This is a genomic window from Paenibacillus sp. JNU01, assembly GCF_059130585.1.
On record NZ_CP169723.1, the window covers coordinates 5,190,432 to 5,248,102 of the forward strand.

At 47.1% G+C, this 57,671-nt stretch carries 47 protein-coding genes (2 of these 47 cut by a window edge); 37 read left to right on the plus strand and 10 right to left on the minus strand.

What is annotated here, in order from left to right; translation table 11 throughout:
- Positions 1–1,098: the 3' portion of an ABC transporter ATP-binding protein gene (locus tag NLBNIHML_RS22565; protein ID WP_494352821.1), read on the plus strand. It extends 711 nt beyond the left edge of the window; 1,098 of the gene's 1,809 nt are visible here — the last part of the coding sequence; its start codon lies off the left edge, out of view; the stop codon is at positions 1,096–1,098.
- Complete coding sequence (locus NLBNIHML_RS22570; RefSeq protein ID WP_494352822.1) at positions 1,079–2,917, plus strand: ABC transporter ATP-binding protein; 1,839 nt, start codon at positions 1,079–1,081, stop codon at positions 2,915–2,917. The genes NLBNIHML_RS22565 and NLBNIHML_RS22570 overlap by 20 nt, the downstream gene beginning before the upstream one ends.
- A 677-nt stretch (positions 2,918–3,594) precedes the next feature.
- Here the strand turns inward: NLBNIHML_RS22570 and NLBNIHML_RS22575 are convergent.
- The gene (locus tag NLBNIHML_RS22575) at positions 3,595–5,586 is read right to left on the minus strand and encodes a DUF4832 domain-containing protein (RefSeq protein ID WP_494352823.1); all 1,992 of its coding nucleotides are present in this window, start codon (positions 5,584–5,586) and stop codon (positions 3,595–3,597) included.
- A gap of 638 nt (positions 5,587–6,224) precedes the next feature.
- Here NLBNIHML_RS22575 and NLBNIHML_RS22580 point away from each other — a divergent pair.
- The 5 genes from NLBNIHML_RS22580 (at position 6,225) to NLBNIHML_RS22600 (ending at position 11,817) form a co-directional block, all read left to right on the plus strand.
- Positions 6,225–7,325, plus strand: a complete 1,101-nt coding sequence (locus NLBNIHML_RS22580; protein ID WP_339239957.1) for a Gfo/Idh/MocA family protein — start codon at positions 6,225–6,227, stop codon at positions 7,323–7,325.
- Positions 7,326–7,336: 11 nt separating this feature from the next.
- A complete protein-coding gene (locus NLBNIHML_RS22585; protein ID WP_494352824.1) occupies positions 7,337–8,227 on the plus strand; it encodes a carbohydrate ABC transporter permease in 891 nt (296 codons plus the stop codon).
- Between the two features lie 12 nt (positions 8,228–8,239).
- Entirely contained in the window at positions 8,240–9,073 is an 834-nt protein-coding gene (locus tag NLBNIHML_RS22590; protein ID WP_339259121.1) for a carbohydrate ABC transporter permease, read from the plus strand.
- 70 nt (positions 9,074–9,143) lie between these two features.
- Positions 9,144–10,493 carry an ABC transporter substrate-binding protein gene (locus NLBNIHML_RS22595; RefSeq protein WP_339239960.1) on the plus strand — a complete coding sequence of 450 codons (1,350 nt, stop codon included), beginning with the start codon at positions 9,144–9,146 and terminating at the stop codon, positions 10,491–10,493.
- Positions 10,494–10,788: 295 nt separating this feature from the next.
- The gene (locus NLBNIHML_RS22600) at positions 10,789–11,817 is read left to right on the plus strand and encodes a LacI family DNA-binding transcriptional regulator (RefSeq protein ID WP_278296594.1); all 1,029 of its coding nucleotides are present in this window, start codon (positions 10,789–10,791) and stop codon (positions 11,815–11,817) included.
- Positions 11,818–11,876: 59 nt separating this feature from the next.
- On the opposite strand, the gene arr is transcribed toward NLBNIHML_RS22600, so the two are convergent.
- The gene (gene arr / locus NLBNIHML_RS22605) at positions 11,877–12,293 is read right to left on the minus strand and encodes an NAD(+)--rifampin ADP-ribosyltransferase (protein ID WP_339239963.1); all 417 of its coding nucleotides are present in this window, start codon (positions 12,291–12,293) and stop codon (positions 11,877–11,879) included.
- Positions 12,294–12,537: 244 nt separating this feature from the next.
- Positions 12,538–13,443: a helix-turn-helix transcriptional regulator gene (locus NLBNIHML_RS22610; protein WP_339259123.1), complete on the minus strand. Its 906-nt coding sequence runs from the start codon at positions 13,441–13,443 to the stop codon at positions 12,538–12,540.
- 187 nt (positions 13,444–13,630) lie between these two features.
- On the opposite strand from NLBNIHML_RS22610, the gene NLBNIHML_RS22615 reads away from it, so the two are divergent.
- The 3 genes from NLBNIHML_RS22615 to NLBNIHML_RS22625 all read left to right on the plus strand — a co-directional run bounded on the left by NLBNIHML_RS22615 (position 13,631) and on the right by NLBNIHML_RS22625 (position 16,243).
- Positions 13,631–14,272, plus strand: a complete 642-nt coding sequence (locus NLBNIHML_RS22615) for a carbohydrate-binding family 9-like protein (protein ID WP_339259124.1) — start codon at positions 13,631–13,633, stop codon at positions 14,270–14,272.
- 50 nt (positions 14,273–14,322) lie between these two features.
- A complete protein-coding gene (locus tag NLBNIHML_RS22620; RefSeq protein ID WP_339239966.1) occupies positions 14,323–15,168 on the plus strand; it encodes a sugar phosphate isomerase/epimerase family protein in 846 nt (281 codons plus the stop codon).
- Positions 15,169–15,229: 61 nt separating this feature from the next.
- Positions 15,230–16,243, plus strand: a complete 1,014-nt coding sequence (locus tag NLBNIHML_RS22625; RefSeq protein WP_494352825.1) for a Gfo/Idh/MocA family protein — start codon at positions 15,230–15,232, stop codon at positions 16,241–16,243.
- A gap of 558 nt (positions 16,244–16,801) precedes the next feature.
- On the opposite strand, the gene NLBNIHML_RS22630 is transcribed toward NLBNIHML_RS22625, so the two are convergent.
- Entirely contained in the window at positions 16,802–18,457 is a 1,656-nt protein-coding gene (locus tag NLBNIHML_RS22630; RefSeq protein ID WP_494352826.1) for a bifunctional metallophosphatase/5'-nucleotidase, read from the minus strand.
- Between the two features lie 180 nt (positions 18,458–18,637).
- Between NLBNIHML_RS22630 and NLBNIHML_RS22635 the strand changes: the two genes are divergently transcribed.
- The 5 genes from NLBNIHML_RS22635 to NLBNIHML_RS22655 all read left to right on the plus strand — a co-directional run bounded on the left by NLBNIHML_RS22635 (position 18,638) and on the right by NLBNIHML_RS22655 (position 22,865).
- Positions 18,638–19,633, plus strand: coding sequence for a phosphate/phosphite/phosphonate ABC transporter substrate-binding protein (locus tag NLBNIHML_RS22635; RefSeq protein ID WP_494352827.1), 996 nt, complete (start codon positions 18,638–18,640; stop codon positions 19,631–19,633).
- 178 nt (positions 19,634–19,811) lie between these two features.
- Entirely contained in the window at positions 19,812–20,609 is a 798-nt protein-coding gene (gene phnC / locus NLBNIHML_RS22640; protein WP_494354743.1) for a phosphonate ABC transporter ATP-binding protein, read from the plus strand.
- Positions 20,606–21,457: a phosphonate ABC transporter, permease protein PhnE gene (gene phnE / locus NLBNIHML_RS22645; protein ID WP_342572000.1), complete on the plus strand. Its 852-nt coding sequence runs from the start codon at positions 20,606–20,608 to the stop codon at positions 21,455–21,457. The genes phnC and phnE (NLBNIHML_RS22645) overlap by 4 nt, the downstream gene beginning before the upstream one ends.
- Positions 21,454–22,260 carry a phosphonate ABC transporter, permease protein PhnE gene (gene phnE, locus NLBNIHML_RS22650; RefSeq protein WP_494352828.1) on the plus strand — a complete coding sequence of 269 codons (807 nt, stop codon included), beginning with the start codon at positions 21,454–21,456 and terminating at the stop codon, positions 22,258–22,260. Before phnE (NLBNIHML_RS22645) ends, phnE (NLBNIHML_RS22650) begins: the two co-directional genes overlap by 4 nt.
- 344 nt (positions 22,261–22,604) lie before the next feature.
- The gene (locus NLBNIHML_RS22655; protein WP_339259132.1) at positions 22,605–22,865 is read left to right on the plus strand and encodes a hypothetical protein; all 261 of its coding nucleotides are present in this window, start codon (positions 22,605–22,607) and stop codon (positions 22,863–22,865) included.
- Positions 22,866–23,391: 526 nt separating this feature from the next.
- Here NLBNIHML_RS22655 and NLBNIHML_RS22660 read toward each other — a convergent pair.
- Both NLBNIHML_RS22660 and NLBNIHML_RS22665 read right to left on the minus strand, forming a co-directional pair.
- Positions 23,392–26,178, minus strand: a complete 2,787-nt coding sequence (locus NLBNIHML_RS22660; protein WP_472479346.1) for a DUF5689 domain-containing protein — start codon at positions 26,176–26,178, stop codon at positions 23,392–23,394.
- 218 nt (positions 26,179–26,396) lie between these two features.
- Positions 26,397–26,873 carry an RNA polymerase sigma factor gene (locus NLBNIHML_RS22665; protein ID WP_339259133.1) on the minus strand — a complete coding sequence of 159 codons (477 nt, stop codon included), beginning with the start codon at positions 26,871–26,873 and terminating at the stop codon, positions 26,397–26,399.
- Between the two features lie 211 nt (positions 26,874–27,084).
- Here NLBNIHML_RS22665 and NLBNIHML_RS22670 point away from each other — a divergent pair, with 211 nt between their 5' ends.
- From NLBNIHML_RS22670 to NLBNIHML_RS22705, 8 genes are all read left to right on the plus strand, one after another.
- On the plus strand, positions 27,085–27,798 hold the full coding sequence (locus tag NLBNIHML_RS22670) for a response regulator transcription factor (RefSeq protein ID WP_253430918.1): 714 nt from the start codon (positions 27,085–27,087) through the stop codon (positions 27,796–27,798).
- Positions 27,795–29,261 carry a sensor histidine kinase gene (locus NLBNIHML_RS22675; protein ID WP_339239973.1) on the plus strand — a complete coding sequence of 489 codons (1,467 nt, stop codon included), beginning with the start codon at positions 27,795–27,797 and terminating at the stop codon, positions 29,259–29,261. The genes NLBNIHML_RS22670 and NLBNIHML_RS22675 overlap by 4 nt, the downstream gene beginning before the upstream one ends.
- A complete protein-coding gene (locus NLBNIHML_RS22680) occupies positions 29,258–30,427 on the plus strand; it encodes a hypothetical protein (RefSeq protein ID WP_342572003.1) in 1,170 nt (389 codons plus the stop codon). The genes NLBNIHML_RS22675 and NLBNIHML_RS22680 overlap by 4 nt, the downstream gene beginning before the upstream one ends.
- A gap of 264 nt (positions 30,428–30,691) precedes the next feature.
- The gene (locus tag NLBNIHML_RS22685; protein ID WP_339239975.1) at positions 30,692–31,375 is read left to right on the plus strand and encodes an ABC transporter ATP-binding protein; all 684 of its coding nucleotides are present in this window, start codon (positions 30,692–30,694) and stop codon (positions 31,373–31,375) included.
- An 18-nt stretch (positions 31,376–31,393) separates the two neighbouring features.
- Positions 31,394–32,764, plus strand: a complete 1,371-nt coding sequence (locus NLBNIHML_RS22690) for an ABC transporter permease (RefSeq protein WP_494352829.1) — start codon at positions 31,394–31,396, stop codon at positions 32,762–32,764.
- Positions 32,765–32,792: 28 nt separating this feature from the next.
- The gene (locus tag NLBNIHML_RS22695) at positions 32,793–33,869 is read left to right on the plus strand and encodes an efflux RND transporter periplasmic adaptor subunit (RefSeq protein WP_494352830.1); all 1,077 of its coding nucleotides are present in this window, start codon (positions 32,793–32,795) and stop codon (positions 33,867–33,869) included.
- A 525-nt stretch (positions 33,870–34,394) separates the two neighbouring features.
- Positions 34,395–36,839, plus strand: a complete 2,445-nt coding sequence (locus tag NLBNIHML_RS22700) for a glycoside hydrolase family 6 protein (RefSeq protein WP_494352831.1) — start codon at positions 34,395–34,397, stop codon at positions 36,837–36,839.
- A gap of 795 nt (positions 36,840–37,634) precedes the next feature.
- Positions 37,635–40,046: a rhamnogalacturonan lyase gene (locus tag NLBNIHML_RS22705; protein ID WP_494352832.1), complete on the plus strand. Its 2,412-nt coding sequence runs from the start codon at positions 37,635–37,637 to the stop codon at positions 40,044–40,046.
- Positions 40,047–40,184: 138 nt separating this feature from the next.
- Here the strand turns inward: NLBNIHML_RS22705 and NLBNIHML_RS22710 are convergent, their stop codons facing one another.
- A complete protein-coding gene (locus NLBNIHML_RS22710; protein ID WP_494352833.1) occupies positions 40,185–40,793 on the minus strand; it encodes a histidine phosphatase family protein in 609 nt (202 codons plus the stop codon).
- Positions 40,794–40,975: 182 nt separating this feature from the next.
- Between NLBNIHML_RS22710 and NLBNIHML_RS22715 the strand changes: the two genes are divergently transcribed.
- The 10 genes from NLBNIHML_RS22715 to NLBNIHML_RS22760 all read left to right on the plus strand — a co-directional run bounded on the left by NLBNIHML_RS22715 (position 40,976) and on the right by NLBNIHML_RS22760 (position 49,153).
- Positions 40,976–41,989 (plus strand): AraC family transcriptional regulator, encoded by a 1,014-nt coding sequence (locus NLBNIHML_RS22715; RefSeq protein WP_494352834.1) that lies wholly within the window; start codon positions 40,976–40,978, stop codon positions 41,987–41,989.
- Positions 41,990–42,177: 188 nt separating this feature from the next.
- The gene (locus tag NLBNIHML_RS22720) at positions 42,178–43,683 is read left to right on the plus strand and encodes an alpha-glucosidase/alpha-galactosidase (protein WP_494352835.1); all 1,506 of its coding nucleotides are present in this window, start codon (positions 42,178–42,180) and stop codon (positions 43,681–43,683) included.
- 270 nt (positions 43,684–43,953) lie between these two features.
- Positions 43,954–44,313, plus strand: a complete 360-nt coding sequence (locus NLBNIHML_RS22725; RefSeq protein WP_339239986.1) for a PadR family transcriptional regulator — start codon at positions 43,954–43,956, stop codon at positions 44,311–44,313.
- Entirely contained in the window at positions 44,310–45,005 is a 696-nt protein-coding gene (locus NLBNIHML_RS22730) for a permease prefix domain 1-containing protein (RefSeq protein WP_339259153.1), read from the plus strand. Before NLBNIHML_RS22725 ends, NLBNIHML_RS22730 begins: the two co-directional genes overlap by 4 nt.
- Complete coding sequence (locus NLBNIHML_RS22735) at positions 45,002–45,559, plus strand: DUF4825 domain-containing protein (protein WP_339259154.1); 558 nt, start codon at positions 45,002–45,004, stop codon at positions 45,557–45,559. Before NLBNIHML_RS22730 ends, NLBNIHML_RS22735 begins: the two co-directional genes overlap by 4 nt.
- A 130-nt stretch (positions 45,560–45,689) precedes the next feature.
- The gene (locus NLBNIHML_RS22740; RefSeq protein ID WP_036672520.1) at positions 45,690–46,460 is read left to right on the plus strand and encodes an amino acid ABC transporter substrate-binding protein; all 771 of its coding nucleotides are present in this window, start codon (positions 45,690–45,692) and stop codon (positions 46,458–46,460) included.
- A gap of 111 nt (positions 46,461–46,571) precedes the next feature.
- On the plus strand, positions 46,572–47,231 hold the full coding sequence (locus NLBNIHML_RS22745; RefSeq protein WP_253430947.1) for an amino acid ABC transporter permease: 660 nt from the start codon (positions 46,572–46,574) through the stop codon (positions 47,229–47,231).
- Between the two features lie 33 nt (positions 47,232–47,264).
- Complete coding sequence (locus NLBNIHML_RS22750; protein ID WP_339239993.1) at positions 47,265–48,020, plus strand: amino acid ABC transporter ATP-binding protein; 756 nt, start codon at positions 47,265–47,267, stop codon at positions 48,018–48,020.
- A gap of 384 nt (positions 48,021–48,404) precedes the next feature.
- A complete protein-coding gene (locus NLBNIHML_RS22755; RefSeq protein ID WP_339259155.1) occupies positions 48,405–48,752 on the plus strand; it encodes a DUF4190 domain-containing protein in 348 nt (115 codons plus the stop codon).
- A gap of 23 nt (positions 48,753–48,775) precedes the next feature.
- Entirely contained in the window at positions 48,776–49,153 is a 378-nt protein-coding gene (locus NLBNIHML_RS22760) for a hypothetical protein (RefSeq protein WP_339259156.1), read from the plus strand.
- A gap of 107 nt (positions 49,154–49,260) precedes the next feature.
- On the opposite strand, the gene NLBNIHML_RS22765 is transcribed toward NLBNIHML_RS22760, so the two are convergent.
- On the minus strand, positions 49,261–51,447 hold the full coding sequence (locus NLBNIHML_RS22765) for a YhgE/Pip family protein (RefSeq protein WP_494354744.1): 2,187 nt from the start codon (positions 51,445–51,447) through the stop codon (positions 49,261–49,263).
- Between the two features lie 77 nt (positions 51,448–51,524).
- Complete coding sequence (locus NLBNIHML_RS22770; protein WP_339239997.1) at positions 51,525–52,103, minus strand: TetR/AcrR family transcriptional regulator; 579 nt, start codon at positions 52,101–52,103, stop codon at positions 51,525–51,527.
- 281 nt (positions 52,104–52,384) lie between these two features.
- On the opposite strand from NLBNIHML_RS22770, the gene NLBNIHML_RS22775 reads away from it, so the two are divergent.
- The gene (locus NLBNIHML_RS22775) at positions 52,385–53,161 is read left to right on the plus strand and encodes a hypothetical protein (protein WP_339259158.1); all 777 of its coding nucleotides are present in this window, start codon (positions 52,385–52,387) and stop codon (positions 53,159–53,161) included.
- 220 nt (positions 53,162–53,381) lie between these two features.
- On the opposite strand, the gene NLBNIHML_RS22780 is transcribed toward NLBNIHML_RS22775, so the two are convergent.
- Entirely contained in the window at positions 53,382–55,118 is a 1,737-nt protein-coding gene (locus NLBNIHML_RS22780) for a methyl-accepting chemotaxis protein (protein ID WP_339261320.1), read from the minus strand.
- Positions 55,119–55,708: 590 nt separating this feature from the next.
- On the opposite strand from NLBNIHML_RS22780, the gene NLBNIHML_RS22785 reads away from it, so the two are divergent.
- The 3 genes in view from NLBNIHML_RS22785 to NLBNIHML_RS22795 are tightly spaced (at most 56 nt apart) and all read left to right on the plus strand, a layout consistent with a single transcriptional unit that may run on beyond the window.
- Positions 55,709–55,918: a tautomerase family protein gene (locus tag NLBNIHML_RS22785; RefSeq protein ID WP_339240000.1), complete on the plus strand. Its 210-nt coding sequence runs from the start codon at positions 55,709–55,711 to the stop codon at positions 55,916–55,918.
- A 56-nt stretch (positions 55,919–55,974) separates the two neighbouring features.
- Positions 55,975–56,892: an ABC transporter permease gene (locus NLBNIHML_RS22790; protein WP_253442400.1), complete on the plus strand. Its 918-nt coding sequence runs from the start codon at positions 55,975–55,977 to the stop codon at positions 56,890–56,892.
- 12 nt (positions 56,893–56,904) lie between these two features.
- Positions 56,905–57,671, plus strand: the 5' portion of a protein-coding gene (locus NLBNIHML_RS22795; protein ID WP_494352836.1) for a carbohydrate ABC transporter permease. It continues 112 nt past the right edge of the window; the window shows 767 of its 879 coding nt (coding positions 1–767); the start codon lies at positions 56,905–56,907; the stop codon falls past the right edge of the window.

The following is a 57,671-nucleotide window of genomic DNA, read 5'->3' on the forward strand; positions in this document are numbered from 1 at the left end:
ACCACGATGCCGTTCATGCTGCTGATGATGAATGTCTGTATCATCGCTGTGTTATGGTTTGGACGAGTTGACATCGCCTCCGGTAATGCAACCGTAGGTGAAGTGGTTGCGGTCATTAACTATCTGCTTCGCACCATCGGTGCCATGTCTGCATTGTCATGGATTCTGGTGACATTCTCCAGAGCAAGTGCTTCGGCGCAACGACTGAATGAAGTATTTAATACGGAGGATACGTCAGAGACTGAACAGAATAAGGCGGTATCAACTTCTGCACCATCTGTCGGATCTGTGAAATCTTCGCATTTTCCGCAATCTGTATATTCAGCGAAGAAACAGCGCACTGTGCAGGGTGCGGTGGAATTCCGCAACGTAGGCTTCAGTTATCCGAACAGTGAGATTACAGTACTGGATAACATCACATTTACTGCAAAAGCGGGGGAACGTATTGCTATCATGGGTGCAACAGGCTCAGGCAAATCTTCACTGGTGCAGCTTATTCCACGGTTATATACGGAGGATCAAGGTAAGGTCCGAATTGATGGTACGGATGCAACAGAACTGGATCTGTCCATGCTGCGTGGTTCGATTGGTTATGTGCCTCAGGAGGTTGTGCTGTTTACCGGTTCCATCCGGGAGAATATTGCCTGGGGCCGAGAAGATGCCACATTGGAAGAGATCGTGGAAGCTGCCAAGCGCGCCCAGATTCACGAAACGATTGAGAATTTACCCAACGGATATGATACCTTGCTGGGTCAACGGGGCGTCAATCTCTCCGGTGGTCAGAAGCAGCGTCTTTCCATTGCACGAGCACTGGTTCGCCGACCAAGTATTCTGATTTTGGACGATAGCACGAGCGCACTGGACGTGGCGACAGAAGGCAGACTGCTGGATGCACTGGAAGAATTGTCGTGTACGACGTTTATCATCACCCAGAAGATCAGTTCAACGACATCTGCGGATCTGATTCTGCTGCTGGATGATGGACAACTCATTGGACAGGGAAAACATGAAGACCTGATGGAATCATCAGGGCTGTATCGTCGAATTCATGAATCACAATACGGGGAGGGTGCACAGCATGTTCAAAGCATTCATTGAGCCTTTCCGTCAGCCGCCACCGCCGATTGACCACGAGACGTTACGATCAGGCGGTGGTCGCAAACCCAAGGCAAGAGCGAAGAACTGGTCCGGTACACTTGGTCGGATCTGGACCTATCTGGCACGGCGCAAGGTCAAGCTGTCCATGGTATTGCTGATGGTTCTTGCCAGCTCCGCACTCGCTTTGCTTGGCCCCTACATGGTAGGGGTGGCCGTGGATGATTTCATCGCGGGTGAAACCGGTTCAAGCTGGACACGGTTTCTGATTGGATTAACCGCAGTGTACGTCTTGTTCTCTCTAACATCCTGGTTACAAAACATATGGATGATCGAAATTGCACAGGAAACCGTGTTCCGCATGCGGTATGATCTGTTCTCCCATCTGCACAAGCTGCCGATTCCATTCTTCGGTAAACGCCAGCAGGGGGAGATTATGAGTCGGGTGACCAATGATATCGAGAATGTCAGCGGTACGCTGAACAGCTCAGCCATCCAGATTTTTTCGAGTGTATTAACACTACTAGGGACATTTGGCGTTATGCTGTGGCTCAGCCCGCTATTGACCCTGCTTACCTTTATCGTTGTGCCTTTGATGGCCATTGGTATGCGTTGGATTACACGCAGAACGGGACCACTCTTCAAGGAGCGGCAGCGCAATCTGGGTGAACTTAACGGTTATATTGAAGAGACGTTATCCGGGCAAAAGATCATTAAGGCATTCTCCCAAGAGGAGCGGGTGATTCGTGGTTTTGAGGAACGGAATACCCGCATCCGGATTTCCGGTTTCTGGGCACAGACGATCTCTGGTTTTATCCCCAAACTGATGAATGGATTGAATAACTTGAGCTTTGCGATTGTCGCGGGCATCGGGGGTATTCTGGCGATTCAGGGTTCCGTAACGGTCGGGGTGATCATTATCTTTGTGGAATATGCCCGTCAGTTTACCCGTCCGCTCAACGATCTGGCGAACCAGTGGAATACGTTATTGTCCGCAATTGCGGGGGCTGAGCGTGTATTCGAGGTGCTGGACGAAGATGAGGAAGCAAAGGACGAAGGGGCAGCGGTATCTCTGGATAAGGTGGAGGGAGCCGTTCGTTTCGACAAAGTATCCTTTGGATACGATGAAGGACGTAACATTTTGCATGACATCAGCTTTGAAGCCAAACCGGGTGAGATGATTGCCCTGGTAGGTCCGACCGGAGCGGGGAAAACAACATTGATTCAGCTGTTATCCCGTTTCTATGATCCGACAGGTGGAACATTAACGGTAGATGGTCGTGATATGACCACCATTCGGCGTGAGAATCTGCGGTCTCATATGGCGTTTGTGCTTCAGGATTCCTTCCTGTTTCAGGGTACGATCCGGGAAAATATTCGGTTTGGCCGTCTGGACGCGACGGATGAAGAGGTGGAAGCCGCTTCACGGTTGGCGAATGCCCATTCCTTCATTGTGCGAATGAAGGACGGGTACGACAAGGTACTTCAGGCCGATGGGAGCGGCATTAGTCAGGGACAGAAGCAGCTGCTCGCCATTGCCCGGGCAATTCTGGCGGACCCTTCTATCCTCGTTCTGGACGAAGCGACGAGTAGCATAGATACTGTTACGGAGATTAAAATCCAGGAAGGACTGCAACGTCTGATGCAGGGACGGACCAGTTTTGTCATTGCCCACAGACTGAACACGATCCGTCAGGCCGACCGAATTCTGGTGCTGAAGGATGGGCATCTACTGGAGCAAGGCTCGCATGATGCACTGCTGGAACAAGGCGGTTTCTACAGCGAGCTGTATTACAGCCAGTTGCGTAAAAAGGCGCAATAGAGCAATAAGTAAGGTGCAGTAAGGGAAGGCAAGGTGACGAAGGAATACAGGAATGGGTCCTGCTGACGATCCCTTTGCGCTCAAGTTTGGGAATGACTTGAGCAGTGCCTTGTATTCTGGTGAGGACGTTAATGTGTACAAGGCTCAATATTGACAAAAGGATTGGAGACCCCAGACGGGGGCCCCAATCCTTTTTTTATATGTGCGACAACTTTAACGAACATGACAGACGCTATTTGCCGAGATACAAAGGTTGTGAGATTCTAACGAACCAGAGAGATGTTATTGACCTGAATGAGCGTATTTTAAGCTGATGCTGGCCTGGAAATCGGAATATAAGGCTTCTGAAGTTCGTTACATTTTGAGATCATTTAAAAAACCTCGAATAAGGTGCCTGATGTTCATTAGCGTTCGGACCTACCTGCGAGTTGCCCTTGTCGGAAGCTGAAGCTGAGGAAATCAAAGTATAAGTTAAAAAGGGTTGACCCGAGGGAAAGCGAGCTGCCGAGCTATTGTGGAGTTGGTCACTCGGTGCAATCAAAGGAAGAGCAGGAAGGAGGGCATGAGGGTTATGCCTTCTTTCCTGCTCTTGTAGTTTACACGTAAAATGGCGAATGCACCGACGAGTGCACTGACAAATGCATCGCATTATACAACGCGGCATCTGAACCTGACATTTACTTTGTTACACTGCTCAGTTTAAATGCTCCGTCTGTCAGCTTATTCGTATTGGCGAAGTCCACGCCAGGCTGAGTTGTTGATGGATCGATGATCGCAATCGCAATATCATAGGTGCCAGCAGCAATACCGGAGACCGAAATGGAGTCGGTCAAGGTGTAGGTACCCGTTTTCCATGTGGTCAGATTAACGTTTGTAGTTTTCTTCGCAACAACGGTATTGCCGCTGCGGAGTTGAATCTCAACCGGCCAAGCAAACGGGAAATGCTGTACGCCTTTATTTTCCACCTTAATCGTTGTGGTAAACGTGCTTCCGCTAATGGTGGATGGATGCGATATTTCCTTCACGACAAAGTGGTAACCCATTCGTTTCTTGAGTGCATCGATATTGGCCTGTAATGCATGATTCAGCGGGAGTGAGGCCGGAGAATTCGGTCCAAGCCAGCTTGGTTTACTTAGCTCCGTTTGACGCAATGTTTCCGTAAATCCGCTACCGGAGGTTAAGGATGCCAACATTCCTGAGGCACCGCCATAAAATTCTCCACCAGAGATACGGGTTTCCCAGAAGTTCGGGTGTCCTGGTTGCTGCTGGCCAATGTCATCCCAATAGCCATTCTGGGTGCCCGTGTACCAACCCCAATCCGCATCGAAGCTGTCTTTATGTCCAAACACATCGTTGAACATGCCCATAACCATGCCTTTATTGTTGGTTTTCGCCAAGGCGATACTGCGGCGGATCAGAACCTGCATTTTGTCCTCTTTGCCAGCAAAGGCATCAATGTAATGCTGAACATACTTGTTCGAGATGTCATTGGTAGGGAAAGCGCCTGTGTAATTGGTTTCACCATTGGGTCCGACATAAGGCCACGTATGGAACTCGCCCCAGTGACCGAGGGAACCGATCTGGACAAAAGCGACCGGACGATCATTCGTATTGTACCTTGCGGCAATGGCTTCGATGGCTAATTGGTGCCGTTCTTGCAGATAGGTGGAATTGTAGTTGGGGGAGAAGCCCATGTTGTTGCCTGTGCCCATGCCTCCGGTTGTATCGTTGTATACGGTTCCGGGTGATTCTCCACGGGCAACCATGTCATTGTAGAGCCAGTCGGGAATATCCCGATGAGCCTGTCCTGTTGGGCTGTCCAGAATGAAGCGAAACACCACTTTGACGCCTTTACTTTTCCAGTACGCAAAATTATTGGTGGCTTCAATCGCACTAAAATCATAGGTGCCTTTGGTGGACTCCAGCTCCTTCCAGGTTACACCGGCATATACGAGCCTGTGTGGCTGTGCATATGTCGTGCTCTTGGCCGAAGGTGCCCAGCCTTTGAATGGATTGTTGAGTGGGCTGTCCAGCTCTACAGGATTCACCACGGTATTGTTCCCCGTACCCCCGCCCGATCCAGACGAGGTCAGGAGATAAGCGGGCAGTGTTTGTCCAGCTGCGGGCAGTCTGGATGTATCCGAGCTGTTATCAATATACCCGACTCGCACTGTACTGCCTGCACTGATTTGCAGTGTCGAGAGAGGAATAGCAACCTCGATGATGGAGGAGCTACGGTAGAATTGGGAGCTTGTTAATGTGCTGTTGAAATTCCAGCTCCAGTCGGTTCCGCTGCCGCCATAGCGGTATAATCCCGTATTTTCAAGGAGCCACTCCACACCTGTAGTCCCCCAGCCCGCAGCCTGGTAACCGGTTGAAGTATTATTATCGGTGTTAATCCAGAAGTTGCCCATCGCCGTACTAAGACCAGAGCCTTGAACGAGCAGATAGAGATTGGTCCCATCATTTGTTACTTTAAGCGTCTGGGCTGTGCCGCTATTGGTCGTGAGAGCACTAACGCTGCTCCAGTCGCTCACATTGCCATCAATGGTGATGGTTGCAGCAGAGGCTTTGGGTAAGGCTCCCGCAGGCAAAAGCAGGGTAATCATGAGGACAAAAGCCAAAAATAGTCCAAAGCTCCTCTTACTTCGATCAAATAATCTTGTCATGGTATACCTCCTGAATAATGGATTATGGATGATAACTCGTTCTGTCACACCTTCATGTCATGAGGGACAGTTAAGGAAGCTCAACTCCTTTCGAATCCGCATGGAGCGGTACGATAATGACGTTGTATGTAAGAATCATGGTAGTAAGTGAGGGTAAATGACTGAAAAGATGAGGGAATTAGTTTGCGGCAAATATAAAATGTGATATTAGTTCTTGAATTCCGCGTCTAAGTTGCATTATAGGGGATGAATAGAGGAGATTCAACAGATTTTTTTCCAGAATTTATTGATTTTTCTATTAAAAATAAGAGTGCTACATTGAAAAATAAACAGAATTTTTTATAATTTCAATGTTAATTTTGCCGCAATAAAAATAGAATTACAATAAATTATATGACATAGAAATAAAAATGTAAACGCTTAATTTGCGATAATTTCAGAGTTAAGTAGTTTATTTGTATATAAAAACGCTTGAAAATATGTTGCGGCAAAATAATTAAAAATCTAGCCAAAACCAATTGACAAGCAAATAAAACTATTTTACTATCGTTACATAGTCATCATCTTGTTAGATTTCTTTACATCGAATTGGTGTCAAGGCATTTGCCGCAAATTTATGAGCAACGGAGAGTGTAAGCATGGGGAAGATAAAAATGGCTTTTATCGGTGTAGGAGACATGGGGTCACATCATTGCATTGGTTTTGATTTGCTCGAAGAGAGTGAGGTTCGTTATATCTGTGATATGAATGAGGCCAATGTGGCACGTACACTGGCTGAACTCAAGAACAGTAACCCCACTATAGTTAGTGATTATCATGAACTGCTTGCCAAGGAAGATTTGGATGCGGTGGTCATCAGTGTGCCGAACTATCTGCATCGTGAAGTAGCGGTCGCTTTTTTGGAAGCTGGCAAGCATGTATTTCTGGAGAAACCGGTCGCCCATACCATTGAGGACTGTGATGCCATTATAGAAGCGGCGGAAGCCTCGGGACAGGTATTGCAGATCGGATTGGTTTATCGGTATTCGAATCTGTATCGCCGAATGGAGAAGGAATTGGAGAACGGCCGTCTTGGCGAAGTGAAATTGATGTGGTGCAAAGAATTCCGAGACCCGTTCCCACCTGCGGATTGGTTCTATGACAAAACCAAGTCCGGGGGAGCGATTGTAGAGAAGGATTGTCATCACTTCGATATTTTCAACTGGATGATCCAGGCGAAGCCTGTCCGCGTATTTGCCTCTGGAGGCCAGCATGTGATGAAGCAAGGAGAGCGCAATCAGATTCAGAATTCATACAGTCACTATCCGACAAAAGAAATCTCGGATACCTCCATCGTCGACCATGCCTTTATCACCATTGATTATGATAACGGCAGCAAGGCCAATTTGGGCCTATGCATGTATTTGAAACCGCGCAATCTGATGGGAGAAGGGCTTGAGATTGGCTTGATCGGAGAGAATGGCGGTCAGATGGTGGCCCGTAATGACAAGACGATCGATATCGTTGGCGGGCAGGACTGGACGAAGGATCATCTGGAGATTGATGTGACGTCGGATTCCATTATGGGCGGTCATACGGGGGGACAGACTCAGCGTATTGATTTTCTTAAATGTGTACAGGAAGGCAAGCAGCCTTTTGCAAGTGCACAGGTTGGTCGTAACGCGTTGCTTATTGCCCTGGCGGCAGAGAAATCCATTTTGGAAGAACGGTATGTCTATTTAGAAGAAATTTCAGGCTGAGGGGTGTCATCATGAACAGGTTGAGAAAATATGACACGCTGCTGTTCTTTCTCTTCATTTTGCCTTGGATCATTGGATTTATCACCTTTTTTATGATTCCTTTTGGAACCTCGGTATTCTATGCCTTTACGGATGCCAGACTTCCTGGAGCAACCAACTTCAACTTTGTCGGGATCGATAATTTTACACACATGATGGACGATCCCATCTTTTTGAAAAGTCTGCTGAACACGATGTATTTTGTAGTATTTGGTGTTCCGATTGTAACAGCAGGCATGCTTGGTCTGGCAATGCTGCTTAATTTTAATGTCAAAGGAATTGCCTTGTTCCGCACTTTCTTCTATTTGCCGACCTTGGTGCCGATTGTGGCAACGGTCATCATCTGGCGGCTGGTATTCAACTCCGAATTTGGCATCTTGAACGCTGGACTTGGCGCACTTGGTATAGGCAAAGTGGACTGGATTGGCGGGGAACATACGATTAAGCCGGTCATCATCATGCTTCAGGTCTGGATCTCCGGCAGCGGGGTACTGATCTTCCTGGCTGCACTGAAAAATGTACCCAGACATCTGTATGAAGCGGCAGCCATCGATGGTGCCAGCGGGATACGTCGATTTTTCCAGATTACGCTGCCCATGATCAGTCCTTCCATTCTGTTTGTCATCATTATTCAGACCATGTATAACTTTCAGATGTTTACGGAAGCACTCCTGTTATCCAAGGGTGGTCCGAACTACTCTGCCTATACATTTGTCTACAATATCTACAAGTCGGCCTTTACCGATCTGAAATTCAGCATGGCGATGACACAGTCCATTTTCCTGTTCGCCGTGATCTCACTTGTCACCCTGATCCTGATGAAATTATCAAACCGCTTTGTGTACTACGAGGGAGAACGATAGGAGGAGAGTTACATGAATAGCCGAAAAATAGCGGTAAAAACGTCCCAATATACGTTGCTGATCGCAGCGTTAATGCTATTCGCAGGGCCTCTTGTATGGATGCTCTCGACCATGCTGAAAACCAAAGCGGAAACGTATAAGGTACCTCCAACCATCCTGCCAGACACATTCAGTCTGGAAGCCTTTGAACGGTTGTTCGCTGTACAGCCGATGATGTGGCAGTGGATTCAAAACTCATTGTTCATTTCCTTTTCTGTTGCAGCGGGAGCGGTGGTGTCCAGTTCACTTGTCGCTTACGGTTTCTCCCGCTTTGCGAACAGATACCGTAATATGTTGTTCCCGGTTGTACTTGTTACGTTGATGATTCCCCCGTCCATTATGATGATTCCCTCGTACGTCCTTTTTTCCAAGTTAAACTGGATTGACACCTGGTTGCCGCTCATTGTGCCAGCCTGGCTCGGAGGCGCCTATTATATCTTCCTGTTTCGCCAATTCTTCATGACCATTCCCCAGGAGCTGGATGAAGCTACATATCTCGATGGCGGCAATCGCTGGACGGTATATGCACGAGTGATTATGCCGCTGTCCAAACCCATTATTATGACAACCATCATTTTTGCCTTTGTGAATTCCTGGCTCGATTTTCTGGGGCCGTTCCTGTATATCAAAAATGCAGAAATGTTCACCCTGAGCGTAGGCTTGCAGCTCCTGATTGGTCAGACGAGCCAGGATCTTCCAGCACTTGCTGCGGGAGCATTCATCAGTATTGTTCCGATCGGTCTGCTATATCTGTTTGCACAACGTTATATCGTTGAGGGGGTGGTGCTCACGGGCACCAAAGGGTAGAGAGGCTGCCTGCTTTCCGGTTTTCAGGTGAACAGGACTTATTGATATGACTTAAAGGGGAGCTGTGTATATGAAAGCGAAGAGCAAACGGCTATTCAATGTGTGGGCACTTGTACTTGCTACAATGGTGGTCATCAGTGGATGTGCGAATGGAGGATCGTCGGAAAATGCCAACTCTGGAGGTTCCGGAAGCAGTGAAGGCTCAGGCGAGCCGGTAACCATCACGTACTCACAATGGGGGACGGCAGAAGAGCTTCATCGTACACAGGAACTGCTGGATCAGTTCATGAAGGCCAATACCGATATTAAGGTCAAACTGGAAGGCAAGGATTGGGGCAGCTATTGGGACGGACTGACAGCGAATGCGGCGGGGGGGACACTGCCGGACGTGTTCAAAACGAGTTATGCATACGTGGAGAAATACGCCGAACTGGGTATTTTCAAGGAATTGGATGGCTTGCTGGCGGAAAATCAGTTTGATCTGAACAATGTGGACAAAAGTCTGCTAGGTCTTCACCAGTATCAGGGTAAACAAGTATCCTTACCTATCGATGCCAACGTCATCGTATGGTATTACAACAAGGCGATCTTTGAGAATGAAACCACTAATCCTCATGATGCTCCCGTCCCTTCGCTCGAGCCCACATGGGATGAAATTACCGATATTGCAACCAAGCTGACGCTGGATAAGAACGGGAAAAGCGCAGACGAAGCGGGTTTTGATGCCGGAAACATCAAGCAGTGGGGCTTGTCCATTTCACCAGGATCAACGATGGATTGGTTTCTGGAGCCGGAACTGTGGTCCAATGGTGCGAAGCTGGTGAATGATGATGGTTCCCTTGCGCTTGAGACACCTGAAGCGATGGAAGTGCTGAACTATTTTATTGACTTGACCAAAAATAAAAAGATCAACACCACACCTGCACAGATTGAAGGTTTAGGTGGACAGGTGAATCTTGCGATTACGACATCCAAAGTAGCGATGAATCCGGGTGGTAGCTGGAATACAACCAACTACCAGGAGGCTGGCGTAGATTACGGCATCTCGTATTTACCAAAATTCAAAACAAACCAAACTGTTGTTCAGCCGGCAGGTCTTGCGATCAGTTCCAACACCAAGCATGAAGAGGCAGCATACAAGCTGCTTGCCTGGCTTGCGGGTCCGGATGGACAGACTGAACTTGCAAAGCAAGGCTATTCCATTCCGGCTAACAAGGCCGCAGCGGATGCTTATATCGCTACTGTAGGTGAAGATAATAAAATCTTCCTGGATGCTCAGCAGTATGGCATTGTATCCCCATTTACAACCAAGAAAACCGATCTGGTCTGGACGTACGGCGAGCAATCACTCAAACTTCCTCTCGCTGGGGACGGTGACCTAACCGCAGCATTGAAGGATTTGGCCTCCAAGATGCAATAAGCAGATAAAGAGGTGGAGAAATAGAAGGCTATAACCAATTGGCGGCAGTCGTGGGGAGATCGAGTTCCCTGGCTGCCGTTATTATGTTACGGAGACTGTGTTCTTTGTTGTAAGGGGCGGTTGGAAAGGAAAGGGAAGGGGGTGTCTTGTTGTTCGATGCCTCGTATCGCATTGACTTATGATGAGTTGAAATATAGAATTATATTTGCCGCAAATTTGGTTATGCAGGAATGAAATTGCCCCAATACGAATGGGGTTTTAAATACATAGATTAGAGGAAAGGTGGGGACTTCACATGGCAAAATTGAAGGATATTGCAGACCGCGTTGGTGTATCGATCTCTACCGTTTCACGTGTGATGAAGAACGATGTCAATCGATCGGTCAGCGATGAAACCCGCAAAAAGATCTGGGACACCGCTGAGGAGCTGGGTTATCGCTCACAGCGTCCGGCCAAGAAAAAGAAGACTGAACCTAAAACGGCCTATGCAATTGGTTGTGTGGTCGCCATTCCGCAGAACAAATACAACAGCCCTTATTTTTCAGTCATTATGGAAGGCATAGAGAAGCAGCTTGCTGAAGCGGGAATGCGGCTGGAATTTGTGTATAGCATCGAGAACGATGGAGATACCGTACAATTGCAATCTCTGGTGAAGGAACATCGGATTGATGGCATGATTGTAGTGGAACGAATTGACCCGGAAGCTTATCGCTGGCTCAAAGCCAATGTACGGACTGTTGTTGGAGTGGACATTACGGACCCGGACATTCCAGTCGTTGGTTATGATCGTGAAGAGGCGGCGAGAGAGGCCACGAATCATCTGATTGAGCAAGGACATCGGATCATTGCCTACATTGGCGGTGCGGAGTACAAGAATGATTTTCGTGAGGAAAAACGTTTCCTTGGATACCAACGTGCGATGAATGGTGCGGGATTAACGATTGATGATCACTGGGTTATTGATGTGAAATGGGATGTTTCGCTGAGTTATGAATTGACCAAGCAGGCATTTACCAATAATGCGAATAGACCTACAGCCATTTTTGCCGCCAGTGATATGATGGCCATTGCAGCCATGCGCGCTGCAACAGAACAGGGACTCCGCATCCCGGAGGATATCGCCTTTTTTGGGGTGGATAATATTGAAATATCCGAATTCACCTCTCCGCCATTATCGACCATTCATGTACCGAAGCTGGAGATGGGCATGTTCGCGGTTAAACAGCTGCTCGATTATCTGGATCATCAATATGAAGTGGCTGTCAAAATGATCGTTCCGTACCGCTGCATATTCCGCCAATCTTCCAATGGCAAAATAGAATAGCTATCAACCCAAGAGTTCCCTTGTCCAAGTTGGACGAAGGGAACTTTTGATTTAAGAAATTAATCGTAGATCACATTTTTCCCTTCTTCACTTAGTTTCTTTAAAGAGGTGAGCATATGATTGATCTCTTCATCGGAGTGTCTTTCCCAGGAAGCTAATTCCGCTACTATTTTTAGAGGTGATTTAGATCGATATGAGCGTGTTGGATTGCCGGGGAATCTTTGATCCGTTAAGTTAGGATCATTTTCAAAATCTCCTAATGGTTCTACAATGTAGATTCTTTCTTTGGCATTCGTTTTTGCTAATTCAGCACCCCACTTAGCAGCATTTAATGTTCCGGTGAAGTAAATGTGGTTAGATTTTTTATCTTGGTAGTTGGATAAGTATTGCGGTTCTAATAAATCTCCAATGTTCAGTTCTGCTTTAGTACCATGAAAAAAAGGTCCATGATCTAATACATTTTTTGGGTCATTCATACGGATGCACCTCTTTTTTTAGATTTGTATTTTAGCAGTATAGTGTAGGAATCGCCAAAAAAACAGTCTATAAAAAACATAAAAATAACGTTACAATAGAAATAGAGAGAATGATATTGAGCGGAAATTACCTATATAGGCTGAATTAAAGGGTATGGTTTGGCACGGAAAAATGAACTATTTATGTTGTTCGTGATATTTCAAAAAGCAAGGAGCAGACTGCACTCGGCAGTCTGCTCCTTTTTTATAGCATTCTGGACAACTTCCGGTATTCCCGGGGGGAAATGCCTTCATATTTGCGGAACATGCGGCTGAAATAATGAATGTCCGGGTAACCGCTTTGTATACCGACCGCCTCAATGGAATGATCGGTTTCCCGCAGCAACTTACGTGCCTCGCTTAGACGGATGGATTGAATGTATTCATTGGGCGGCATGCCCGCAATCTGTTTGAACAATTTGGCCATGTGATCCACACTCAGGTTTAATTGTTTGGCGATGCCCGAATTGGTCCACGGATTGGAAGGGGCGCCCTCTATACGTTTCATGAGCTCAAGCAGCTTCTCTCCGTGTACCGAATCATGGCGTGACGAACTTCGCCAGGATGAACGCAGCAGATGGGTCAATATTTGCAGCATCAAGGCTTTGCATACGAGCTCATATCCCGGTGGGCGCATCGTAAATTCATGTACCAATTGTTCCATAAGCTGCACGGTAGCTGGAGAAGGGGTATAGGTCGGGTTGAAGGATAGCGGCGTCATGCCTTCTGCGCAAGCTTCCACTGCGAATTTATGATGCAGAACAGTCTCTTCGTTCACAACCATATCGGCCTCGGTCTGAATGGTCAATTCGTTGAAGAAATCAAAATGAATGCCAATGAAACGTGCTTCCGGGCTGGAAACCACCTCATTCTGATGATAGACACCGGCAGGCAGCAAGATTAGCTGACCAGCCTTCAGATTAAAATTAATATCGTTCATATAAGTTGCAGCTTCGCCTTGAGAGACGTACAGAAGTTCAAAATCATACAAACGCCGCTTTGCCAGTTTGCCGGGAGGAAGGCTCTGGAATTGAGCATAATGCACGTTGGGAGACCATTCCTTGTAAGTGACGGTTCGTTGCAGAGGATATATCGCTTGTTGCAGAGACATAAGTTCCATCTCCTTTTTCAATGAGATTGGGCCAAATAGATCTAATTGAAACTGAACGGAATTGTGCAAATAATCTCTTTATCTCCTAAATAAATAATCACGTAATTTATTTATAATATATGTATTATCACATGTTCTTACGAGAGAGACAACATCACGGATTAAGCTAAAAAAGGAGAGGATGGACATGAACTCTCTCCCGGTGGAACGGAGCACGAGTTATTGTTGCGAACGACTCAGGTCCGTTGCACAGAATGGATTTCCCACGGCTACGGATTGGGAGCGATGTGTTCCAGTGGAACTGGTGGACACGGTAACAGGCAGACCACCTCATCAATCTACAGAAGTTCGATTTGGCTGGAGTCCCGAATACTTGCATATTCGCTTTGTATGCCAGGATGATCACGTCGTATCTGATTTCACGGAAAGGAACCAGCCATTATACGAGCAGGATGTGGTTGAACTGTTCATTGATGAACAGGGGGATGGCAGGAACTACATGGAACTTGAGATCAGTCCGCACAACGTGATATTTGATGCATTCATTCACAATAACGACGAAGGTTCAGCATTCCAGGCAGATGTAACCTGGCAGCTGAAGGGGTTGCATACGTCTGTGGAAGTGGATCGTCAGGGCCATCGGGTGTATCTGATCCATATTCCAGCGAGTAACTTCCAGTCGCCCCTGACTAAAGGGGTGTGCTGGAGGGTCAACGTGTACCGTATTGATGAGAATGTGCAGGGAGATCGGGAGTATCAGGCATGGCAGCCCACAGGGGCTGTAAACTTTCATCTACCTGCCCGGTTTGGTTATTTTCAATTGGGATAGCTGTGCATCACTGAAGAACAGGTTTGTATATTTTGGAGGAGGGTATTCGGATGAAAAAAGGGATTAATATATGGTCGTTTCCAGGAGATGCCTCTATTACGGATTGTATTCAGACGGCGAAGCAAGCTGGCTTTGAGGGGATTGAACTATCCCTTAATGCAGAAGGTGAACTGAGTCTGTCTGCCACAGATCAGGAGGTTCGTGACATTCAGGGACGTCTGGAGGAAGCTGAACTCGAAATCGCGGGACTTGCAACCGGGTTGTACTGGGATTACCCGATGACGAGCGCTCGTCCGGAGATTCGCACGAAAGCACTGGATGTGTGTAAAAAACAGTTGGAACTTGCCGCGGCATTTGGTGTGGATACCATTTTGGTCATTCCGGGCGCGGTTGGTGTGGATTTCATTCCAGACAGCGAAGTGACGGATTATGAAGTTGCTTATGAACGGGCGCAAGAAGCCCTTGCGCACCTGCTGCCGTATGCGAAAAGTGCAGGCGTATCCATTGGCATTGAGAACGTATGGAACAAGTTTTTGGTATCACCGTTAGAACTGCGTGCCTTTATTGATTCTTTTGGCTCAGAGTATATAGGTTCGTATTTCGATGTGGGCAATGTCGTGCAGAACGGTTACCCGGAGCAGTGGGTTCGCATTCTGGGTCATCGGATCAAAAAGGTGCACTTCAAGGATTACCGTCGTCAAGCGGGAGGGCTTCATGGATTTGTGGATCTGCTGGCTGGAGATGTGAATTATCCGGCGGTGATGCAGGCATTACAGGCTATTGGTTACGACAACTACGTGACCGCGGAGATGATTCCGCCTTACGCTCATCATTCGAAGCAGATCATATTCAATACATCCAAAGCGATGGATGCCATTCTTGGGCGTTCTCAGTAATAAATTCGGATAACAACGTTTATTGGGATATTCATTCTATTTTGATATGGGAGGTAGAAATATGTTAAAAGTGGGATTGATCGGTTTTGGGTTTATGGGACGTATGCATTTTGACAACTATGTACGCCTTGCCTCCGAAGGGGAACCCGTGGAATTGGTAGCCATCTGCGATCTGAGAATAGAGAAATTGAAGCACGGTAAAGCAGCCGGTAATATGGCAACAGAGCAAGAGGTATATGATCTCGCACCTTATCGTTTGTACGCCAATATCGACGCGATGCTGGAGCAAGAGGAACTGGATATCATTGATATTACGCTGCCCACACCATTGCATGCTGAATTAACATGTTCATTGCTGGAGAAAGGTTATCATGTATTGTGTGAGAAACCGGTTGCGCGCCATTCGGCGGAAGGCTGGAAGATGGCAGAAGCCGCCAAAGCGACAGGAAAAACACTGATGATTGGGCAATGTTTACGCTTCTGGCCAGCCTATGCCTATCTAAAATCCGTAGTAGAAGATGGTCGTTATGGAGCGGTCAACGCAGGTTATTTCTTCCGCGGTTCGGGTTTGCCTCAAGAGTGGTTCCTGGATGGGGAGAAAAGCGGGGGCTGCATATTAGATATGCACATTCATGATGCGGATATTATTCACTGGGTGTTTGGCAAACCGGATCAAGTATCCACGCTCGCTCGTAATGTTATTCCGGGAAGCGGCTATGATACCGTGTCTACCAATTATGTGTATCCTGATGGAAAAGTGCTGAATGCCCAAGCCGACTGGACGTTGGGGGGAGACTACGGGTTCTCGATGACGTATCGGGTGAATTTGGAGCAGGGGAACCTGGTCTTTGAGAATGGAGAGCTAAAAGTAAATCCCAACCATGGTCCTGGTTTCGTCGCGGAGCTGTCACCCGACTCGGGATATTATCACCAACTCAAATATTTTATCCAGTCTGTTCACATGGGCACGCCTGTATCTGTATGTACACCAGAGAGTGCAACAGGCACGCTTGAGTTAATTGAAGCCGAGATACGTTCAGCAGATGAGCGCGGCACATTGGTTACAGTAAAGTAGGAGCAGATTGAGAAGTCCTACAGCTTAAATATCGTAAAAATGAAGAAGGGGCTGTCCCATTGTCATGAATATGACGGGACGCCCCTTTTAAGCATCGAGGGGGTGGCTAGTCCCACTCGCTTACAATTACGGTGTGAGCAGAGGGAGGCGCAGAGGGATGAGCACTAACGAATCGGAGACACGTTATTCAGGAGTATGGAGCAACTACGGAAATCTAAGGAACCTGAGACGCCCTATTTAGAGATTTTGAGCCGTATATCGCGTTTAATCGTCAGATTTTTAAGAAATAGCGTGTCTGGTGTTCCTTAAAAATTATTAATGAGGGGAGGGAGCACAAATAAGACTCCCTGAATTCCTTAGAATAAGAAAAAAGCCTACGAGCAGCCTTAAAACAAGAAACAGGCCTACAAGCCGCAAGCAGCTCACACGCTAACTTGTATGCCAAATCTTTTAAAGCCGCCTAAACCCTCCTAAATCATTCTAGATCATTCTAAATCCTTCTAAATCCTTCTAAATCCTTCGAAATTACTTACCCGAGTCCATCGACAGTAGCAGTCATTACCCCTTACGACCAACAACCCGCCAATTATCCGCCTGCTCCACTGTTAACGGTTGGTGTCTGCGGATGTAATCCTCTACCAGTGCGGCCATATCTGTCGCGCCTTCGTGCAGCACTTTTTTACCTGGATACATCGCATAATCTCCACCGCCAGCAGCACGGTAGCTGTTCATCACCACAGAGTACATGCCATCCATGTCCATTGGCTTGCCTTCACGTTCCAGCTTCACAACTCGACTACCTACAGGCTGGGAGATATCCAACTCGTATTCCATACCAGCCCACATATCGTAATTATAATGCTGAGGTTTGGGTTCCATATAAGCCGGATTGACTGTCACCTCGCCAGAAGCATTTACTTCAAAGTAACGTGCCGTTTGTTCCAACGCCTCCCGGACATCCTGACCACTCAGCTCCAGCACCGTCAGAGTATTAGGATAGATAAAGTTGGATAACACGTCCCGTACGGTGATGTGACTCCCGAAACCACGGGCTTCTTCACTTAGCATGGCGGTATTGGAGAGCTGCGCTCCAGTCGCTTCCATCTGCACTTGATGTACAAAAGCAATAAAAGGATGCGCCTTAAGCCGCAGAGCCGTTGCATTGGAGATGGACAAATCCCCAGCAACCTCGCCAATCGGTTGATCCAGCCATGCTTGTGCTTCAGCTTCCAGCTCGTCCGTAAGCTTCATAACTGTAGCATCAGGTTCGACCTCATTATGTTCATCCAGAAGTAACAACCGAGCCTTCTTATCTGTAATCTTCCATTTCCCGCACGATGATTGCTCCAACTGAACGGATACATGCCCCGCACCATTTCCGCTGAATCCCGGCTGAATGACGGTTACACCATGGATAGTAGCGGTAAGCTGACGATGCTGATGTCCGGTAAGCAGCACATCGATGCCTTCAATGTCCCGACAGATGGCATAGCCTTGATTTTCTCCAGTTAACCGTTCGGCAGGCTCTCCTGTTTCCAAATCACTCTCAAACCCGCCATGATAACTGACAACCATTACATCTGGTTGTTCATGCTCGCGTATATAGTTAACCCATGTACGAATGGTCTCCAAGGCATCAAGGAACTGCAGACCTTCGATATTCTTCGGATGCTCCCAGTTCGGGATATAATGTGTCGTTGCACCCAAGAGTGCAATTCGAACACCGGAGGAGAGTGTCTTCATTAGATAGGGAGGGCCGAAGGCTGGTAGAGCTGCACCTGTTGGAAGATCTCTCGAAGATTCTGATTCATTGGCTCTGTCGTGCTCAGCATGAACAATGTTGGCTGACAGCCAAGGGAAGTTGGAAGCTTCAACTGCTCGGCGCAGCAGATCCTGACCATAGTTGAACTCGTGGTTACCCATTACCGCAGCATCATATCCGAGTTCATTCAATACTGTGATGAAGGGATGCCCTTCGTTGTTGGAAATCTGTGAAGCTGCATAAGAGGCCAAGGGTGATCCTTGCAGCAGATCCCCGTTATCCACCAGCATCAGTTCAGGTGAACGTTCGCGTTCCTTACGAATCAGGGAAGCCAGCAAGGCAAGCCCAGCCGGGCGGTACGCATTGGTATTGTAATGAATGGGGCGAATTGCCCCGTGCAGATCACTGGTATACAGAATATCGAAGCTTGCCGTAGGGTGTATGGATGTCATTTTACAATCTCCTCTAATATATAAGTTCTTCCCATATCTTCAACCATAATGAGCCTATTTTAACAGACTACAAGTCGCGCTGACAGCCTGACAGGAAACTTTACAAAACTCCAAATTTCGTTTCACATCGCGCAAATATTTGGCAATTATAGTAGACAAGTACTGAAAAATAGAAACTCTTTGGAGGGTGTTCGTTTGAAGAAGTCTGCTTTATTTTTACCATTGTTGATTTTGGTTCTGTTTCTGAGTGCTTGTGGGTCTAGTAGTACAACTGGTTCGGCTAACGGAGAGAATTCGAGTTCGAATGCATCCGACACGGCGACGGCAGAGACAGAGAAGCCTGTCGAAGGTTATGTGCCAACGGAATTGACGGTTCAATTTGTTCCTTCCCAGAATGCAGATACGCTCGAAGCCAAAGCAAAACCGCTCGAGAAGTTGCTGGGTGACAAACTGGGCATCCCGGTAAAAGTCAGCGTATCCACCGACTACAATACAATTATTGAAGCCATGGCTTCCAACAAAGTAGACGTAGGTTTCTTGCCTCCGACAGCTTATGTACTGGCGAAAGAAAAAGGCGCTGCACAAGTTATTCTGCAAGCACAACGTTTTGGTGTAAATGATGAGACTGGAGCTCCAACAGAGCAACTGGCGGATTCCTATAAATCCATGTTTATCGTGAAGAAAGATTCGCCGATTCAATCCATTGAAGACCTTAAAGGTAAAAAAGTCGCTTACCAAAACGTAACGTCTTCCGCAGGTTATGTATGGCCAGCAGGTCTGTTGCTCGACAGAGGCATTGATCCATTAAAAGATGTAACACCTGTAACGTTGAAAGGTCATGACCAAGGTGTGATCGCTGTATTGAACGGTGACGTTGATGCAGCAGCGATTTTCCAGGATGCCCGCAACACGGTAGCCAAAGACTATCCGACTGTATTTGAAGATACACGTGTACTGGCGTTCACTGAGCCTATTCCTAACGATACCATTGCCGTTCGTACAGACATGAATGCCGATTGGACTGCGAAGATCAAACAAGCCTTCATCGATATCGGTAAAGATACGGAAGGTCACCAGATCATCAAAGAAATCTATACGCATGAAGGTTATGTAGAATCCGATGATAGCAAGTTTGAGATCGTTCGTCAGTATGGCGAAAAAGTGAAAGGTGAATAATTTGGATCCAAAAGTAGTTCGGGATCTGTTCACTTTGTAGTCGCTCTCTTGGATGGGAACAGCTTAATCGTAGCAATGGACAGGCCAGTTCAGCGTGATCTACGCTGCGCTGGCTTGTGCCATTATAGCAAGGACTTAGGTATGGTTGATCATTATGAATGAAAGAAGGATTATTGCCATGATTGAGCTTCATAACGTTACCAAAACTTACGCTAACGGCACCAAGGGCCTGGATAATATTAATCTAAAATTTGAGCAGGGGGAATTCATTGCTGTAGTGGGTCTGTCGGGTGCGGGTAAATCAACTCTCCTGCGATCCATTAATCGGCTGCACGACATTAGTGAGGGCGAGATTCTGATTAACGGAAGTTCCATCACGAAGGCGCAAGGCAAACGGCTACGCATGATCAGACGTGACATCGGCATGATTTTCCAAAGCTTCAATCTGGTGAAGCGGTCTAGTGTACTCCGTAATGTACTTGCTGGACGCGTTGGATACCATTCCACCATGCGTACCATTCTGGGTCGTTTTCCCAAAGAGGATATTGAACTTGCATTTACGGCGCTGGATCGGGTTAACATCTCGGAGAAAGCCTATTCCCGTGCAGATCAGCTATCCGGTGGACAACAGCAGCGTGTGGCTATTGCCCGTGTACTGGCACAGGAAGCAAAAATCATTCTGGCTGACGAACCGGTTGCATCACTCGACCCGCTTACAACGAAGCAGGTTATGGATGACTTGAAACGTATCAATCAGGAGCTTGGGATTACCACGATTGTCAATCTTCACTTTATTGATCTTGCGAGAGAGTATGCGACCCGGATTGTCGGATTGCGAGCAGGCGAGGTCGTATTCGACGGCCCGGTGGAAGAGGCAACGGATGATCGCTTTGCAGAAATATACGGCAGACCGATCCTGGCTGACGAATTGCTGGACAAGCAGGCTGTGCATGAGCAGGGAGAAGTTGTGGTATGAAGGGGCAGTCCAACGTTCCACTTCAGAATGTAGGCGGAGTGGGGAAGGAACCTGGTTCCAGCCCGGCTCAGGTTGTGAATCGCCCGAAACCGCCTGGGCGTACGAAACATCTGCTCACCCTAGTGATCATTCTGCTCCTTCTGTGGGCCAGTGCCAAGCAGACGGATGCCAGCTTCACGGAGCTGTTTGAAGGTTTTCCCAACATGCTGGATCTGCTGAAGGAGATGTTCCCACCCCGGTGGAGTTACTTTGATAATATCGTGCAAGGCATGCTGGAAACGATCCGAATGGCCCTGATCGGAACAACCATTGGTGCCATTATTGCAATCCCGATCTCGATCATCTGTGCCGGTAACCTGATGCCGAGTCGCTGGATCTATTATCCGGCGCGCTTTCTGCTGAACCTGATTCGGACTGTACCGGATCTGCTGCTTGCTGCTCTATTTGTAGCTGTGTTTGGTCTGGGTCCAATCCCCGGAATCTTGGCACTGGCTGTGTTCTCGGTTGGTCTGATTGCGAAGCTCACGTATGAGACGCTGGAAACCATTGATCAGGGGCCGCTGGAAGCGATGACGGCTGTCGGTATGAACCGGATTCAGCTCATTGTATATGGCGTGGTGCCGCAATTGGCTGCTCAGTTCACATCCTATGTGCTGTATGCCTTCGAAATTAATATACGTGCTGCTGCCATTCTCGGACTGGTGGGAGCCGGAGGAATTGGACTCTATTATGAGGCCACACTTGGATTCCTGGAGTATGACAAGACCAGCGTAATCATTCTGTTTACCCTCGTCATTGTTCTGGTCATTGATTATGTAAGTACTAAGCTGCGGGAGAAATTGCTATGATGAAAAATGAAACAAGCCGCATCCGGCCAAAACCACGGAAGAACCCGCTACGCTGGGTCATTGTGTTACTGCTGATCCTTGTATATATCTGGGCTCTCGCCGGTGTACCATTCACTGGCTTTAAGGAAACTGCTGCCCAGATTATGAAGGCTATTGTAGCCGGAATATTCTCACCGGATTGGGATTTTGTATACTTGCCAGAGGGAGAAGACCTACTTCGGGGACTGCTCGATACACTGGCGATTTCCGTGTTGGGTACCGTAATCTCGGCAGTACTCTGTATCCCGTTTGCTTTCTGGTCTGCCCGCAATATGAGTGGGCATCGTTCCATCTCGGGTGCAGGGAAAATGGTACTCAGCTTCATCCGCACGTTCCCTGAGATTATTATGGCCTTGTTGTTCATTAAGGCCGTAGGCCCAGGTTCGTTCGCAGGGGTACTCGCCCTTGGATTACACTCCATCGGCATGTTGGGCAAATTGTACGCAGATGAAGTCGAGAATATCGACTATGGCCCATCTGAGGCGTTGCTTGCCTCTGGAGCCAATCGCATGCAGCAGTTGTGGTTCGCCATCCTGCCGCAGGTGATGCCTGGGTTCCTGAATTATACGTTGTATCGTTTCGAGATTAATGTACGTTCTGCGACCATACTCGGCGTAATTGGAGCAGGGGGGATTGGAACCCCGCTTATCTTTGCACTTAGCACACGGAACTGGCCGCGAGTAGGTATAATCCTGCTGGGAATTATCGTGATGATCACGATTATCGACTTGATCTCAGGGTATATTCGTAAGAAGCTGGTGTAGGCTAATGTGGGGCTACGAGGCATATTAGATAGTGGTGCCATAAAGTATATTAGATAATTAAGTAAGGTTAGACGATAGAGTAAGAGGAGAGGGCTATTCGCTGCCAGAAATATGGCTAGGGATAGTCTTTTTTTGTGTCTGCAAATCAACAACAGAATGTTTTATTGCCGTGCTGATCATTATTGAATAAAGATGTTCAAAGAATATGCAGACCGAGGATTGAATTAATTTCCAATGACATGTAGTATTAATAGATTCCTATATAAAGGCAATTAAGGATATTAATCATTATTCCTCATAGATAACCATTACAAGTAATCAGTTTTTCAAAAGGAAGGTGACCTATGGAATTATTTCAATATATATGGATTGGGTTTATGGTACTCCTGTTACTCTACAGAATGGTTTTTCAGAAGTTTAAAAAACATAACAGAGAAAATATTGGACTCAGTGCAATCCTGATTATTTTCACGGGAAGCGCTTATACGTTTACACACATGAACTTGATTTTTGTCATCAGTATCATCGCCGTGGCCGCTTGTTCTGCGGTATGGAACAGCATTCTATTTGTTAGAAATGGATATGTGCCGGAACGTTTGAAATGAATCCACGTTCTGCATTGCATTTACAATATGTAACCAAAGTAGCGTCGCAGGAGCTGATCTAACGAACTTGAGAGTCCTTATTTGGTAACATACGTCAATGGAATTCTAACGAATCGTAATGACGCTATTTGTTGCGTTTAACCTGAATTAACCCTCTTGGAGCGGAAATATAGTTAAATAGCGACACTGAAGTTCGTTAGACCTTAGAATTCGGCCAGAATGGCTAAATAAGATCTGTCAGATTTGTTAGCGGCGTTAAGGGGGAAGGGTATCACGTGAAATTCCCAATACATAAGCGCACGAGGCAATGAGCCGAGAAGCCCACGATCCCAAGAGCGTCAGCCCCTGAGATTCATAAGTAACAAGTCACTTTAGCGTCATGAGTGAATTGGTACCGTATAAGTCAAAGTATTCCGATGTTCCTCTGCTCAACTAAAAAAAACCGAAACCAGGTTGCCCTGAATCAGGCAATGTTGGTTTCGGTTTTTTAGTAGCTTGGTTAAAAGTCAGGCTTCTTTATTGAGACCTAGCTAGCCAATGGCAACGCTTTGGTTACTTGAACCGTAATGGTCTCTGTGCTGGTCACGCCTGCGGCGTTGATCAGCTCAGCGCGGTACGTGTATGTTCCGTTAGCACGACCGGACAATTCCGTAAACGCACTTTGAGAAGCGGGTGTAGCGGCTTTCAAAGTTTGTGTATCAATCAATACATCATTCTCATAGAGACGGTATTCGGTAGCGTTCGTACCCCACCAGAGGTTCATGGATACGCTGTAGTTGCCATCACCATCCCAGTTGTTTTGGGACAATGTTGCTTTGCCAGGGGAGGCGTTCGTTACTTGTACCGTCAGCACGTCACTGCGTGTTGTGCCTTTGTCATTGGTCAGCTCGGCAACGTAAGTATATGTGCCATTCGTTTTGCCAGTAATGGCCGTTTTAGCAAACTGTGAAGAAGGTGTAGCCGCAGTCAACTTCTGCGTATCAATCAGAACACCGTTCTCATACAGTTTGTACTCGGAACCATTTTCACCCCACCAGAGGTTCATGCTTACGTTATACGAACCTTCGAACAAGCCAGTCGTATATCCATTATCAGAAGAAAGCACCGGTTTACCCGGCGCTTCTGCAGCTGGAGTGGAAGGCTGTTCGCCTCCACCTTGATCTTCAGCAGGTACAAAATCATTCAAGCTTCTAGGTTTCAATTGATATACGTCTTTGAAAATAGCAGAAACGCCTGTGATATCAATTTTGTCCCCAGCAGTATAAGGGAAGGAAGTATCTGTCACACCTGTACGGGTGTCTACACGGATGTGTGTAGTTGCTCCGTCCGCAGCCACTGCGTCAAATTCGAAAGATCCAGCCGGTGTAGCACTGATGATATTCTCAATCGTTACATCTTTCAATTGAACCAGTTGACCCTGGTTCGCATCTGTAATGGCTGTAACTTCAATTGGAGCAGGTACGGAAGCCGTACCTGTTTTCTCAATCGCAACGATGTCGGTAAGCTCGAACTCGCTGTTATAGATGGTTGTTGCTGCCGTTACTTTCACCGTGTCACCTGCATGAAAACCACTTGTGTGTTGGAAGACATAAATTCCGGCAGTTTCATCTTGAAGATAAAAGGCTTGTCCACCGAATGCACCTGGTTCTGTCGTTACAACACCTTCGATGGTTACGGTAGTACCGACAGCTTTGGTGCGTGCTTCAGCAACGGTAATCGCTGCTGGAATCGGTCCTTCTTCTTCCGGAAGCTGTTCAGCTGGCACATTGCCAACAGTCACGGCATTGGTAATCAGGTTACTGCCGTTCAGACGGAGACGCAGGCTTGCAGCGCCAGTTGTACCCGGTTTGATACGTACATTCAGATCTTTGATCCCGCGACCTTGGCTATCCGAGGTTACACTGAATGTGGAGCTGTAACCGTACGATGTCGGCCAAGTACCACTTTCATTCTGAATCATGGCTACCTGTGTTCCGCCAGTCAGATAGATACCAGCACTATAACCGGATACGGTTGTGTTTGGAGCCATGTTCTCCACAACGACACGAATCTGGAAGTCTTCTGCATTCGGAAGCGTATCCTGTTTCACGAAGCTGTAAGAAGCATTTGCGCTGGATGCAGGGCCGCCGTAAGAACCAGCCTTGAACGTGGAACGATCGAACCACTTGTATCCGGCAGCAGGTGCGGCCCAAGGTTCAGCCTGTGGTTCTGTAGAAGCAGCCGGCTCTTCGAATGGCAACAGCGCTGTAGCTGTATCCAGTTCAAGTCCGTTTACTTGAGTGAAATCCGTGTAGTTCTCTTGTGTAGCAAGCCAGTTCACCGTGTTCACGAGCAATACGGCATCATCGACTTCTTTGAATCCGTCATAGGTTGTTTTACGTGTGCCCGTCTCTTCACGCAAGTATTTAGGCGATGCATCTTCTACTGGAGAGGAGTCACCGATGAAGGCAGCCTTACCAGCTCCAAGCTTGGATACGGCTACGTAAGGACCTTCTTCGATCCCGCCGCCGTTGTATACGCCTTGGTCCACCGCGTTGTTCCATTTGGCGTTGGTTTTTGGCAGGTACACAATGCCTTTTGCCTTTTCCGGATCAGTGATTGCGAGGGTTGAGCCGGCATGCATGGCTACAGCCGACACACCTTCTGTGATGCCGAAGGCTTGATCTGCCGGTACAATGATATTGGCATTGATATCGCCAAGTGCGTTATAGCGGAATCGTACGCCGAAATTATCGGACAACCAGTCTGAGCTGGTGATGTTTTGCATGGCTTCAGAATTACGCTCATCTGTGCTCATGCCTTTGGCTGGATCTTCGAATGCTCCACGACGATAGCCGTTGATAACTTCAGAGCCATCCCAGCGGTTTTTATTACGGTCTGCATTATAGTGATCTCCAACGAAGAAGATGCTGCCGCCTGTTTCAACATATTGTTTGAGTGCTGCCTGTTCGGATGTTTTGAAAGGAATTTGAGGCTCTGCAATAACGAATACGTTATACTCTTTCAGATCATCATAGGTAAATGGAGTCGTCTTGCGAAGTTCTTTGACATAATAACCATCATTCGCGAGTGCATTCCCGAAGTCAGAGAAACCTCCATCGATGACCCAGTCTGCTGCTCCAGCCGTCTGGCCGTGTGAGTTGTCGAACAATACTTTCTTGCCTGCATTTTGGTTCACAACCTTCGCTTGGATGAATGGTGCCGGGTCTGTCGGTCCTTCCGCATGAACCGATGCATCTCCGTTCCATAATCCGATCTGAAGCGGCAAAGCCATGGACAATGCGAGGAGTGATTTTAGAAATACTCCGCGCATACCTGTTAATTTACCCAACCAAATCCCTCCCAGATATTAGTTAATTCATGAGTTCGTCCATATTCTACCACATGAAAATCTCACATAGTCATAACAATTTGTAAAAATTAACTCGATATTTGTAAAATTGGGTCTTTTGACATATCCATAGGTATTTTGGTCCTGTCTTAACACTCCCATCCGGCGTCACTGTTGATTTTGCATAAAAAAAGCCATCTCTATGAGATGACTTTGGCCCGAATTCGATTGACGGCATGGAAGACAGAAGACTTAATCATGCCTTCACTGCGATTCACCAGCTCTGCCGTTTCCTTGATGGAGTATCCGTGGATGAGGCGAAGTTCTAATATTTTTCGGTGTTCCGTGTTGTTGATATGGGAGACAAGATCATGAACGCCTTCATTAATTTCAAGTTGGGGTGTGTCGAGGTGATGGGTAGGTACCTCCAGACGGCTGTCACGTTTAAGTGTACGGGTTCGCCTGCGGAAACTGTCCATGGCAAGGTTTCGGGCAATCCGTTTGAGATAATAGAGGAGTCGATCTTCAGGGATATCTACGGTCACATTCATCAGTCGAATGAAGCAATCCTGAGCCAGATCTTCTGCGTCTTGTGGCTGTTTGACGATATGGGATAGATACCGTGTGATTTCTGATTTATAGTTGACATAAGCATCGTTGATTTGTGCAGTGTTCATATGATGTGAATCCCCCTTGGATACAGATCAGGCTTGGGTCCGGTCTGGTATGAGTCTCTTATGATCCAAGTATATCGGGAGGTTGTTTCCAAACGGTTCAGAGTTGTATCGAAGTTGTAACATTTCGTGCTTCCCTCTATTCAAGCACAAGGCTTGGGATACAAAATATAGGCAGATGAAATCCATAGAGCAGGGAGATTACGAGGGTATCATGAGACCAAAAGAGATTTTAATTATTGAGGACGAGGAGTCCATTCGAGATATTTTGTCCTATTCGTTACGCAAGGAAGGATTTGAGATCAAGGAAGCAGCTACGGGTAAAGAGGGGTTGAATCTGCTTCGGGATTCGAAGCCGGATCTGATCCTGCTGGATCTGATGCTGCCGGATATGAGCGGTTTTGATGTGTGTCGGCAACTGTCTGTGAACTCCAAGATACCCGTCATCATGATCACTGCGAAGTCTGACATGCTGGACAAGGTACTTGGCATGGAGCTTGGGGCAGATGATTATATCACGAAACCTTTTGATATCCGTGAGGTGGTTGCGCGCATTCGGGCGATCTTTCGCCGGATTGATCTCATCAGCGAGACACTGGAGAATCAGTCCTATGAGGTGGTCAGGCTTGGCAAGCATATTGAGATTCGCAAGGATGAACGGGAAGTGTGGAAAGACGGGGAACGCGCAGGACTCACCAATAAGGAATATGACCTGTTGTTATTTCTCGTGACCCATCATCGTAAGGTACATACACGTTCTGAACTGCTGGACAAGGTATGGGGATTTGATTTTGCAGGAGATACCCGAACGGTGGATATTCATATACAACGGATTCGCAAGAAATTGGATAGTGGTGTGCAGGGCATTTCGATGATCGAGACTGTATTTGGTGTAGGGTATAAGCTGAATATTCAGGTGCAGACATGAAGTGGACCATCCAGTTCAAAATGGTGGTGCTCTTCTCGGTCATCGTCTTTATCGGATTCTCCGTTCTGCTGATTCTGTCCAATAAGGTGGCACAGGAGAATATGTACCGGGAAGTGCATGAGGACATGGTGCAATCGAAGAAAAATCTGGATATCGCGCTGAATCAGTACTTCCTGATTCATAACAAACGCATGAGCAGAGACTCGCTCGAAGCAGGAAGCCGCGAGCTTGCGGAGCAGATTGGTTCAGCCGTTGGCGGAAAAATTACCGTATATCGCCCTGATGCTTCACCATACGGATCTACTGGCAGTGAAGCTAATGTCGCTATGCGGTCTGACCATCCTGATGTGAAGGCGGCCATACAATCCAAGATCGCGTATACCACAGTTGTGGATAAAGGTCGGGTCACCTCCAGTCTGTCCTTTCCGCTTCAGATGGATCAACAATTGATCGGAATTGTGCAGATGGAGAAGGATTACACGGATTTGTTCAAACGCAACCTGCGTTTTCAAAATACGATCAAACTGTTCGCGGCGGTGATTTTCGTATTTGTATTTATCGCCTCCATCTTTATTTCCCGGAAAATCACCCAACCTATCCGTGTACTCACGAAACGTTCTGCGGAAGTGGCTCAGGGGAGTTTGAATGCAGACATTCAGATAACCACTAAGGATGAGATTGGTGAACTGGCTTCAAGCTTCACCATCATGATTGATCGTGTGCGGGAGCAGATTGATGTGATTGAGCGAGAACGGGACGAAGTGAATCAAGTACAGGCGCGAAGCAAAGTCTTTTTTGACAATGTGACACATGAACTGAAGACACCACTAACGACCATTCTGGGATACGCCCAGATTTTGCGGGATAACGGATTTACCGATCAGGATTTTTTTGACAAAGGCATGAATTATATTATCAAGGAAAGCCAGCGTCTCAACACGATGGTTGCGGATATCCTGGAGGTCTCGGTCTCCTCTGCGGTCATTCAGGCGTACCGATTCGAACGTATCGATGTATCGGATGTTATTCGTGAAGCTTGTGAAGACATGTCGATTAAGGCGGGCAAGTACAATATAGGCATTCACTATGAGCTGGAGGAACATCAGTATCTACAGGGAGATCGGGACAAGCTGAAGGAGGTATTCCTCAACGTTCTGGATAATTCGGTTAAATATAGTGATGTCAATTCAATCATTGAAGTACAATCCTTCCGGTTAGGTGAGACTATCGCTATTGTGATTCGTGATCAGGGGGAAGGAATCGGAGCTGAAGCACTCCAGCATGTATTTGAACCCTTTTACCAGGATAAAGGAATCAACAGGGTGGAGAAGGGCAGCGCAGGACTGGGCTTGTCTATTGTGAAGAACATCGTGGAGCGTCATGGAGGAACAGTGGAGATGAAGAGCATCATGCGGCAAGGGACACAAGTAAATATCAGTCTTCCGGGGGAAATGAACGCATGAGACATCCAGGATTCTGGCGAAAGCACCGTGACAAATTGATGTTGTCGGGGCTGTTAATCGCATTTGTCAGTGGAATTTTCGGAATCGGCAGTCTGTTCAGTATGGGGAATCTCAAACCAAGAACGGTGATTATGCCAAGCGAGCAATTCAACAGCCGTCTGGCGCCGCCGCCCAGCAGTACGATTCAAGTCGAGTCGGCAACAAAGATTCCGAATGACTTCGCAATCTATGATTTTGAAGTGGTAGACCGAAATACAATTATATTAAATCAACCAGAACCTTCCTATTCAGGGCTGCGGCTGTCTCTCCTGCATCTGGATGATAATGAAGTGAAAAATATTGCAACGAATACGGATTACGGTGTAGTCATCAGCCCGGATCACAAGAAGTTGATATACTCCCAATATCGGGCGGGTCAAGCGCAGAAGACGACGTATGAGTATATGATTCAGAGCGGGGAACGTCGCAAACTTTCGAACGATAACTCGTATTACAGAGTGTTTACAGGGAATGAATCCTACATCGGTCAGGATGATCTCTTATTCAAACAAGTCGATCTAAAGCAGGGAACGAGTCAGACCATCTACACGCATGATGAGCTGATGGGCATGTTTGCTGGAACAGGACAAGGACAAGAAAAAGGATCGAGTGATACATTTATCGTTATGGATGTCTTTGAGGTCAGTGAAGATCTGAAGCAGTTCTATATGCTGGTGATGCTGAAAGAAAACTATGCCATATATCGTGTGTCGCTTGAGGATGCGCATGAAGTGAAGGCATATGCGGCAATGGAAGAGATTCAACAGTACAAGTTACTGAAGAACGGGGACATGCTCATCCAGGGAACGATCAATAAGGTGCAGGGATTATATCGGTATCGCGCAGAACAGAAGCAATATGAACTGGTCCTGAAAGGGTCCATCTGGAGCTTCGAACTGGATGCAGATCAATCGCGAATTGCTTATTTTTTGCCAATGGATAATCAGAATCAGAAGAATGAATTGCATATTGCCTATCTGAATGACAGCAAGCTTTCGTCAGATACGGTGATCTACCGTAATATTGATAGCTTCATCAAACTCAGATGGAATGATGACGAACTATTTGCAGTAGGAAGCACCATGGATAAAAGTGAAATGTACCGCTTTAGTTTCAGAGCCTGGTAAGCTATGGAAGGTATAAGATAAGACCTTGGTCTGGATGAGGCTGGCGACAGCTCCCATGCGGACAAGGTCTTTTTGTTATGACAATTTACAAATTGGATACAACTCCGGTCAGCCTGGATACATCTCCACCCTATAATAAAAGGGAATGTGCTACGCGAATTCATACATACATGTTCATAGAAGACCCGTTTCCGTCTCGAGAAAATGGGACTTTTTGAACAACCTCTGTACATACTTGGCAAGTAGAAAGGAAGACATGCAGTAATGCTTCAAGTTGATCAATTATCCCACTCGTTCCGTAATAGCCAGGGAATCGTACCGGTGCTTCAAGACATCAACCTGACGATTGCAGAAGGCAAGATGGTGGCGCTGCTGGGCAGTTCAGGTTCAGGCAAGTCCACGCTGCTGAATCTGATGGCGGGGCTGATGAAGCCGGATCAAGGCAGGATTCTGATTGCGGGACAAGATATTGTTCGTTTCAGTGAGAATCGCCTGGCTGAGTTCAGGCGCAGTCATATCGGATTTATTTTCCAGTCGTATGAGCTGCTGTCCAATCTCACGATTCGGGAAAATGTAGAGTTACCGTTGGTGTTCATGGGGATCAGCCCTTCGAAACGCAAAGCAAAAGCATTGAAACTATTGGATCAGGTTGGACTAAGTGAAAAAGCAAACTTGTTCCCGTCCCAGTTGTCGGGCGGTCAACAACAACGTGTCAGTATTGCACGCTCACTCATTACCGAACCCTCGGTGATCTTCGCGGATGAGCCTACCGGGAATCTGGATACCGAGACAGAGGAAGAGATTATTGCAATTTTGCAGCAGCTTAACCGGGAGCTGAATACCACCTTTGTTATTGTGACGCATGAAGCAGAAGTCGCGGAACAGATGCAGGTTGTACTTACATTGCAACATGGAATATTGGTTGAAGAGGCTGTAAGGGAAGTTTGAGGCAAAAGGAGAGGAAATGTGAGAATACGGGATGTAGCACGTATGGCCTGGGGACAGATCATTCGCAGGAAAATGGTCACGCTGCTGTGCATGATGGGGTTGTCCATCGGTTCTGCCGCCATGATCATTGCACTTAGCGTGGGGCAGTCCGTACAGGCCTATAGCGAGAAAACATTGAACGACAATTACAAGATGGATGAGATCACAATTACGCCCAATGAAGGCATACGTACGGGGAACGGCAAGGGGGGCGGTCAGAGCTCGACATTTGAACGCGGTGCGCTGACGCTGGAGAAGATTCAGATTATTCAGAGAATTCCCCATGTGGTTGCTGTGGCACCCATGTTAAAGCTGGATTCGTTGGAGATGGTGCTTCCGGATGGTCGCAGTACATACGTTGAAGTTATTGGCACGGAGCTGCAGACCCTGGGCGGGTTCGGATATAAATATGCCGAGGGACGTGCGGCGGAGGATGGTCGTATGGCGGTGACCAGCTATGGGGCCGCATTCGGACTTGTAGACCCGAAAGTAACTCAGAAGTTATTCGAGCAGTTGAATGCTGATCCATATAACAATGAGCTCCTGCAGCAGTATACGGAAATGTCATCCAAGCAGGATCAGTTGGTTCAGCAGCGTGTCCAGTTCCGATATGAAGATTATGCGGATGCGAGTAAAACCAAAATGAGTGGCTCTGTACGTGTATCAGGCGAGCTTACGAAACCTTCCAACATGGATGAGATGAGTGCTCAGGGCGACAAAAAAGTATATCTGCCGCTGGACACAGCACGTGCATTGCAGGATGAGCTTGGATTGCAACAGGCGGATAGTAGTGCAGCCAAGCGTCTGAACTCAGCCTTGGTCAAAGTGGAGGATAAACGCTATGTATCCCAGGTTGAAGAACAGATCCAGAAGCTGACGTTAAATACACAGAGCAATCTCTTCCAAGAGGAAGCAATGGCTGGCCAACTGGCGATGTATCAACAAGCGGCATTGGGCATCGGTGGTTTTATCATGTTGCTGGCCTCGTTGTCCATTGTTGTAGCGATGATCATGTCTACGCATCAACGGCGCAAGCAGATTGGTGTAATGAAGGTGCTGGGGGCGAATCTGTGGCAGATCCGCCAGATGTTTATTACGGAAGCAGCGATGCTTGGATTAATGGGCGGCTTGGCAGGTGTTGGAATTGCTTTTGCTGCCCTCGACGGGGTGAACAGTCTGCTCGCGAGTCAGATGGCAGATCAGGTCAGTGGTCCGATGACCGTGGTTATTCAGCAGTCCGCTCTGCCGCTCGGCATCGTGTTTGCTGTGCTGGTCGGTGTTGTATCGGGGATATATCCGGCAATTAGCGCATCGCGGACCAACGCATTAACTGTGATCAAATCAATGTAATTTTATCAGCGAAAGGGAAATTGGGCACATGAAGAAATGGATTAAAATCATCATCACGGTTGTACTTTTGGCAGGTGTGGGGTACTGGCTGTATGAAAAGTACAAACCAAAACCGGAGGCACCTGTTGAGATCCCGCCGCCAATTACGTTTGATGTTACACAAGAAACGATGACGCAAACGATTCAGGTAAAAGGGAAATCCGTATATACCGATCAGACGGATATCTATGCTCCATATGCTTCGAACATCCAGCAGTGGCATGTGAAAAGTGGTGAGCAGGTGAGCAAGGGGGATATCCTGTTTACACTCGACACGTCCACGTTACAAACGGAAGTCGAGCAATTGCAGAGCGATTTGGAGAAAGCCCAGCTTGAAAATAAGATGAATCAGGTTAGCCTGGATCAGGCGAATATGAGCGAACCGCTTGGCGTGACGGAAGAAGAGCGCAAGAAGGCATTTGCGGACCGGGAAGCCAAACGCCTGACGTATGAATTGAATCAAAAAGCACTGGTCCTGAAGGAGAAGGAGATACAGAAAAAGCAGGCCGTGATGAGCAAGTCCACTGTGTATGCTTCCGCCTCCGGTATATTTCAGATGAATGAAGAGGACAGCAAGACACGTGCAGTGACGGAAGGACAGCTAATCGGGTCCATTACCAATATCAGCAAACTGAAATTCATGACGATTGTTGGCGAAGAAGAGATGTTCAGACTTAAGGTGGGAATGCCGGTTAAGGTACGAATGACAGCGCAGAAAGACCTGCAATTCACCGGGAAGGTAAGCAAGGTGTCCAAGTTCGCCCGGAAGAGTACCGATACAGACCTCAAGCAGGCTTCCCAGTTTGACGTGGTCATTGATCTGAAGCCGGATGCAAGGATGTATGGAGGCGTGAGTCTGGAAGGCGATATCGAGACGATGCGTAAGGATAAAGTGACGGTTGTGTCCAGCTTGGCCATCATGCGGGATCAGACCGAACCTTACGTCCTGTTAGACAAAGGGAACGGACTGACAGAGCCGCTGACCATCAAGGCTGGAATAGAATCGGGGGACAAGACGGAAGTGGTAAGTGGGTTAAAACCGGGAGATGTCGTTGTTCTGCCCTAGACAAACGGGTGAAATTCGACCTTGATCAACACGAGGTTCATTGTGGTATAAGGCCAGGATGAGCCTCTGGTGTGATTAGGGGCAAGGGGTGTCCAGATTCCTGCCTGAATTATGGAAAAAAATATAATTAAATTTATTTAATTCAATTTACAGTAATATTTACATGTCGTATAATCATACATAAGGAGGTGACACCGAACATCAAGTTTGTAGATGGGCAGGCGATGGCCTTTTTTTAAACCGCTTAAAGAAAGCGCTTACCGAAGCGAAAGATTCAAGTATCCTGTAAATCCATATCCACACTTCTTCATGTCTAACACACAATCACCCACACCCACCACATTATACTCATTCTCATGGTTCACCCTCACACAATTTGTTTGATCAAGTTTCCAGTTATACAACCATTTCTTATGGAGGTGATACAACCAACTCATCCGAACGTTCTCTTCGTGCTAAGCATCATCATGACACAGAGGATCAGACATGAGTACAACCCAATCTAACTAAAGGAAAGGTGGAACTATGAAGACTACATTGAAAACCAGATCAAGAGGTAAGAAGATCCTGCGCAAAGGAGTAAAGCAAATGTTGGCGGCAACACTGCTGGCGGCGGGGATTTTCCCGGGAATGTCTCCGGGCCTGACTCAGGCGGCTGAAGCACATGTGGATAATCCATTTGTAGGGGCAACAGCTTATTTGAATGAGGACTATTCGGCTCTTGTGGATACGTCCATTGCGTTGACCAATGATGCATCGCTGAAGGCACAGATGGAGACGGTCAAATCGTATCCAACCGCAGTGTGGATTGACCGGATTGCTGCGATCTATGGCGGTACGGACAATGCGGGTCGCAAAAGCGTTGAGGAACATCTCGATGCTGTTCTTGCCCAAAAGAAACCCGGGACACCAATAACGGCTTCATTTGTTATCTATAACTTGCCAGGTCGGGATTGTCATGCCCTTGCTTCGAATGGTGAACTTCCACTAACACAGGCTGCACTACAGACGTATAAAACGGATTATATTGATGTGATTGCAGATATCTTCGCAGATCCGAAGTATAAGGATATTCGCATTATCGCTGTCATTGAACCGGACAGTCTGCCTAACCTTGTGACCAACCTGAGTACACCAGCTTGTGGTCAAGCCAGCTCAACAGGTATCTATGAGGCCGGTGTGAAGTATGCATTGGACAAGCTGCACGCCATTCCGAATGTGTACAACTATCTGGATATCGGTCACTCCGGCTGGCTTGGATGGGATAACAACCGTTCTGCAGCAGTTGCGTTGTATACGGACGTAGTAAATGATACTGCGGCAGGTCTGCAGAGTGCAGATGGCTTCATTACGAATACAGCGAATACCACACCGCTGGGAGAACCGAACCTGTCCAACCCGGATCTCAATATCGGTGGACAACCGATTAAATCAGCCAAGTTTTATGAGTGGAATCCGTATTTTGACGAAACCGATTTCACCGCCGCGCTGTATACCGATTTCGTACAAGCCGGTTGGCCAAGCAGCACAGGTTTCCTGATCGATACTAGCCGGAACGGCTGGGGCGGGGTAGACCGTCCAACATCGGCTACGGGCAGCAACATCAACGATTATGTAAATTCCGGACGTGTAGATCGCCGGGAGCATCGGGGGAACTGGTGTAATGCCAGTGGAGCTGGCATAGGGGAAGTCCCTAAGGCAGCGCCAGGACCAGCGCATCTGGATGCTTATGTCTGGGTGAAACCTCCAGGTGAATCCGATGGCTCCAGTTCCGAAATTCCGAATAACGAAGGCAAAGGTTTCGACCGGATGTGTGATCCGACCTTCACCACTCGGGATGGTGTACTAACAGGTGCATTGCCCAATGCTCCGGTATCGGGTCACTGGTTCCATGATCAATTCGTGGCACTGGTGAAGAACTCATTCCCTGTGCTGCCTGCAAGTAATGGTGGAGGCAATCCTCCGGGAGGTAATACAGCTCCGGCTGCACCCACAACTTTGACGGCTACTGCCGGTAACGCTCAGGTCTCCTTGACGTGGACGGCTTCTGCAGGTGCAACCAGTTATAGCGTGAAGCGGGGACTGAGCGCATCAGGTCCATTCACAACGATCGCAGCCAATGTGAGTGGAACATCCTACACCAATACTGGCTTGATCAATGGTACAACCTATTATTATGTGGTAACGGCAACCAATGCTGTAGGTGAAAGTGTTAATTCTGCCACAGCAATTGCTACACCGGTTGCAGGGGTAACGGCGCCAGCTGCACCGACTGCGCTCACAGCAACCGCAGGTAATGCACAGGTGAGTCTGACGTGGACTGCCTCTACAGGTGCAGCAAGTTATAATGTGAAACGGGCGCTGAGTGCAGCAGGTCCGTTCACAACAATCGCGACGAATGTGAGTGGTACGTCATACACCAACACTTCCCTGACGAACGGAACAACGTATCATTATGTGGTAAGTGCAGTGAACACAGCAGGGCAAAGTGCCAATTCTGCTGTAGCTTCCGCGACACCTCAAAGTGTCGTTGTACCGACAAGTGATCTTGTCCTGCAATATCGTGCTGGAGATACCAATGCGCTGGACAGCCAGATCAAACCGTATTTCAACATTAAAAATCTGGGCAGTACTGCTGTGAATCTGAGTGATCTGAAGATCCGGTATTACTTCTCCAAAGAAGGATCGGCTGCAATGGATTCAGCCATTGATTACGCTCAAGTTGGCGGAGCCAATATTCAGCGCACCTTCACAGACTCGTATGTAGAGCTGAGCTTCACAGCCGGCGCTGGCAGCATTCAGGCTGGTGGACAGACTGGCGATATCCAGCTTCGCATGTACAAAACAGACTGGTCCAACTTTGACGAGACGAATGATTACTCCTTCGATCCAACAAAAACATCCTATCAGGATTGGAACAAGGTAACACTCTATCAAGGTGGAAACCTGGTATGGGGCATTGAGCCTTAAACTTTATTTGTAACTGTCTTAACCGCGATCCTCAGTGTGTTAGAGGATCGCGGTTTTTGCTATGCATTACAAGAGTCATTCTAGATTGAAGTTCTCACTTGAACAATGTATGTATAATCGCTTGAAGATCCGTAATTAGGGATGTAAGAGCGGGCGTATCAGGCTGGACTGTCCTCTGTTCATGAAAATGAGCAGGGGACAGCCCTATTTCTTTTCTAACGAACAGAGGACACGCTATTCAGTTGAATTGATGCATTTGATAAATCTAACGAATCGTAGACACGCTATTTAGTTAATTTGGGTAGATTTTGATCCTCTTAGACTCGTTTTGGTCCAAATAAGGTTACTGAGATTCGTTAGGATTCGTTGTTGCAGTTTCACCACCTAATAGGGTGCGTGGGATTCGTTAGAAAAAACTTGGCGGTGAGTCGGAATCATGCTTCAGCTTGAATCGTTCATCGGTTTGATTTCCAAAATGACTCCTAAAAACACTGAATATTGATCGTTTTGGACGGATATTTGCCTAGGGTCTGGCAGGCAGGATGTCTATAATAGAACCGGATGGGCGGGATCACCTCGCTCAGATTGGAAAGAGAATGAAAGGAGGACCGCACTCTGGTAGTCGGGCAAGCTGATTTCTCTTTTTTAATTTTGTAAGCGTAATCATTGAAGTTTGGAATCAGTCGTTGAAGAGGTCTACATGGGTGATCGAATGCCTGTACGGGTAATCGAATGCTCAATCATCATCGAAGTGTATCAGCATCATCTATTCTGTCTCAAGGAGCGTGAAGGTGGATGAACTCAGAAACAACAGCGCCGGTACATAAGGGATCGGCTTCAGGTCAGCAATCCGGTCGCAGGAAGGCACGGTTGCCACTTGCAGCCAAGGTGCTCTCTTCGGCACTCAGCGTAGCTTTGCTTATTGGAGGAACAGCGGGAGTCACTGGAGCCGAAGCTTCGAATGGAAATAGTACAACGGAGAGTGGCCTGCAATCACATAAGGGGGGCAGTCACTTGAAAGAGATTCAACTGGAATATCTGGATCGCGGTCTGGTAGCTGCATCAACATCCGAAGGTGTTTTTCTTAGCTGGAGATTGCTTGGTGACGAGGCCACAGGGTATAGCGATAAAGGGCTGACAGGTACGGACTTTAACGTCTATCGTGATGGCAAAAAGATCGCTACGGTCACGGATAGCACCAACTATGTAGATGCCACAGGTAAATCTTCTTCCCGTTATGAAGTGGCAGCGGTGAACAAAAAGGGTAAAGAGAGCAAACGCAGTGCATCCGTCAAACCTTGGGCGAACGGCTACGTGGATATTCCACTGCAAAAACCGGCCGATGGCGTGACGCCTGCCGGCGAAGCCTATACGTATTCCGCCAATGACATGAGCGTGGGTGATGTGGACGGGGATGGCCAATATGAGTTTTTTGTCAAATGGGACCCTTCCAACGCCAAGGATGTATCGCAAAAAGGATACACGGGTAAAACCTACGTAGATGCTTACACCCTGGACGGACAATTGCTGTACCGGATCGATCTTGGAGTCAACATTCGCGCAGGTGCTCATTATACACAGATGCTTGTTTACGATTTTGACGGGGATGGCAAGGCTGAGATGATGTTCAAGACTGCTCCGGGAACGAAGATAATCCAATATAACAAAAAAGGAAAAGTGACATCCGAGAAGTATATCACCTTGCCGAAGGAAGACCGTAAGGCAGGCGTGAAGAACGAGGATGATTATCGTTTAAGTGCTGACGGTTACTACGATCACGTGGTGGATATGTTCAGAAACTGGCATAAACACGAAGAGGTAGTGAAGGGCAACTGGCCTGCGACATTGGAAGAGGCATTTGGAATGGAGAAAAAGTATAACTATCCATTATCTCAGCAGGATGCCGAGAGCTTGGCCGATTACTTCATTGATGTCTACGCGGTAGAACGCAGCAACCGAAATGAGTTGCGCAAGTTCGAAGGGTTTATCGTGGATGGGCCGGAGTATGTCACCGTATTTGAAGGGAAATCAGGCAAAGAGCTGGAGACGATCCCCTACGAACCTGAACGTCATGATGATGGATTGATGTGGGGCGATTATGCCATGGCACGGATTGAACCGGGCAATCGGGTGGACCGTTTCTTGGCAGGCGTGGCGTATCTGGACGGCAAGAAACCGTCTGCAATCTTTGCACGCGGATACTATACACGTTCGACCATGGTTGCTTATAACTGGGATGGCAAGAAGTTGAAAAAGGAATGGAAAGTGGACAGCGGCTGGACACCGATGAAGAACCCGTTCAATGACGGGCCGCATGGCGTGGATGGCACAGATCCGGAGTATGGCTCTATCACTACTCAAGGTGCGCACTATTTCAGTGTGGCGGATGTGGATGGAGACGGCAAACAGGAGATCATCTATGGCTCAGCCACGATTGATCATGATGGCAGCGTACTGTATAGCTCCACAGACCTGATGCCAGCCGAAAGTGCTGCACCGGGAACGATTGCCCGTCTGGGTCATGGGGATGCCCTTCATGTAGCAGATATCGACCCGGATCGTCCGGGACTTGAGATCTTCATGGTTCACGAGGGTGGTCCGTGGGCTCCATATGGCTACTCCTTGCGGGATGCGAAGACCGGAGAAGTGATCTATGGCGGATACACAGGGAAAGATACAGGACGCGGCATGGTGGGGGATGTTGATCCAACCCGTCGCGGTCTGGAGACATGGGCTGTAGGCTTATGGACAGCACAGGGTCAGAAAATCAGTGATCAAGCCCCGGGAACGAATATGAATATCCGTTGGTCTGGTGATATGACGACACAGATCGTAGATGGTGCTATTGACGTCACGCCAACTATCAAGGATTGGAAGCGTGGTACGTTGCTGACCGCAACAGGCACATTGACTAACAATTACACCAAAGGTACGCCTTCTCTCGTAGCTGATATCTTCGGGGATTGGCGGGAAGAGATGCTGGTGAGAACCACCGATAGCTCTGCGATCCGCATCTATCTGAGTACCGAGAAGACGGACCGCAAGCTGTACACGTTGATGCATGATGCGATGTATCGTGTGGGCATTGCTGGACAGAACAGTGGATACAACCAGCCTTCCTATCCGTCCTTCTATATGGCATCGGATATCGACTGGTCGAAGGTAACGCTGCCCAAGTTCTACACGCCAGGTAAAGGCAGAAAATAATCGAAGTGCTTTAAAGCTCTGGAATCTCCCATGTGTCTCGGCATATGGAGGTTTCAGAGCTTTTTTACATGAGGATCGGTGGACATCACTTGGCGTTTTTCAATCTATCCGTGGTACGTCATTTTTCTACATCCTTAGTTAGGCTAAATGTGCGGTAGAAGCGAACGCTTCAATGGTGTATTTACCTTGATCATGGATCAAGGTGGTGATGGAGCACTCATGGATCAATTGGTTCTGCATCGCTATAAAGTCGGAATGCCAGACGTTAAGTTCGCGCTCGGTAAAAGTCTGCACCAGAAAATCCGTAATGAGTCCACCATGTGCGACCACAATGATGTTACGGTTCTCCAGCTCTTCATTAGCCAGTTCGGTTAGGAGGGAGGCCAGACGTCCACCAGCCTGTTTGGCCGAGTCTCCCACGGGTGGAATGTAATCTGGGTCAGACGTACATCGATCCCACATCGCAATGAATTCTTCGAATGACTGATCTGGGCAATCTCCCCAATTGGCACGTTCACGCAGGCGAGGATCTTCGGTTATACGGGCATGGGTATGGCGGGCAATCATACTTGCAGTTTCTTGGGCACGCCGAAGTGGGCTGGTAAGAATTTTAGTAACAGTAAAGGCAGCTCTGGCAAAATGAAGTGCTGTGGCTTCGGCTTGTAACGCCCCTTCGGAAGTTAGGGAGACATCCCCGATCCGTCGTTCTTTGAGTCCATGTCTTACCAGATGAAAGGTGGTACTCATGCGTGGAAACCTCCTTAGTTGTAGACCATTTACATAAAATATTAGATAATATACTAATTATATATTTGTCTAATTAAATAATGCAAATGAGACTTTTAAGCAAGACAGTTTATATCCAACCTACATAATTGTTACAATGGAGAAAAGTGAGGATCGATCGTTGAAGGACTGGAGGTATGGACATGAGGATCTCGAAGCGCTGGACAGGAAGTCTGTATCAGGAGGCATTGCGAACAGAGGATTGTGGGCCGCGTTTTTACGCGTACTATTATAAGCAATGGGACAACTACCGTATGTCCTATCACCATCATGATTCCATGGAGATTATGTATATTATTTCGGGAATGTGTCGTGTGGACGTACTGATGCCGGACGGGAGCTCGGAACAGGCTGTTCTGAAAAAAGGGCAGTTCATTATGCTCGATGCCGGCGTCCCGCACCGTTTGCTGGTGGAAGATGGCGTGCCTTGCCGGATGCTCAATGTAGAGTTTGGATTCTCGGGAACACCAGCCGGTCAGCTGTCCATTCGACAGCTCGTACAGGAAGAGGAAGAAGTCCACACTTTGCTGACCAATGCCTCGCCATATCTGGTACTGCCTGACCCGGAAGAGGTGTATTACATTATGAAAAGTCTGGTGTTGGAGCTCGATCAGCGTGGTCTATTGGAGCAGGGAAGATCCTCTGTCCCATTAGGCGTTATTCCCAGAGAGGACCGTGCACAACATCGCGAAGCTCGGAATCTGTCGTCCCCGGAACAGGGAATGCTGGTGCGCACGTTGTTCATCCAGTTGATCGTCCGTGTAGCACGTCTGCGCGGAGAAATGAACCGGAGTGCGCCAGATCAGGCGGAGCTGTATGTAAAACGAACGATCGAATTCATGCACCATAATATGGATCGCAATATTCAGATGAAGGACATTGCCGCAGCCGTCAATCTGCATCCGGGTTATTTGCATCGCATTTTCCGTCAGCACACGCAGCGTACACCAACCGATTACCTGACCATGCTTCGCATGGAGAAGGCCAAGATGCTGCTACAGCAGACGAATATTCCGATTTCTGAGATCTCCGACTATGTTGGAGTAGGGAGTCGTCAGTATTTTCATATGTTATTCAAAAAATATACCGGCTGTACGCCTGTTGAATTTCGCTCCTCGATGGAACGACATGTGAGTCAATATCCGACGGATGAATGAGTCATTTGCAGTAATTTCAAAGATAAGTGTATTAGTGGATCTGGTCTTTAAAAGTTAGGATTTTTGACAACAGGGACTTGAACAGGTCATGATTTTGATAACGCTTCCCCTATTGGCGTTGGTACAATGATTTCATGAAGAGAGTCATTAACCGAAGCGAAATATTCGGATTAGGGGAGGATATAAACATGTCGTTTAAAGTGGCGTTTATCGGGGCAGGAAGTATCGGATTCACTCGGGGATTGCTGCGGGATTTGCTCACGGTACCGGAGTTTAACAACATCGAAATTGCGTTCTGCGATATTAGCCAGCACAATCTGGACATGGTGACGGAGCTGTGTCAGCGGGATATTCGTGAGAATGGATTGAATATTCAGATTCAGCCGACAACGGATCGGAAAGAAGCGTTAAAAGATGCGAAGTATGTACTGTGTACGATTCGTGTTGGTGGACTGGAAGCTTTTGCAACGGATGTGGATATTCCACTGAAATATGGGGTAGACCAATGTGTCGGCGATACGCTGTGTGCAGGTGGCATCATGTACGGACAACGCGGAATTGCCGAGATGCTGGACATCTGTAAAGATATTCGTGAACAGAGCGCACCGGATGTACTTCTCTTGAACTATTCCAATCCGATGGCGATGCTCACATGGGCATGCAATAAGTATGGCGGTGTGCGGACGATCGGACTGTGTCATGGCGTACAGCATGGTCATCATCAGATTGCGGAAGCTTTTGGCTTGAAAAAGAGTGAAGTGGATATTATCTGTGCCGGCATCAACCATCAGACCTGGTATATTCAGGCTTCTCATGAAGGCAAAGATCTTACAGGTGACCTGCTCGAAGCCTTCGAAAAACATCCCGATTACAGCCGCACCGAAAAAGTGCGGATCGACATGCTGCGCCGCTTCGGATATTACAGTACAGAATCGAATGGTCATCTGAGTGAATATGTGCCGTGGTACCGCAAACGTCCGGAAGAGATTAACGAATGGATCGACCTGGGCAACTGGATCAACGGAGAGACAGGTGGGTATCTGCGGGTATGTACCGAGGGGCGCAACTGGTTTGAGACGGATTTCCCTAACTGGATGAAGGATGAACCGATGCAATTCATTCCCGAAAAACGGGGCGAGGAGCATGGTTCGTACATTATCGAAGGTCTGGAGACCGGACGTGTCTATCGCGGACATTTTAATACCGTTAATCAAGGAGTCATCTCGAACCTGCCGGACGATGCGATTATTGAAGCACCAGGATATGTGGATCGCAACGGCATTTCTATGCCACATGTAGGTGATCTGCCACTAGGACCAGCCGCGGTATGTAATGTGAGTATTTCCGTGCAACGTCTGGCAGTTGAAGCTGCGGTGAACGGAGACGACCAATTACTTCGTCAGGCGTTCATGATGGACCCGCTCGTAGGTGCCGTATGTAATCCAAAAGAGATCTGGCAGATGGTCGATGAGATGTTGGTTGCACAGGCTCAGTGGCTGCCACAGTACGGGGATGCGATTGCTGCCGCAGAAGCAAGACTTGCTGCGGGTAATCTTATTCCGACGAAGGAGTATGAAGGTGCAGCACGTCTTAAGGTGAAAACCGTTGAAGAGATGCAACAGGATCGTGATGCTGCCAACAAAAACGCAGGTGAATCCGATAAAGGCAAGGATCGTGAGAAAGTGCAGCAATAGACAAAACGAGTATAGGGCTTCTCCATAATTGGAGGAGCCCTGTTTTATTTTTTTGGACGCCGCGGACGAAGGCTAAAGTAACGTTCACATCGTGCTTATGAATTGTATTATAACCACCTCTTTATTCCTTCCAGGTGAAGAGCAAGAGAGGAATATTGCAACGTTGCTCACTTTGAGGCGTATTTACCATGTGATGCATATTACCTTTACAGACATAGTAATATGTCTTATAGTATACGAAGGATGGAAGAAAGTCGGTGAATTTTGCAGATGGATGTTCAAGTAATTAACAGTGATCTGATTCGGGGCAATATTGACCCCATCATTCTGAGTGTACTTATACCTTCTGATAACTATGGTTACAGCATTATTAAGGAGATCTATCGCAAGAGTGGAGAGCAGTTTGAATTGAAGGAACCTACGCTTTATTCCAGTTTGAAGAGGTTGGAGAAGAGTGGATATGTGGAGTCCTACTGGGGGGAAGAGACGCAGGGAGGACGACGCAAATATTACCGGATTACAGTGCAAGGCCTCGAAGCCTATAGAGAGCAGGTTCAAGCTTGGCAGGCAGCCAAGGCACTGATTGATTGTATGATTGTCACTGGAGAAAAAGGAGATGAAGACCTATGAGATTGGAAGCACGCATCACCCGTCATGTGAATCGTCTGTTCGCTCACTCACCAGATACATTGGATAATCGGGAATTAAAAGAAGAGATTCACAGTAATCTCGCTGCGCGGATTGACGATTATATCTCGCAGGGGATGAGTGAAGATAAGGCGTTCCAGACCGCCATTCAGCATATCGCTGGTATGGATCAAGTGATGAGTGACCATCGGAGAGTGCAACGTGTTCCGTACTGGACAGCGTTATTACAGTCTGCTCTGATATATTGCCTTATAGCCTGGATCATAACCATTCCAACGAGGGTGGTGATGCAAGGCTCCGCCATAAACAACCTGCTTATGCTCGTGAGCCTCCTTGTTGGGGGATCATATGTATTGTATATGTTGACCAACAGGACGAATGATCCGGCAACTTCAGTGAAAACTACAGTGATTCAAACCGATGCCTTTATGCGGTGGAATCGCAGAATTTGGTGGTTGTGGGCGGTGTTCATGATTGTACTATGGGGAACACAGGCGGCGTTGCGATTTGGAAGCAACATCTGGTTTAATCGACCCATTCAGGTGGATGGACCTTATCAATTTGCTGTGATGGCCATTGCCTTTGCTATCCCGCTACTGAGCGTTATTATTCCTTTGGTAGTGCATCGGGCGTATCGGATCATTAGCAAATATGAAGTGAGTGATGTGTCATGAGAGGGAAAAATATATGGATTATTGCACTCGTTGTTCTCGGTGTGGTTGGCCTTGTGTTCGTGGAGGGTTTCGTTAATCCGAGGATCGAGGCACAGCAGGATCAGTATGAAGCAGAGCAGAATAATCCGCTGACGCATGATTTTGCCGCTTTAGTGAAATACCGCAGTCCCTACATGGGTGATAATTCAAACCTTAGTCATCTGAATCAGGCCTTACCTTTACAAGAAAGATTGGATGGTTACCAACTGTACCCGGAGACGTTCACGGCTCAAGTGAATTATAGCTTGAATACGCACGAGATGGATACAGAGGAACTTGAGCGGATACTGGTATATAATGCGATTGCGAACTTTGTGATGATCGATAATCTGGAGCAGGTTGTCTACCAGTTAGAGAATACCAGCTATACCTTACATCGTGAATCCGCCCAACAATGGGCAGGTACGGAATTAAAGAAGCTTCAGAACCTGGAGCTATGGAATTCGATTGTACGCGAGAAGCTCGTGGAAACGGCACAAGTGAAAGCAGCTTTTTCACAAATTGTTGACAATTAAGTTGCATGAAATAGAAGGAAATAGGCAAGAGACTCGACTCTTCTTCCATGCTATGTTATTATAAATCTCTGATAACGTGGTAACGAACTAAAGCGTTTGGGTTTTGGATATAGACATGGAGGGGTTCAAGTTGAGAAAAAAAGCGATTCTACTATTATTCATTAGTATATGTGTATTGATTGTAGCGGGTTGTTCCAGTTCCGCAAGCAAAGACGATAACACGATTGTTGTAGGCATTGACGATAAGTTTGCTCCAATGGGTTTCCGGGACGAGCAGAATGAAATTGTTGGTTTTGATATTGATTACGCACGAGCTGCAGCGGAGAAAATGGGTAAAGAAATCACATTCCAGCCGATCGACTGGTCTTCCAAAGAATCAGAGCTGAACAGTGGTCGAATCGACATGATCTGGAACGGATACACCATTACGGATGAGCGCAAGGAGAAAGTGCTCTTCACGAAGCCTTACCTGGAAAACAGTCAGGTCGCGATTACCTTGGCAGACTCGCCAATTACAAAGCTGGATGAACTTGATGGTAAAAATGTGGGATTACAGGCATTGTCCTCAGCGGCAGATGCACTGGCAGCTAGTCCCCTGAAGGATAAAGTAAAAGCTTCCGAATTCAAGGATAACGTGCTTGCTCTGACTGACTTGAAAACAAAACGTCTGGATGCGGTCATCATCGATGAAGTGGTCGCGAGATACTACATGTCCAAGGAAGAGGGAACATTCAAACTGCTGGATGAATCTCTTGCACCGGAACAATATGGAATAGGTATCAAAAAAGGCAATGAAGAGCTTCTGAATCAGCTGCAAAAAGCGCTGGATGAGCTCAATGCAGATGGAACAGCAGCTAAAATCTCCACCCAATGGTTGGGTGAAGACAAGGTTCTGAAATAGGCAGGTTACACACCTGATATATAGTTTGAACAAAACGGACCCCGTATTCCACGCTGGAGCGATACATGCCCCAGAGGAATGCGGGGTTAACAGATTAGAGGAGATAAAATAATGAGTTGGGATTATCTATCGACCATTTTAAAACCGATGCTAGAGGGTGCGCAGACCACCATTTTCATGTTCTTACTGGCGATCGTGTTATCTGTACCGCTTGGATTTGCGGTCACGCTCGCGATGAGAAGCCAGATTAAACCACTGGCGTGGATTGCTCATACCTACGTCTACGTGATGCGAGGAACACCACTGCTGCTCCAAATTCTATTCTTCTGCTTCGGTTTACCGTTGCTTCCGGTGATTGGAGAGTACCTGGTGTTTGATCGCTTTGTAGCAGCGGGGATTGCATTCATCCTGAACTATGCGGCGTACTTTGCTGAAATCTTCAGGGGCGGACTGCTGTCCATTGATAAAGGGCAACATGAGGCGGCAAAGGTCCTTGGATTGACGAAGTGGCAGACGATGACCAAAGTCATTATTCCTCAGATGATTCGTGTAGTGTTGCCTGCAACGGCCAATGAGTCCATTACTCTGATCAAGGATACGGCACTGCTCTATGCCGTGGCTGTACCCGAGCTGTTGTATTACGCCCAAGCGGCAGTGAATCGGGATTTGCAGTTAATCCCGTTCTTCGTAGCGGCGATTATGTATCTGCTCATGACTCTCGTGCTTACTTTGCTGTTCAAGGCGCTGGAGAAGCGGTTTTCATTTGAATAAATTAAATCTGATTAATCAAAGGACTGTCTGCATATGACACATATAATAGAAGTAAATCAGTTGAGAAAATCATTCGGTACACTTGATGTGCTGAAGCAGGTATCCTTCAATGTGGAACCAGGCGAAGTAATTGCCGTGATTGGGCCCTCGGGTTCAGGTAAAAGTACGATGCTGCGCAGCCTGATTCATCTGGAGGATATCTCGGGCGGAACGATTCGCATTCAGGATCAGACATTGGTCGATAATGGTCGTTACGCGGGTGCCGCAGATATTCGCAAGATGACGGATCGTATGGGTATGGTATTCCAGCATTTCAACCTGTTCCCACACCTGACCGTACAGGCTAATCTGGAACTCGCACCGAAGACTTTGAAAAAAGAAAGTTCAAGTGTCATCCGGTACCGCAGTCTGGAATTACTCGGCAAAGTAGGACTGTCGGACAAGGCAGACGCGTATCCAGCCAATCTGTCCGGTGGACAGAAACAACGTGTAGCTATTGCCCGCGCACTCATGATGCAGCCTGACATTCTTCTGTTTGATGAGCCGACATCGGCCCTCGATCCGGAGCTGACCGGGGAAGTGTTACGCGTAATCAAACAACTTGCGCAGGAAAATATGACGATGATGATTGTCACGCATGAGATGGGCTTCGCCCGTGATGTTGCGGATCGTGTGTTCTTCATGGATAACGGGGAAATCGCAGAGGCGGGACCGCCAGAACAGATCTTCGGCAATCCAAAGCTTGCACGTACTCGGACATTTTTGCAGCGGGTGGAAGTGGAAGGATAGAAGACATTGCATCTAAGAAATGTGGAAAGAACGCAATCCTTTGAGTAGTAAGGGATTGCGTTCTTTTTTAATAATAGCTTATGTCCACAGGTATGTATTCCAGATAATTAATACCATGGTCAACACGATATAAGTCACTACATTCCAATGTGTTCGAATTGCATAAGTGGTGTAACTCATAATTCCAAACAAAAAATACTAAAACACAACGAGTTCTAAACTTTATATTCTAGAAGTACAATGTTTAAGCTTACGCTTCAACTATGTGTTCAGAGGATGGATACAATAAAATTAATAACAACTCGCTTTTTACAAAATGTGGTACACTCATTCCCTCTAAAACATTATAATGAACATACTTATTAAACAGGGAGGGGTTCTACGTTGGAACATCGCGATCGCGAAAATGATGTGAATCGTTATTATAACGACACATTTCCACCACCACCTTATGTAATACCAAAAACCAATAGTAAATCGATTGCAGCTCTTGTCTTGGGCATATTGTCCATCGTAATTCCATACGTGGGCTTACTGATTGGTATTGTTGCCATCATCATTGCCTCTATATCGCTCAAAGAAATGAAGACCCGCATGGAACAGGGCAGAGGATTAGCCATTGCTGGCCTTGTCTGTGGAATCATCAGTGTAGCGTTGTATGTATTACTGATTACGCTCGCGCTGTTATTTTCTTTTGCTGTCTCGAGTTCTGATATGTACTCTACATACTAGGAAAAGGAATAGGAAGAATATAAATGCTATTGATCACTAGAAAATCTATATACCGTTTAGCTGAACCATACAGAGAACCTGATATGCTGGCCTGTTACGCCATTTCACAGACGATTTCATCACCGACGAGTAAAGCGATTTTACTAATCAATAGAGACAGATTAAAAGTTCTCTTTCTCAATGTATTTTCCTCGAAAGTTGTAGAAATAATTGATTTTGCTTTGGATGATCTGAAAAATCAAAAATTAAAATCTGGAATGGGGCTCTCCGCTATGTGGTCATTCCAGCTCAATGGTACCCATTGGCGATTTAGCATGATCAAGAAAATGCTTACCCTTGGCTCCATGCAAGGTGATTTTCTGAGTTTTCTGAACCAACACATTGTGAAGGATCTTGGCTAAACTCAATATCAAAACTAACAAAAAGACAAAGGCATATCCCTTTAGCCCAGACTTGCGATCATCCAGCGAGTCAGGACAAGGGGATATGCCTTGTCTATTTTTTCATACTACGCGTGCAGTGCAACTTCACTGCTAACGTTTTCGCTCTCCGTGGTGCGGTGCATCAGGAAGTACGTTAGAGTTCCTCCAAGACCAATTACCGCAAAGATGCACAGTATACCGAGCTGATCCCAAGCCACGCCGAACTGTCCGCTTGAGATAACTGCTTTATAACCTGTTACCGAATAGGTCATAGGCAGCCATGGATTAAACACCTTCAACCAGTTTGGAATCAGTTCGAGCGGGAAGGTACCCGCGCTGGTCGTAAGCTGGAAGATTAGCATCAGAATTGCGAGGAATCGTCCCGGATTTTCCAACCAAGTCACCAGTGCCTGAATGATGTACATGAAACTTAGGCTGGTCACAAAGCTGAACAAGAGGAACAACGGAACGCTCTGAACATTCAGACCCAAGCCGTACAATACGAGCCACGAAGCAAGTAGGGATTGCACAGCACTCATAAGTGTGAAAGCCAGCGTTTTACTCACAAAACGATTCCAGCCACTTGCCTCGTTAACCGTGCTGCCGCGTGTTGGCACAACCAACGTGGCGATCAATGCCCCGACAAACAGCCCCAGTGACAGGAAGTATGGCGAGAATCCTGTACCATAATTGGGTACCTCATTATATTTATGCTCATCGACCTGAACAGGCTCCGCATACATCGTTACCAGTTCATCGGTCTTTTTCACACTCCCCGTCTGCTCAGCCGCTTCATTCAGCTTGGTGGCAAGTTCACCAGAGCCATCCGTTAACGTCAACGTACCTTCTTTTAACTGACCGGCGCCGTCATCCAGCTTATGTGAGCCATCTGCAAGTGTTGAGATTCCGTCTGTGAGCTGGCTTACACCCGCAACCAACTTGCCTGCACCAGCATCCAATTGACCTGAACCGTCCGCAAGTTTAGCTGCTCCAGACGCTGCTTCGGATAATTTGGAATTGAATTGCTGTAGGCCCGTCGCAAGCTTTTCGTGTCCGGCGGATAATTGAGTGGCACCTTGTACGAGTTGTTGTTCACCCTGTGCCAACTGGCTGCTGCCTTGATGCAGTTGCTGCTGTGCAGCGTACAGGTTTTGGCTGCCTGCGACCAACTGCTGTCCGCCCTGATACACTTGTTCACTGCCAGCGGCTACGGCCTGACTTGCTGCCAGGAGCTGCTGAACAGCAGGACTTGCGGCCAGTTCCGGACTGGATTCAGCCAATTGGGCGAGTCCTTGTGCAACCGTTTTGGCACCCTCGCTAACTTTGCCGCTGCCCTCAACAGAGCTTTGCAGTCCAGCTGTTAGCTTCGCACTACCTTCCTCGGAAGCCGCAAGTCCTGCATCCAGCTTAGCCGCACCTTCCTGAGCAGATTGAAGACCAGCCTGTAACTGTTTGCCGCCCATTTCGGCCTGGGTTGCTCCATCACTCAGCTTCGTGCCTGCTGCTGCGAGTTGGGATAGCCCACTGGAAAGGGCACTTGCGCCAGTATGAAGATCACCTGTGCCTTGGGCGAGAGTGGACGTACCTTCTTCTAACGAAACCACGCCCGTTTCGAGCTTGTCGGTGCCAGCAACCAGTTTGGAGAGGTTCTCTTTTAATGTAGCAGCACCCTCATCCAGTTTGATCGCACCATCATGAATCTGACCTGCGCCATCCCCGGCATCCGCCAGACCGCCTGAAATTTTTTCGACCTGATCCAATAACGTTTCGGTATACGATTCTGTGACTTTGGCAGCAACTTTGGAGCGGATTTGTTTAACCGCCGTGCCACCGATCTGACCCGCGAGGAAGTTGTATCCTTCATTGGGTTCGTAGATCAGATCTGCTGGCTCAGGGTGCTCATCCATCAGGGTCGTTGCTTTGGAGGAAAAGTCCTCCGGAATAACAATCGTCATATAATATTTATTGTCTTCCATGCCTTGATCTGCTTGTTCACGAGTAACGAATTGCCAGTTGAAATCATCGCTTTTTTTCAATTCATCGATCAGATTCTGACCGACCTCCAGTGATTTGTCGTTGTAGACTGCACCCTGATCCGTGTTGACCACGGCTACAGGTAATTCATTCATTTTGCCATAAGGGTCCCAGAATGCATTCAGGAACAGGCCGCTATACAATACCGGAATGAACAGTACAACGAGAATCGGAATAAATACTTTTGGTTTCTTGAAGGCGGACTTCAGATCCTGCCCAAATACGTGGAATGATTTCATCATGTTCTCTCCCTATCCTTACGCTCATCCATTTGTTCTGTCTCTATTATGTGTTGGATCTAGTAGGTTGCCTTTCTCTAGGTGGGGGATAAGCCATTCTTGAGAAAGAGGCCCACAAAATCCTTGATCTGATCCTTATGCAGCGTAGGATGCGCTTTGTTCCAATCCGAGGTTAAGGTGACATACAGCTTCAGCAGGACAAAAGAAACCAGTTTGGGATCGTCTCTGCGAATCTGCTCTAACTCCATGGCACGGCTGACCTGACGCTCCAGATATTCGAGAATGGCTGTCTCCACTTGCTGCAAACCTTCCTTGGCTTGCAGTGTACCGAACTCGTTAACCTCCTGAAAAAGCTTGATCAACAACTCATGTTCCTCCCGGTACTCCAGCAGAGAGTCCATACTCATATGCACGTTATCCAGAAAGGAATTCTCTTCCTTCACGGTCTGCTCTGTAATCTGTCTCATGTCCGTAATGATCGAGCGCAGAATCTCGCTGAACAGTTCTTCTTTATTTTCGAAAAAAGTATAGATCGTTCCCTTGCCCACATTGGCAAGTCTCGCAACCTGCTCCATCGTTGTGGCCTTGTAGCCAAACAGGGCAAAGGATTTCTCGGCAGAGTCCATAACCTGTTGCCTTCGATCTATCGTTTTCATGGTATTTACACCTCCTTGTGGTTGAAAGGATAAATGGGAAGATAAAACTTTTATGACCGATTTACTATTATGGTCAGTTGGTCGTTAACAAATGTAGCACTTGAACAGGGAAGGTGGATGTGATCTTTGTCATAAAAGTGCTGGGATAGGTTCCATAGGTGCGAATGTGATGCTCATATGAAAAAGCAATGACGGAGCGTTTAACGAGTAAAATACTGAGCGAAAAAAAGCTTGTAACTATGTCTTCGTTGAATCCGTCTAATAGGTTGAGGTGATTGAGAATGAAACCATTTAAATATTGGAGCCAGCGTTTGAGTATGCTTTTGATGCTAGTCATTATTGTTGGCTGTGGAATATCGAATAAGGGGGAAATAACATCCAAACCCCATGAAACGAATACGGAAGAAGTGGCAAAGGAATCAACGAAGGGATGCCCGGGAACCATTGAATGGATTGATTTTCTGATGTTCAATGATGTTACATACTTTCAAAACAACGAAGGGACCAAAGAGGTACCTGCAGAGCAAATTGGGGACAGGATAGGGGAAGTGAGCTACATGCTGAACGAGCATGTGTGTGCGGATCACGTGACCGAGAATGGAGATGCGGCATATCTTCCAATTGGAACGGTTATGTATGAACTAAAAGGTTATAAGTCACATTATCGCGTGGTAGCGAATAATAAGGTTTACGAAGCAAAAGAAAATCCCCATGCGAAGACAATGGGAGACCTGATGGACATTGAAGGCAAAGTGGAAAAAGTCAGCCTTGAAAGCGGCAATGATGGCAGCTCAATTGGTGACTTCCCCCAGGAAGCCGCATCTGAATTCATGAACGAGCTTCTGCCGTTGCGATACGTTGGCTTTGATGAAGTGTATAAGAAATCCAAGCATGAGACAGGAATTTTTTTACGTGTGCATCTTCAAGATGGAACATCTTTTCGAATGGTTTATTATCCAGAAGCGAATGCTTTCTCAGCAGGTGCTTTTGGAACAGAAAAGTTACAATCGTTAATCGTTTCTCAGAGAAAAGAAATTAAAGCAGCTGCTGGATTATAGTGTGGAGTGGAGGTTCAACAATTCAGCTACAATGACGAGAAAAAGATGATTATAAATGCAGAAGAATTACTGTTTGTTAAATGATACCTGGAACCTATCCACCTACCCTGGTAACAACAAAAAACCAAGGCTTCGAGTTAATTACTCATGAGCCTTGGTTTTTACTGTGTCTTATTATTGTTATCTGTATCTATTCCTGTTATCTGTGTCCTACTTAATTCTATTCTGCTCGTACTTTAAAGAATGAAATCAGTTCTTGCAGCTGCTCGGAGACAACCGAGAGTTCATCGGAGGCACTTACAATGGCAGCCATGGAGGCTTCCTGCTCCTCAATGGACTGCTCAATTTGTTTACTGCTGCTTGCTGCCTTGCTGACATTGGCAGACAGTTCATCCGCCGTGGCAGACATTTCCTGTGTGCTTGCCGAGATCTCTTCGGTTGAACTGGAGATATCCTGAATCTGGTTTGCAACTTTATTCGTAGCAGTCAGAATATTCTCGAAGAATACACCTGTCTCTTGGGTAACTTCCAAGCCTTTCGTTACTTCCTTGGAACCCAACTGCATCGCCGCGGCAGACTGAGTGATATCCCGCTGGATCTCCTCAATTAACTGTCTAATCTGCTTGGCTGATTCCTGGGATTGTTCCGCCAGATTACGTACCTCGCCTGCAACCACGGCAAAACCTCGTCCTTCTTCACCTGCGCGTGCTGCCTCAATGGAAGCATTGAGTGCAAGCAAGTTGGTTTGTCCGGCGATCTCCGTAATCAGATTGACGATGTTGCTAATCTCATTCGAGTTATTTTCCAACGACTGAATCGAGTTTGACGTATTTTGCACTGCACCGGAGATCAGGCGCATTTGCTCAATAACTTGCTGCATCACTACATTACCTGTACTGGAGCGCTGCTCCATGCTGAGTGCTTCGTCTGCCACATCAGCTGAACTGCTGGCGATGGTCTGTACGACCGTTGACATCTCTGTCATGGCACGTGCATTCTCTACCGTTGCTTTGTCCTGAGACACCAGTCCGGTGGATATCTCCCGAATATTGGTGCTGATGGATTGAATGTTCACATTATTTTTCTCGGAAATGCCCAGTAGTTGTTTGGAAGATTCCGAGAGGTGATGTGAAGTATTCTGTACTTTATAGATGGTTGTATTGAAGCGATGGATCATCGCATTAAACTTCTCGTTGATGATACCCAGATCATCTCGCCCGGTGTCGATGATTACGTCCAGATTACCCGTGCTGACTTCTTCGATACCTTTCATCAGGTTGCGAATTGGAAGCAACGTTCTTTTCAGCAATATGAATTGCAACACCATGAACAGGATCAGGAATCCGACAAGGAACATCAATCCGTACGTAAGCAATTCCTTAAGTCCTTTTGGAACGGCACTTGCATCAACATCGAAGTAAAGAGCAGCGTACATGGAGCCATCTGCATTATTAATAGGGTAGATCAGAGTGGTCCAAGTTCCGTACTCGTCCGTGTAGAAGTCACTGAAAGCAGGCTTCCCGTCCTTTTTCATCTGTTCCAGCACCACAACGTTATTTTGAGGTAGCGGATACATGGCACCTGCGGGCAGATTACCTTCCTCAAATGGTTGCAACAGGTTCGTTGGAATGGCGATGATGGACGTTCCGTCTCCTTCTTCAAGTTCTGAACCGAAAATGTACGCCTGTGCGATGTTTGGATAGAACTCATGGATGGAATCAAGGTAAGCTTTCATTTCCTGCTGTACAGGACCGGAGTAGCTTTTTTCCTTAGCCGCTTCTGCCACTTTGGCAGTGTCGAGATCATCGTACCATTTCTGGGTGATGACGGTAGCCTGGTCGTGCAGCTGTTCAACCAGAATGTTTTTCTGCAATTGATATGCGGCAGTGATCAGGATTACACCAATCAACGTGATACTGCCGAATGAAATCACCAAATTTTTGATAAAGAAAGGCATGGTACTCCAGCGAAGCTTATTAAACAAGATGGTTCACTCCTTCTACAAATATGAAAATGCACTATACCTGGATGGGATGCTATACGCTATGTAATCTAACGAATATTTAGTGGGAAATGATTATCGTGCAACTTCTATAATTCTTATTTTTACTGTGGTTATGTGACATTCTCTTATGATGCAGTGTGCTTCTTGCATTGTTACAAGTTCTACTTCACTTATAGGACCCCCAGGTAAGTTACTTCGTAGAATATATCGTTATAAAGTCATATTAATATTAGCTTTTCGTGCAAAAATGGTTCTAAGGTACTGGTTCTGTGGGCGTGTTTTTCGTTTTCGATCTTTATTATTACGTTTGTTAATGCAAGGTCAGAAGGACTGAAACATGATATAACAAGACGTTGGATTGATGACTAATTTCAAAATAAATGGGACTCCCCTTTCATAAAGGGGACCTTTTGGGTTTGTTTGCCATGACCTAAAGAAAACACAAGAGAACGAAAAGACAGTCCATTGTTGCCCTTATGCAGGAGCGCTAAGATAAAGTTGTTAAAGCGTTTACATTATGGATTGAAGGGAGCTTAACTCGGATGCCAGAAATTACGATCAGGCTGTATGAAGGCAGGACGGATGAGCAAAAGCAGGAGATAGTGGAGGTGTTCACACGCGAGCTCTCGCGTATTATCGACCGTGAGCCGAATTATATTTCCGTTGAATTTAATGAAATCCCATGGGACGAGAACGTTCCTGATAATTTGAGAGCCATGCAAACACAGAAGCAGGGAGGGGAGAAGACGTGAAGCCGGCGGATATCGTGCCACCAAGCCGGGGAACAACCGGACTTCACTCGTCTGGTCTGGGCACCCGGCTCGGAGATACAGGACGTTATCTGTGGCGATACCGGATCCTATATCTGCTCTCCGTACCGGGTATCCTGTATTTTTTCCTCTTCAAATATGTGCCTCTCTTCGGCTCCATCATTGCCTTTCAGAACTACAACATTTTCAAAGGTATCACCGGCAGTGATTGGGTAGGATTGGAACATTTCCAGAAGATGTTCAGCCATTATGACTTTTTGCGAATTCTCAATAATACACTTCTGCTTGGACTATATGATCTGGTAATTGCATTCCCGGTACCGATCTTACTGGCCATTCTGCTAAATGAAGTACGGATGATTGTATTTAAGCGGTTGCTGCAAACGATTGTATACATGCCTCACTTTCTATCCTGGGTCGTTATTAGCGGAATCTTCATGGGCATTTTCTCGATGGATGCCGGGGTGGTGAACAAGGCACTTGGGTTTCTGGGGATGCAACCAATCTACTTTCTTGGAGAAGACTCGTATATTCGTTCCATTCTGATTGGTTCCGGCATCTGGCGTGACTCTGGGTATGGAACGATTATTTTCCTGGCAGCCATTGCTGGCATCAATCCCGATCTGTATGAGGCGGCAGAGGTGGATGGAGCCGGACGTTTGAAGCAAATATGGTCGATTACCCTGCCATCCTTGCTGCCGACGATTATGATCCTGCTCCTGCTGCACATTGGGAAGTTCCTCGATCTGGGCTTTGAGCGTGTGTTTGTATTCCTGAATCCGCTCAATCTGGAATCGGGTGAAATTCTCGATACGTATATTTACAAAGCCGGGCTTCTCTCACAGCAATACAGTTATACAACGGCCATCGGATTGTTCAAGTCGGTCGTGGGTTTGATGCTTGTTCTACTCGGTAATTTCTTCAGCAAAAAAACAACCGGCGAAAGCCTGTATTAGGAGGCGAGCTCTATGCGTACCCCCAGTGTCTGTTACCGTATATTTCGCATTGGTAATCTCGTTTTTCTAACGCTGCTCTCGTTGACGATGATTCTGCCTTTCATTAATGTGCTGGCCCAATCACTCAGCAGCTCGGAAGCGATCATGGGTGGAAAGGTTAGCTTCTGGCCTGTTGATTTTACCTGGATCAATTATGAATATGTATTTGGCGATGCTGCATTCTGGAGGGCATTTGCGGTATCGGTTGGGGTGACGCTGTTCGGGACGCTGGTCAATCTTGCGGCAACGGCATCACTTGCGTATCCTGTGTCTCGTCCAGAGTACAAGGGACGCTCTCTCGTTGTCATGTTTGTCCTGGTAACCGTCGTATTCTCGGCGCCGCTCATTCCGAACTTTATCCTGATGAAAGAACTGCATCTGGTTAACAATCCACTGGTGCTGATTGTGCCCGGAGCGATTAATGCCTTTAATTTCTTCGTTATGCGCTCGTTCTTCGCACAGCTGCCGGGTGAGCTGATTGACGCTGCTCGTATCGATGGCTGTGGAGAATTCGGTATCATCTGGCGTATCGTCATCCCATTGTCCAAACCGGCCATGGCATCACTCGGTATTTTCTATGCGGTAGGCCACTGGAATGCGTATTCCACGGCGCTCTATTATCTGAATGATCCGGCCTGGTGGCCGATCCAGGTAACACTCAAGAAGCTGTTTGAAAGTGACGATATTTCCGTCGATCCAGGTTCTGCCGTCTATAGCACCCTTGCGCATACATCGCCGGA

Coding starts and splice junctions, on each gene's coding strand:
- NLBNIHML_RS22570 (WP_494352822.1), top strand. CDS start 1,079: ATGTTCAAAGCATTCATTGAGCCTTTCCGTCAGCCGCCACCGCCGATT.
- NLBNIHML_RS22575 (WP_494352823.1), bottom strand. CDS start 5,586: ATGACAAGATTATTTGATCGAAGTAAGAGGAGCTTTGGACTATTTTTG.
- NLBNIHML_RS22580 (WP_339239957.1), top strand. CDS start 6,225: ATGGGGAAGATAAAAATGGCTTTTATCGGTGTAGGAGACATGGGGTCA.
- NLBNIHML_RS22585 (WP_494352824.1), top strand. CDS start 7,337: ATGAACAGGTTGAGAAAATATGACACGCTGCTGTTCTTTCTCTTCATT.
- NLBNIHML_RS22590 (WP_339259121.1), top strand. CDS start 8,240: ATGAATAGCCGAAAAATAGCGGTAAAAACGTCCCAATATACGTTGCTG.
- NLBNIHML_RS22595 (WP_339239960.1), top strand. CDS start 9,144: ATGAAAGCGAAGAGCAAACGGCTATTCAATGTGTGGGCACTTGTACTT.
- NLBNIHML_RS22600 (WP_278296594.1), top strand. CDS start 10,789: ATGGCAAAATTGAAGGATATTGCAGACCGCGTTGGTGTATCGATCTCT.
- arr (WP_339239963.1), bottom strand. CDS start 12,293: ATGAATGACCCAAAAAATGTATTAGATCATGGACCTTTTTTTCATGGT.
- NLBNIHML_RS22610 (WP_339259123.1), bottom strand. CDS start 13,443: ATGTCTCTGCAACAAGCGATATATCCTCTGCAACGAACCGTCACTTAC.
- NLBNIHML_RS22615 (WP_339259124.1), top strand. CDS start 13,631: ATGAACTCTCTCCCGGTGGAACGGAGCACGAGTTATTGTTGCGAACGA.
- NLBNIHML_RS22620 (WP_339239966.1), top strand. CDS start 14,323: ATGAAAAAAGGGATTAATATATGGTCGTTTCCAGGAGATGCCTCTATT.
- NLBNIHML_RS22625 (WP_494352825.1), top strand. CDS start 15,230: ATGTTAAAAGTGGGATTGATCGGTTTTGGGTTTATGGGACGTATGCAT.
- NLBNIHML_RS22630 (WP_494352826.1), bottom strand. CDS start 18,457: ATGACATCCATACACCCTACGGCAAGCTTCGATATTCTGTATACCAGT.
- phnC (WP_494354743.1), top strand. CDS start 19,812: ATGATTGAGCTTCATAACGTTACCAAAACTTACGCTAACGGCACCAAG.
- phnE (WP_342572000.1), top strand. CDS start 20,606: ATGAAGGGGCAGTCCAACGTTCCACTTCAGAATGTAGGCGGAGTGGGG.
- phnE (WP_494352828.1), top strand. CDS start 21,454: ATGATGAAAAATGAAACAAGCCGCATCCGGCCAAAACCACGGAAGAAC.
- NLBNIHML_RS22655 (WP_339259132.1), top strand. CDS start 22,605: ATGGAATTATTTCAATATATATGGATTGGGTTTATGGTACTCCTGTTA.
- NLBNIHML_RS22660 (WP_472479346.1), bottom strand. CDS start 26,178: ATGCGCGGAGTATTTCTAAAATCACTCCTCGCATTGTCCATGGCTTTG.
- NLBNIHML_RS22665 (WP_339259133.1), bottom strand. CDS start 26,873: ATGAACACTGCACAAATCAACGATGCTTATGTCAACTATAAATCAGAA.
- NLBNIHML_RS22670 (WP_253430918.1), top strand. CDS start 27,085: ATGAGACCAAAAGAGATTTTAATTATTGAGGACGAGGAGTCCATTCGA.
- NLBNIHML_RS22675 (WP_339239973.1), top strand. CDS start 27,795: ATGAAGTGGACCATCCAGTTCAAAATGGTGGTGCTCTTCTCGGTCATC.
- NLBNIHML_RS22680 (WP_342572003.1), top strand. CDS start 29,258: ATGAGACATCCAGGATTCTGGCGAAAGCACCGTGACAAATTGATGTTG.
- NLBNIHML_RS22685 (WP_339239975.1), top strand. CDS start 30,692: ATGCTTCAAGTTGATCAATTATCCCACTCGTTCCGTAATAGCCAGGGA.
- NLBNIHML_RS22695 (WP_494352830.1), top strand. CDS start 32,793: ATGAAGAAATGGATTAAAATCATCATCACGGTTGTACTTTTGGCAGGT.
- NLBNIHML_RS22700 (WP_494352831.1), top strand. CDS start 34,395: ATGAAGACTACATTGAAAACCAGATCAAGAGGTAAGAAGATCCTGCGC.
- NLBNIHML_RS22705 (WP_494352832.1), top strand. CDS start 37,635: ATGAACTCAGAAACAACAGCGCCGGTACATAAGGGATCGGCTTCAGGT.
- NLBNIHML_RS22710 (WP_494352833.1), bottom strand. CDS start 40,793: ATGAGTACCACCTTTCATCTGGTAAGACATGGACTCAAAGAACGACGG.
- NLBNIHML_RS22715 (WP_494352834.1), top strand. CDS start 40,976: ATGAGGATCTCGAAGCGCTGGACAGGAAGTCTGTATCAGGAGGCATTG.
- NLBNIHML_RS22720 (WP_494352835.1), top strand. CDS start 42,178: ATGTCGTTTAAAGTGGCGTTTATCGGGGCAGGAAGTATCGGATTCACT.
- NLBNIHML_RS22725 (WP_339239986.1), top strand. CDS start 43,954: ATGGATGTTCAAGTAATTAACAGTGATCTGATTCGGGGCAATATTGAC.
- NLBNIHML_RS22730 (WP_339259153.1), top strand. CDS start 44,310: ATGAGATTGGAAGCACGCATCACCCGTCATGTGAATCGTCTGTTCGCT.
- NLBNIHML_RS22735 (WP_339259154.1), top strand. CDS start 45,002: ATGAGAGGGAAAAATATATGGATTATTGCACTCGTTGTTCTCGGTGTG.
- NLBNIHML_RS22745 (WP_253430947.1), top strand. CDS start 46,572: ATGAGTTGGGATTATCTATCGACCATTTTAAAACCGATGCTAGAGGGT.
- NLBNIHML_RS22750 (WP_339239993.1), top strand. CDS start 47,265: ATGACACATATAATAGAAGTAAATCAGTTGAGAAAATCATTCGGTACA.
- NLBNIHML_RS22760 (WP_339259156.1), top strand. CDS start 48,776: ATGCTATTGATCACTAGAAAATCTATATACCGTTTAGCTGAACCATAC.
- NLBNIHML_RS22765 (WP_494354744.1), bottom strand. CDS start 51,447: ATGAAATCATTCCACGTATTTGGGCAGGATCTGAAGTCCGCCTTCAAG.
- NLBNIHML_RS22770 (WP_339239997.1), bottom strand. CDS start 52,103: ATGAAAACGATAGATCGAAGGCAACAGGTTATGGACTCTGCCGAGAAA.
- NLBNIHML_RS22775 (WP_339259158.1), top strand. CDS start 52,385: ATGAAACCATTTAAATATTGGAGCCAGCGTTTGAGTATGCTTTTGATG.
- NLBNIHML_RS22780 (WP_339261320.1), bottom strand. CDS start 55,118: ATGCCTTTCTTTATCAAAAATTTGGTGATTTCATTCGGCAGTATCACG.
- NLBNIHML_RS22785 (WP_339240000.1), top strand. CDS start 55,709: ATGCCAGAAATTACGATCAGGCTGTATGAAGGCAGGACGGATGAGCAA.